This window comes from Mesorhizobium sp. WSM4976 (assembly GCF_029625685.1).
In the GTDB taxonomy this organism is placed as follows: domain Bacteria; phylum Pseudomonadota; class Alphaproteobacteria; order Rhizobiales; family Rhizobiaceae; genus Mesorhizobium.
The window spans coordinates 42,884-100,554 of the sequence record NZ_JARTVT010000028.1 but is presented as its reverse complement, the minus strand read 5'-3'; the positions used below and the strand labels follow the sequence as shown (position 1 = coordinate 100,554).

The 57,671-nt window shown below is 59.9% G+C and carries 45 protein-coding genes and 7 pseudogenes (1 of these 52 cut by a window edge); 27 read left to right on the top strand and 25 right to left on the bottom strand.

From position 1 onward, the window contains the following. The 6 genes from P9272_RS28690 to P9272_RS28665 form a co-directional block, all read right to left on the bottom strand. Nucleotides 1-326, bottom strand: the 5' portion of a protein-coding gene (locus tag P9272_RS28690) for a sulfotransferase domain-containing protein (RefSeq protein WP_278163134.1). It extends 364 nt beyond the left edge of the window; only the first 326 of its 690 coding nucleotides appear in the window; its start codon is at nt 324-326; its stop codon lies beyond the left edge, outside the window. A 286-nt stretch (nt 327-612) separates the two neighbouring features. Next, nucleotides 613-1,773 (bottom strand): hypothetical protein, encoded by a 1,161-nt coding sequence (locus P9272_RS28685; RefSeq protein ID WP_278163133.1) that lies wholly within the window; start codon nt 1,771-1,773, stop codon nt 613-615. 7 nt (nt 1,774-1,780) lie between these two features. Then, nucleotides 1,781-2,962 carry a hypothetical protein gene (locus tag P9272_RS28680; RefSeq protein ID WP_278163132.1) on the bottom strand — a complete coding sequence of 394 codons (1,182 nt, stop codon included), beginning with the start codon at nt 2,960-2,962 and terminating at the stop codon, nt 1,781-1,783. Then, nucleotides 2,959-4,155 carry a hypothetical protein gene (locus P9272_RS28675; protein ID WP_278163131.1) on the bottom strand — a complete coding sequence of 399 codons (1,197 nt, stop codon included), beginning with the start codon at nt 4,153-4,155 and terminating at the stop codon, nt 2,959-2,961. Before P9272_RS28675 ends, P9272_RS28680 begins: the two co-directional genes overlap by 4 nt. Nucleotides 4,156-4,294: 139 nt before the next feature. After that, on the bottom strand, nt 4,295-6,085 hold the full coding sequence (locus P9272_RS28670; protein WP_278163130.1) for an ABC transporter ATP-binding protein: 1,791 nt from the start codon (nt 6,083-6,085) through the stop codon (nt 4,295-4,297). Nucleotides 6,086-6,241: 156 nt separating this feature from the next. Further along, entirely contained in the window at nt 6,242-6,790 is a 549-nt protein-coding gene (locus tag P9272_RS28665) for a class I SAM-dependent methyltransferase (protein WP_278163129.1), read from the bottom strand. A gap of 505 nt (nt 6,791-7,295) precedes the next feature. On the opposite strand from P9272_RS28665, the gene P9272_RS28660 reads away from it, so the two are divergent. Continuing rightward, the gene (locus P9272_RS28660) at nt 7,296-9,134 is read left to right on the top strand and encodes a carbamoyltransferase (protein WP_278163128.1); all 1,839 of its coding nucleotides are present in this window, start codon (nt 7,296-7,298) and stop codon (nt 9,132-9,134) included. 33 nt (nt 9,135-9,167) lie between these two features. After that, nucleotides 9,168-10,226 carry an SGNH/GDSL hydrolase family protein gene (locus P9272_RS28655; RefSeq protein ID WP_278163127.1) on the top strand — a complete coding sequence of 353 codons (1,059 nt, stop codon included), beginning with the start codon at nt 9,168-9,170 and terminating at the stop codon, nt 10,224-10,226. Nucleotides 10,227-11,787: 1,561 nt separating this feature from the next. On the opposite strand, the pseudogene P9272_RS28650 reads toward P9272_RS28655, so the two are convergent. Both P9272_RS28650 and P9272_RS28645 read right to left on the bottom strand, forming a co-directional pair. Then, nucleotides 11,788-12,787, bottom strand: a pseudogene (locus P9272_RS28650) (IS110 family transposase). A gap of 193 nt (nt 12,788-12,980) precedes the next feature. Beyond that, nucleotides 12,981-13,931 (bottom strand): annotated as a pseudogene (locus P9272_RS28645) (nucleotidyltransferase and HEPN domain-containing protein). 584 nt (nt 13,932-14,515) lie between these two features. Between P9272_RS28645 and P9272_RS28640 the strand changes: the two are divergent. From P9272_RS28640 to P9272_RS28620, 5 genes are all read left to right on the top strand, one after another. Then, a complete protein-coding gene (locus P9272_RS28640) occupies nt 14,516-15,253 on the top strand; it encodes an amino acid ABC transporter ATP-binding protein (RefSeq protein ID WP_347404072.1) in 738 nt (245 codons plus the stop codon). A gap of 50 nt (nt 15,254-15,303) precedes the next feature. Further along, a complete protein-coding gene (locus P9272_RS28635) occupies nt 15,304-16,116 on the top strand; it encodes a transporter substrate-binding domain-containing protein (protein WP_278163125.1) in 813 nt (270 codons plus the stop codon). 123 nt (nt 16,117-16,239) lie between these two features. Continuing rightward, the gene (locus tag P9272_RS28630; RefSeq protein WP_278163124.1) at nt 16,240-16,935 is read left to right on the top strand and encodes an amino acid ABC transporter permease; all 696 of its coding nucleotides are present in this window, start codon (nt 16,240-16,242) and stop codon (nt 16,933-16,935) included. Between the two features lies 1 nt (nt 16,936). Next, a complete protein-coding gene (locus tag P9272_RS28625; protein ID WP_278163123.1) occupies nt 16,937-17,620 on the top strand; it encodes an amino acid ABC transporter permease in 684 nt (227 codons plus the stop codon). A gap of 23 nt (nt 17,621-17,643) precedes the next feature. Further along, nucleotides 17,644-18,930 (top strand): FAD-binding oxidoreductase, encoded by a 1,287-nt coding sequence (locus tag P9272_RS28620; RefSeq protein ID WP_278163122.1) that lies wholly within the window; start codon nt 17,644-17,646, stop codon nt 18,928-18,930. Nucleotides 18,931-18,937: 7 nt separating this feature from the next. Here P9272_RS28620 and P9272_RS28615 read toward each other — a convergent pair whose 3' ends face one another. Then, complete coding sequence (locus P9272_RS28615) at nt 18,938-20,260, bottom strand: FAD-binding oxidoreductase (protein ID WP_278163121.1); 1,323 nt, start codon at nt 20,258-20,260, stop codon at nt 18,938-18,940. 933 nt (nt 20,261-21,193) lie between these two features. On the opposite strand from P9272_RS28615, the gene P9272_RS28610 reads away from it, so the two are divergent. Beyond that, a complete protein-coding gene (locus P9272_RS28610; RefSeq protein WP_278163120.1) occupies nt 21,194-21,463 on the top strand; it encodes a hypothetical protein in 270 nt (89 codons plus the stop codon). 30 nt (nt 21,464-21,493) lie between these two features. Here P9272_RS28610 and P9272_RS28605 read toward each other — a convergent pair whose 3' ends face one another. The 3 genes and pseudogenes from P9272_RS28605 to P9272_RS28595 all read right to left on the bottom strand — a co-directional run. Further along, entirely contained in the window at nt 21,494-21,646 is a 153-nt protein-coding gene (locus tag P9272_RS28605; RefSeq protein WP_278163119.1) for a hypothetical protein, read from the bottom strand. A 344-nt stretch (nt 21,647-21,990) separates the two neighbouring features. After that, the gene (locus tag P9272_RS28600) at nt 21,991-22,221 is read right to left on the bottom strand and encodes a hypothetical protein (protein ID WP_278163118.1); all 231 of its coding nucleotides are present in this window, start codon (nt 22,219-22,221) and stop codon (nt 21,991-21,993) included. After that, a pseudogene (locus P9272_RS28595) lies at nt 22,218-23,212 on the bottom strand (IS91 family transposase); the annotation flags it as partial. The gene P9272_RS28600 and the pseudogene P9272_RS28595, both read right to left, overlap by 4 nt. A gap of 66 nt (nt 23,213-23,278) precedes the next feature. Between P9272_RS28595 and P9272_RS28590 the strand changes: the two are divergent. Further along, nucleotides 23,279-24,442 carry an IS110 family transposase gene (locus P9272_RS28590; RefSeq protein ID WP_278163117.1) on the top strand — a complete coding sequence of 388 codons (1,164 nt, stop codon included), beginning with the start codon at nt 23,279-23,281 and terminating at the stop codon, nt 24,440-24,442. A gap of 396 nt (nt 24,443-24,838) precedes the next feature. On the opposite strand, the pseudogene P9272_RS28585 reads toward P9272_RS28590, so the two are convergent. Further along, a pseudogene (locus tag P9272_RS28585) lies at nt 24,839-25,030 on the bottom strand (transposase zinc-binding domain-containing protein); the annotation flags it as partial. Nucleotides 25,031-25,033: 3 nt separating this feature from the next. Further along, nucleotides 25,034-25,252, bottom strand: a pseudogene (locus P9272_RS28580) (tyrosine-type recombinase/integrase); the annotation flags it as partial. A 205-nt stretch (nt 25,253-25,457) separates the two neighbouring features. On the opposite strand from P9272_RS28580, the gene P9272_RS28575 reads away from it, so the two are divergent. Next, entirely contained in the window at nt 25,458-26,630 is a 1,173-nt protein-coding gene (locus tag P9272_RS28575; RefSeq protein WP_278163116.1) for an acyltransferase, read from the top strand. A 68-nt stretch (nt 26,631-26,698) separates the two neighbouring features. Here the strand turns inward: P9272_RS28575 and P9272_RS28570 are convergent, their stop codons facing one another. Continuing rightward, nucleotides 26,699-27,766 (bottom strand): acyltransferase, encoded by a 1,068-nt coding sequence (locus P9272_RS28570; RefSeq protein ID WP_278163147.1) that lies wholly within the window; start codon nt 27,764-27,766, stop codon nt 26,699-26,701. A gap of 223 nt (nt 27,767-27,989) precedes the next feature. Then, a complete protein-coding gene (locus tag P9272_RS28565; RefSeq protein WP_278163115.1) occupies nt 27,990-28,310 on the bottom strand; it encodes a YMGG-like glycine zipper-containing protein in 321 nt (106 codons plus the stop codon). Between the two features lie 435 nt (nt 28,311-28,745). Between P9272_RS28565 and P9272_RS28560 the strand changes: the two genes are divergently transcribed. Then, nucleotides 28,746-28,907, top strand: a complete 162-nt coding sequence (locus tag P9272_RS28560; RefSeq protein ID WP_278163114.1) for a hypothetical protein — start codon at nt 28,746-28,748, stop codon at nt 28,905-28,907. 37 nt (nt 28,908-28,944) lie between these two features. Here the strand turns inward: P9272_RS28560 and xth are convergent, their stop codons facing one another. The 4 genes from xth to P9272_RS28540 all read right to left on the bottom strand — a co-directional run bounded on the left by xth (nt 28,945) and on the right by P9272_RS28540 (nt 31,834). Continuing rightward, on the bottom strand, nt 28,945-29,718 hold the full coding sequence (gene xth, locus P9272_RS28555) for an exodeoxyribonuclease III (protein WP_278163113.1): 774 nt from the start codon (nt 29,716-29,718) through the stop codon (nt 28,945-28,947). Nucleotides 29,719-29,777: 59 nt separating this feature from the next. Beyond that, nucleotides 29,778-30,383 carry a general stress protein gene (locus P9272_RS28550; protein ID WP_278163112.1) on the bottom strand — a complete coding sequence of 202 codons (606 nt, stop codon included), beginning with the start codon at nt 30,381-30,383 and terminating at the stop codon, nt 29,778-29,780. A gap of 25 nt (nt 30,384-30,408) precedes the next feature. Next, nucleotides 30,409-31,158 carry a DUF4142 domain-containing protein gene (locus P9272_RS28545; protein WP_278163111.1) on the bottom strand — a complete coding sequence of 250 codons (750 nt, stop codon included), beginning with the start codon at nt 31,156-31,158 and terminating at the stop codon, nt 30,409-30,411. Between the two features lie 232 nt (nt 31,159-31,390). Next, the gene (locus P9272_RS28540) at nt 31,391-31,834 is read right to left on the bottom strand and encodes an outer membrane beta-barrel protein (RefSeq protein ID WP_278163110.1); all 444 of its coding nucleotides are present in this window, start codon (nt 31,832-31,834) and stop codon (nt 31,391-31,393) included. A 95-nt stretch (nt 31,835-31,929) separates the two neighbouring features. Here P9272_RS28540 and P9272_RS28535 point away from each other — a divergent pair, with 95 nt between their 5' ends. Both P9272_RS28535 and P9272_RS28530 read left to right on the top strand, forming a co-directional pair. Beyond that, nucleotides 31,930-32,577: a hypothetical protein gene (locus P9272_RS28535; protein WP_278163109.1), complete on the top strand. Its 648-nt coding sequence runs from the start codon at nt 31,930-31,932 to the stop codon at nt 32,575-32,577. Between the two features lie 185 nt (nt 32,578-32,762). Further along, entirely contained in the window at nt 32,763-33,572 is an 810-nt protein-coding gene (locus P9272_RS28530) for a thermonuclease family protein (protein ID WP_278163108.1), read from the top strand. A gap of 1,605 nt (nt 33,573-35,177) precedes the next feature. Here P9272_RS28530 and P9272_RS28525 read toward each other — a convergent pair. Next, nucleotides 35,178-35,480 carry a hypothetical protein gene (locus tag P9272_RS28525; protein WP_278163107.1) on the bottom strand — a complete coding sequence of 101 codons (303 nt, stop codon included), beginning with the start codon at nt 35,478-35,480 and terminating at the stop codon, nt 35,178-35,180. Nucleotides 35,481-35,686: 206 nt separating this feature from the next. Between P9272_RS28525 and P9272_RS28520 the strand changes: the two genes are divergently transcribed. The 11 genes and pseudogenes from P9272_RS28520 (at nt 35,687) to P9272_RS28470 (ending at nt 46,998) form a co-directional block, all read left to right on the top strand. After that, a complete protein-coding gene (locus tag P9272_RS28520) occupies nt 35,687-36,841 on the top strand; it encodes a helix-turn-helix domain-containing protein (RefSeq protein ID WP_278163106.1) in 1,155 nt (384 codons plus the stop codon). A 614-nt stretch (nt 36,842-37,455) separates the two neighbouring features. Further along, nucleotides 37,456-38,106, top strand: coding sequence for an RNA ligase family protein (locus P9272_RS28515; RefSeq protein WP_278163105.1), 651 nt, complete (start codon nt 37,456-37,458; stop codon nt 38,104-38,106). 347 nt (nt 38,107-38,453) lie between these two features. Continuing rightward, nucleotides 38,454-40,145, top strand: coding sequence for a bifunctional diguanylate cyclase/phosphodiesterase (locus tag P9272_RS28510; protein ID WP_278163146.1), 1,692 nt, complete (start codon nt 38,454-38,456; stop codon nt 40,143-40,145). Nucleotides 40,146-40,257: 112 nt separating this feature from the next. Then, a complete protein-coding gene (locus tag P9272_RS28505) occupies nt 40,258-40,779 on the top strand; it encodes a ubiquinone biosynthesis methyltransferase UbiE (RefSeq protein WP_278163104.1) in 522 nt (173 codons plus the stop codon). 62 nt (nt 40,780-40,841) lie between these two features. After that, nucleotides 40,842-41,954, top strand: coding sequence for a class I SAM-dependent methyltransferase (locus P9272_RS28500; RefSeq protein ID WP_278163145.1), 1,113 nt, complete (start codon nt 40,842-40,844; stop codon nt 41,952-41,954). Continuing rightward, nucleotides 41,951-44,317 carry a SpoIIE family protein phosphatase gene (locus P9272_RS28495; protein WP_278163103.1) on the top strand — a complete coding sequence of 789 codons (2,367 nt, stop codon included), beginning with the start codon at nt 41,951-41,953 and terminating at the stop codon, nt 44,315-44,317. The genes P9272_RS28500 and P9272_RS28495 overlap by 4 nt, the downstream gene beginning before the upstream one ends. A gap of 1 nt (nt 44,318) precedes the next feature. Further along, the gene (locus tag P9272_RS28490; RefSeq protein ID WP_278163102.1) at nt 44,319-44,879 is read left to right on the top strand and encodes an ATP-binding protein; all 561 of its coding nucleotides are present in this window, start codon (nt 44,319-44,321) and stop codon (nt 44,877-44,879) included. An 18-nt stretch (nt 44,880-44,897) separates the two neighbouring features. Then, the gene (locus P9272_RS28485) at nt 44,898-45,236 is read left to right on the top strand and encodes a hypothetical protein (protein ID WP_278163101.1); all 339 of its coding nucleotides are present in this window, start codon (nt 44,898-44,900) and stop codon (nt 45,234-45,236) included. Nucleotides 45,237-45,868: 632 nt separating this feature from the next. Next, nucleotides 45,869-46,480, top strand: a pseudogene (locus tag P9272_RS28480) (LytS/YhcK type 5TM receptor domain-containing protein); the annotation flags it as partial. Between the two features lie 62 nt (nt 46,481-46,542). After that, a pseudogene (locus P9272_RS28475) lies at nt 46,543-46,611 on the top strand (hypothetical protein); the annotation flags it as partial. Then, nucleotides 46,594-46,998, top strand: a complete 405-nt coding sequence (locus tag P9272_RS28470; protein ID WP_278163149.1) for a hypothetical protein — start codon at nt 46,594-46,596, stop codon at nt 46,996-46,998. The pseudogene P9272_RS28475 and the gene P9272_RS28470, both read left to right, overlap by 18 nt. Nucleotides 46,999-47,029: 31 nt before the next feature. Here the strand turns inward: P9272_RS28470 and P9272_RS28465 are convergent, their stop codons facing one another. Next, nucleotides 47,030-47,326, bottom strand: a complete 297-nt coding sequence (locus P9272_RS28465) for a helix-turn-helix domain-containing protein (RefSeq protein WP_278163144.1) — start codon at nt 47,324-47,326, stop codon at nt 47,030-47,032. A gap of 1,063 nt (nt 47,327-48,389) precedes the next feature. Next, nucleotides 48,390-49,214 carry a hypothetical protein gene (locus tag P9272_RS28460; protein ID WP_278163100.1) on the bottom strand — a complete coding sequence of 275 codons (825 nt, stop codon included), beginning with the start codon at nt 49,212-49,214 and terminating at the stop codon, nt 48,390-48,392. A 179-nt stretch (nt 49,215-49,393) separates the two neighbouring features. Between P9272_RS28460 and P9272_RS28455 the strand changes: the two genes are divergently transcribed. Further along, the gene (locus P9272_RS28455) at nt 49,394-50,122 is read left to right on the top strand and encodes a glycosyltransferase family 25 protein (protein ID WP_278163099.1); all 729 of its coding nucleotides are present in this window, start codon (nt 49,394-49,396) and stop codon (nt 50,120-50,122) included. A gap of 27 nt (nt 50,123-50,149) precedes the next feature. Here P9272_RS28455 and P9272_RS28450 read toward each other — a convergent pair whose 3' ends face one another. Together P9272_RS28450 and P9272_RS28445 are read right to left on the bottom strand one after the other, a co-directional pair. Beyond that, a complete protein-coding gene (locus P9272_RS28450) occupies nt 50,150-51,289 on the bottom strand; it encodes a glycosyltransferase (RefSeq protein ID WP_278163098.1) in 1,140 nt (379 codons plus the stop codon). A 27-nt stretch (nt 51,290-51,316) separates the two neighbouring features. Beyond that, complete coding sequence (locus P9272_RS28445) at nt 51,317-55,051, bottom strand: glycosyltransferase (protein WP_278163097.1); 3,735 nt, start codon at nt 55,049-55,051, stop codon at nt 51,317-51,319. Between the two features lie 981 nt (nt 55,052-56,032). Here P9272_RS28445 and P9272_RS28440 point away from each other — a divergent pair. Together P9272_RS28440 and P9272_RS28435 are read left to right on the top strand one after the other, a co-directional pair. Next, nucleotides 56,033-56,347 (top strand): hypothetical protein, encoded by a 315-nt coding sequence (locus P9272_RS28440; protein WP_278163096.1) that lies wholly within the window; start codon nt 56,033-56,035, stop codon nt 56,345-56,347. 92 nt (nt 56,348-56,439) lie between these two features. After that, nucleotides 56,440-57,671 (top strand): DUF4347 domain-containing protein (locus tag P9272_RS28435; RefSeq protein ID WP_278163095.1); only part of this gene is annotated, 1,232 nt, incomplete at its 3' end.

The window sequence follows — 57,671 nt, the reverse complement described above, 5'->3', positions numbered from 1 at the left end:
CGGTGGACATCTTCATATTGGAGGTATTTTATGGAGCGCATTTTTGGCATGATAGTAAACCACCCCAAATTGAATTTCACTATTTTTTCAACACCATGAAATTCACTTCTAATGAATTCACTAAACGTTCCAGCTTGTAGTTTGTGTCGCTTTTGGACCTGAAAATATCCGGAAACTACAGTGTCACGAGGATCTCGGACTAGAAATATGACTTTTCTTTTCCTGTATCTCGATTTGGAGGTATTGATTGTCGATATATCTCTCAACTGCTTGTGATCCGTTCCGTCGTGAATGTATTGCATTTCAACGCCCAGATCATTCATCATGACGCGGATCCAGGTTCTCCCGGACTTGGGAAACGATACAAGAACGGGCCTGTCGTGTCGGCGGAATAAATTTGAAAGGAACATCAGCGAGTGCTCTCTAGTGCGTTTCCATAACTTGGCTGAGGCCCGGCCGGAACATGACCGTTGGTAATTCAGTTCTGAAGGAGTGGTTGGTGAATCATCAGGCCGAGCCACCCGCGCTTCCCCGCACGAAAGCTCTTCGAAGCCTGGCCCTTTTTTCCTGAGTTTTGTAGTTCGCTCCTCGTTGACATCGCGAGGCACACCTTTAGCGCCCATGTATGCCGGCCCAAGCCGTCAAGATATTATCGGCCTCTGCCATCACCTCGCTCCATGGCCGTTCCCGCTTCGACACCAGCACGGCAGAGGGATAATAAGGCGTGTGGTCGCCTTCGACCGGCCAGGAGCGTTTGAAGCCGTCGCCCAGTATGAAGACCGAAGGAATGCCGAGCGCCCCCGCAAGATGCGCGCCCGTATTGCTGATGGTCACCACGGCGTCCATGGCCGCGACCTGCGCTGCGAAGAGATCCATATCAACCAGTTGGTCGATGGTCCGGTCATAGAGAACACGCTCCGGTACGCCGTCCGTCAGCACCTTCAAGTCGTCCTCGATCTGGCCATATTGCAGCGAGACGAAGGTGAGGTCAGGTCGGCCGATCAAGCCGCGCCAGGCCGCAAGCGGGGGCAGATCTTTGCCGGGGTTTGAGCTGCCCCAGGCGACACCGACCAGCGGCCGGCCGTCCTTACGATAGCGGGCCCGCAGTTCGGCGACGGTTTGAGCGTTCGGCTTCAGCGGCACGAAATGCGCCCGGATCGCTCTTTCGTCGGCTTCAAACAAGGCGGTCAGATGCTGGACACCGGCGAAGGCCTGCGCCTCGGCATAGGCCTGCTTTCTCCCGGGACCCACCGGTCTGACATCGGCTGCGGGAAATGTACGTTGAAAAAGCGGAACGAGCCGGTGCTCGACAAGCACGATCACCCGGGCCGCGCTGGCGAGCGCGCGGCCGACCGAGCTGGCATGGTGGATCGCCGTGGCGAGTCCCTGCTTCTCGGTCTCCATGAGATCCACGAGCAGTACTTTTCTGGAAATGTCCTGTCCAAGCCACTCGCCATCCGAACGGCCCTGGACGACGTGGCGCCGGGCGATCTTCAGCTCGGCCGCCGGGCCGTAGGCGCCCATTCGCATCAGCCCCTGGCCAAGCTCGTCGAGCAGCCGGACCTCTCCCTTCTCCTTGGCCCTTGATCCAAGGGCAAGGGCCTTGGGTAGCGCGGCCTGCCAGTCGCGATCCTCGACGCTCTGCCGATAGTCCGCCATCTGGACGGCCAAGTCGCCGTCGCGCAGGCGAAGGAAGAGTTGGCGCCGGTGACGCCTGAACCACACTTTGTACCGGTACACCGCCAGCGAGGCCAACCGGCGAAGCTGACGCATAATCCGGCTATTGCCCATCGTGAGACCCACCCATGATGCTTTTCGCCAGATCGGCCGCTTCCTGCAAGGCAGGCACCCAGGCGCGACCGCCCTTTCGGATCAGTCGCACGCTCGGATAGGCGGCCACGGCGTCGCCAAAAGCAGGCCAGGACAGGCGGAAACCGTCGTCGAGCACAATGATGGTCGGCACACCCAGCGCTCCGGCCAGATTGGCGCCGGTGTTGCTGATTGTCACGACCATGTCGAGCGCCGCGATCTGCGCTGCAAAGCGATCCATATCCGAGAGCTGATCGATGGAGTTGTCGTGAATGATGCGACCCGGCACATGGCGCTCGAGTTCTGAAAGCGCCGGTCCGATATCTCCATATTGCAAGCTGACGAACTGGCCCGGCAATCGTCCGAGCAGGCTCCGCCAATCCTCCAGCGCCGGCAGGTCCTTGCTTTTGTTCAGGCTTCCCCAGGCGAAACCGATCAGGGGGCCTGGACCGCGATCCAGGTACTTGGCGCGTAGTTCGGCGACCCCTCTGGGGTCCGGTTGCAACGGGACGAAGGGGACGCGCGCCGCCGGATCGTCCGGCCAGAAATGCGCCGCGAGCGTCTCAAAGCCCGAGAAGACATCAGCCCTGACGGCGTCCAGGTCTTCTTCTCCCTCGACCCTGACATCTAGCTTCGGATAGGTCCGGCGATAGAGCGACGCCAGCCTGGGCTCGACGAAGAGGATGCATCGATCGGCGGCTGCAACAGCCGGACCAAGCAGCGATGCAAACTGAAAGAAGATCGCCAAGTCGCCGGCGCGACGGTCAATGAGCAGCGTTCGGCCGGCGAGATCGCTACCGTCCCATTCGGCTCTACCCGGGACGCGCTTGCTCGCTGCTATCAGCTGCCAGGTGCGGTTGCCGCCGTGAAGACGTCTCAATGCCCGCCCCGCCTTCTTGACCAGGCCGGCATCGCCGCTGCGTTCGCCGAGTTCGCCCATCGCCAACGCGTGGTCGCGGGCCGCCGGCCAATCCCTGCGCTCAATGCTTTCTTCCATCAACCGTGTGTGCCGCTGGATCTCCGCGTTGGAATGCAGCGAAGGTCGCTTGAAAAGAGCTTTCGCCCGGTCGACGATCGTCCACAGACGCTTGCCGGCGCTACTCTGCGGTCGAAGGTCCGCGGACCTGGCCTTTTCAAGGATCGACCGCGTCATTTTCGGCCGCCTCCGGCCGAGCCGGCATCGGAGCGCCCGGCCAGGAGCGGCGCCAGCCGGCGGCGGGCCTCGTCGAGCACCGACGGCCATTCGCGTCCGTCCTTGTGGAGGACAACGCCGCTTGGGTACCAAGGGGTCCGGTCACCGGCAACCGGCCAGGCCGTCTGAAATTTGTCGTCGATCAGGAAGATGGTCGGCACGTCGAGCGCGCCGGCCAGATGGGCTGCGGTGTTGCTGATCGTCACCACCGCATCGAGCGCCGAGATTTGCGCTGCAAAACGGTCCATATCGACCATCTGGTCGACGCTATCGTCATGGATGAGACGCGCATTGTTGCCTTTGCGCAGTCGCCGCAAGGCCGGCTTGATCGGGCCATATTGGAGGGAGACGAAGGTCGCCGGCGTTTCCGCCATGAACCTTGCCCATTCGGGAAAGTCCGGCACATCCTTGGTGTGCGACTTGCTTCCCCATGACAAGCCGACCAGCGGCATGTCCGTCATGCCGCGATACCGTTTGCGGAACGTCTCGACGACACCGGGGTCCGCCCGCAGCGGCGTATAACTGGCGGCAAGCTCTGCGGCGTCGCGGCCGAATACCCAGGCGAGATGCTCGAACGTCGCGAACTTCTGGCCGGATGCGGCCTGCCCGGTGGAAATGATCGTGGCCTTCGGAAAGGTGCGTTGCAGAAGCGGCACGATGCGCGGCTCGACCCTTATCGTTGCGTTTTCGGCGCGCGCGGCGGCCGCGCCGGCAAGCCTTGCGTGTCGGATGACACGGCCAAGGCTGCGCGGGTCGTCCTCGACCAGATCGATCAGCAGCGTATCGGCTCCGACGTCCTCGCCGGCCCAGTCTCTCACGCTTTCGCCTTTGCCCCAGTGTCGCGCCGCGAGGCGCAATTCGGCCGCGCGCGCGAAGTCGCCGAGCCGTTCATAGGCCTGGCCTGCCTTTTGCATCAGCCGGGGGTCGGCGGTATCCTTGGCGAGGGCGGCCATCTCATCGACGCAGACCGCCAGGTTGCTCCAATCCCGGCACGCGATCAGCGCGTCGATCCTGGTCTGCTGCGCCAGAGCCGGAGCGGCCACCGGAGCGTTGGCTCCGACCAGCCTTCTCAGGGCCCTGGTGGCCCGCCCCAGTCGCAGGCCCAGGCCGCCGATCGCGTAGCGGAGGTAGGATCCATGGTAAAAGCTGGTCATGGGGCCAGGCGAGAAATTTTACCCCGGCAGCATCGCGTTTTCGCGGATGCGCAAAGGGACGCCGTGGCGTGTTGAGCCGGTGCATACTCCCTTACCAATCGAGGGTCAGCGAGGTGGTAATAGATTCCGATCCCCGCGGTCATGCCCGAAGCTTCCTGCTGCTTTGGACCACCGCCGGCGTCGAGAGGTGGAAGATCGAACGGTAGATTTCGCAGCGCTTGGCGAGTTCCTCATGAGTTCCTGAATCGACGAGGAGGCCGGCATCGAAGACCAGGATGCGGTCGGCCTCCTTGATCGTCGAAAGCCGATGCGCGATGCATATCACCGTTCGCTGGGAGGCAGCGTCGAACGCCGCGTCCATCACGGCTCGCTCGTTCTCGCCGTCAAGCGCGGACGTCGCCTCGTCATAGATAATGATCGCCGCGTTCTTGAGCAGGGCGCGCGCGATCGCGACGCGTTGCTTCTGGCCGCCCGACAGATTGGTGCCGCCCGGTCCGACAAAGGTGTCGAGCCCGTTTTCGAGGCCGGATGCAAAGCTGCTGACATGGGCGAGGTCTGCCGCGGATTCTATTTGGGCGTCGCTGGCGCCCGGACGGCCGTCGCATATGTTGTCGCGTATCGTGCCTTCGAACAGGAACACGTCCTGCGACACCAGCGCGATATTGTCCCGGATATCGGCGAGGCTGATCGCGGCGCTGTCCTTGCCGTCAATGAAGATCTTGCCCTGACCGGGCTCGACCAGGCGAAGAAGGAGATTGACGATTGTCGTCTTGCCTGCGCCGGAGCGTCCCACTACCGCAAGCTTCTCGCGCGGCCGCACATCGAAGGACACATGATGCAGGGCCGGGCTGTTGCCGTCATAGGAAAAGGAGACGTCCTCGAAGCGTATCGCGCCCTGAATGCCGCTCAGCCGTTCGCTGCCGGTTCCTTGCGACTGCTGCACCGGCATGTCGATGAGCTGGTACATCTGCTCCACCGCGACCAGTTGCTTCTGGATATCAACATTGACGCGCGCCAGCCGTTTGGCCGGCTCATAGGCGAACAGGAAGGCGGTAATGAAGGCCATGAACTCGCCGGGCGTCTTGCCGTTGCCGAGGCTTTGCCAACTCGCATAGATAATGAAGAGACCGATGACCAGACCCCCGCCGGTCTCCATCAGCGGGCTCATGATTGCCGATGTCCGGTTAATCTGAATGCCGCGCTTCTCCATCTTGCGGACGGCCTTCGCGAAGCTGGCGACTGCTTTATCCTCAAGCTGGAACGACTTGATGGTGCGGATGCCTTCGATGGCTTCGGTGCCAATCGACTGAACCATCGCAGCGAGCTCCGTTTCTCCCTTCGCCAGCGCCTTGATCTTCCGCGTTATGGCCCCCACCGAGACAAACAGGACCGGCAGAATGGCCGCCGATATCAGCGACATCATCGGGTCCTGATTGATCATGACACTTGTCAGGCTGATCAGCGTCAGCACGTCGGAAACGGTATTGCTCGTCAGCGTGAGAATGACGGATGCGCCGGCGCGCGCATTGAACATGATCTTGGAGACGAACTTCGCCGGATGCTGATTGGCGAAACGGCTGATGTCGAAACGCACCACTTGGGAAAACTGACGGTTCTGCAGATCGGAGACGATGGCACGACGGATCTTTCCCGTCGTGATCGTCTGGCTGTAGGCGGCGATTCCCTTGATGAACGAAATGCCGATTATCACGGCGCTTATGCCCCAGACGGCGGTCGCATCGCGTTCCACATAGATGGTGTTAATCATGACTTTCATGATCCAGGCCGATGCGCCGGTCGCGCCGGCGGCCGCGATCGAGCACAGCAACCCCGTCAAATACAGCATCGCGTGCGGCGGCAGATTTTCAACGATCAGTCGCTTCACCAGCGGATACGCCAGCGCGGCTGAAATTCGTTTCTTCGCCTTCATCACACCGTCCGCCGCTATCTTAAACTGGTGCAGTTGGACTCGGGTCCTTCCTTATGAGACGGCCCTAATGCACCTCCCCGTCTGTGACTTCGTTCTCGGTCGCAGTCAATGCCGACAAAGTCGCTTGCGGAGCGAGGACGTGCCGACGGTTCCTGCTCAACTAACGCTTTTGCTATGCTCGTATCTCTCAAATGCAATGACATGACTGCCAAGCGGCGACACGTGAGCGTTCTTCACCGAAAAGCCATCGGCTGAAAGGACGTCGATCAATTCGCTATCCTTCCTGGGAGGAACGCGGGCGACAATCGTTTGCGCACGCCTCACGATGTCGGAAAGCACACTTCGCGCCTTACCTGGGCCAAGGCTGTCCTGCATATGATGGTAGACCGCCAGAAGCATGACGATGTCATATTGCGGCCTGAGGATCCGTCCCAGCCTCGGACTGCCGAGGTTGAGGCAATCAAATCGACTCTCTACCGGCGAGCCTAAAAAGATCATCCTCGCCGTCTCGACATGAGGTCTGAGAATGTCGATTCCGTGGATCAAGCTGGGTCTTAACTTGGATATCTCATAGGCAACAACACCCATATTGCAGCCGACATCAAGAACCGATTTGCCGGTATAGTCGACACCTACGGAGAATATCCCGTCAAGTCTGTCTTCCCAGGTGCCCTTGAATCTCTTTTCAGTTTTTGACCAAAGCAATCATTCTTCTCCAAAACGGCGCCCCCAAGCTTGCTGATCCTAGCGGCTACCGGTCTGCTGCACCCAGATGCCGGCCCGAATGCGACAGCCGCCAGGCGCAAATTATGAATCGTGCTGGATGAAAGCTCTTTTCGAACGAAGCTTCCACGACCGTTCTTGCAGCGGTCAACGGAACGTATACGAGTTGTCGGTGTTGCGAAAATGCTAATTTAGTGAGAGATGCATTCCACGCAGTCGATGGCTCAGCAGGTAACACACGCGGGTGAGACGAACTGGGCCCGACTTTTTGCGACGGGGGGACAAATGTCGGACAGAGTTCAATCAAGTGGCTGGTTTTTGGACCTGATATCAGGACTGATGTTCTATGGTCTGATCTTGCCGGTGGGCCTGGTCCGCCGGCTCATTAAGGCGTTTCGGCCGCGAGCGCCAAGGGACACATTCTGGATCGCCAGACAGCCGGGCAACCACGCAAGCCGGATGAGCCGTCAATATTGAAGGCCCGATCGTGACCAGTGTCCTGGGCATTTCCGCCTTCTACCACGACAGCGCGGCCAGCCTCGTCGTCGATGGCGCCATTGTCGCCGCAGCGCAGGAAGAACGCTTCACCCGTCGCAAGCACGATGAACGGTTCCCGTCGCACGCCGTCCGCTCTGTCCTGCAGATCGGCGGCGTGACCTTGAGAGACATCGATCACGTCGTTTTCTATGAAAAGCCGCTGCTCAAGTTTTCCCGCCTGCTCGATACCTATCTCGACGCCGCGCCGCAGGGCTTCTCGACCTTTCGCAAGGCTATGCCCGCCTGGCTGAACGGCAAGCTGTTCCAAAAGCGGATCATTCATGACGAACTGAAAAGAATCGACGCCTGTTTCGTCGACGCGTCACGGATTCTGTTTTGCGAGCATCATCTGAGCCACGCAGCCAGCGCCTTTTTTCCTTCGCCCTTCGACGAGGCCGTGGTTCTGACACTTGACGGCGTGGGTGAGAAGGCAACGACCACGGTCGCGATCGGGCGTGACTCTACTCTCGATGTGGTTAGGGAACTGCACTTTCCCCATTCGCTCGGGCTGCTCTACGCGGCCTTCTGCTATTATCTGGGCTTCAAGATAAACAGCGGCGAATACAAGGTGATGGGCCTTGCTCCTTACGGCGTACCGAGGTTCAAGTCGCTGATCCTGGAAAAACTGGTCGACCTGAAGGACGACGGGAGCTTTCGCCTTGACCAGCGCTATTTCGACTATGCGACCGGCGTGAGGATGACGAACGCGCGTTTCGCCAGCCTGTTCGGTCACCCGGTGCGGCGGCCTGACGCCGACTTGCTCACTGACTTCCACATGGACATGGCGGCCTCGATCCAGGCGGTGACGGACGAGATCATCCTGCGGCTTACCCGAAGCCTGGCGCGCGAATTCCAGATACCTAACCTGTGCCTGGCCGGCGGCGTCGCGCTCAATTGCGTGGCAAATGGCAAAGTGCTGAGGGACGGCGCCTTCAAGAGGCTGTGGATCCAGCCCGCCGCCGGTGACGCCGGCGGCTCGCTTGGCTCGGCCCTGGCCGCCTGGCACATGAAGCTGGGCGGACGGCGCGTGCCCGCCGCTCGGGATTCGATGAGAGGCAGCCTGCTGGGGCCGGAATTCAGCCAGGACGAGATCGAGAGGCAGCTCACCGAGCTCAAGGCTGTGTTCGAAACCATGCCGACCGATCAGCTCATCGACACGACGGCGGCTGCGCTGGCGTCCGGGAAGGCCGTGGGATGGTTCCAGGGCAGAATGGAGTTCGGACCCAGGGCGCTCGGCGGCAGGTCGATCCTGGCCGACCCACGTTCAGCTCAGATGCAGAAGATGCTGAACCTAAAGGTCAAGTTCCGGGAGAGCTTTCGCCCGTTCGCGCCGTCGGTGCTCTCGACGAAAGTATCTGAGTGGTTCGAGTTGGATGTCGATTCGCCCTACATGCTGCTCGTCGCTCCGGTCAAGGAGAGCCGGCGACGCGAGATGACCCATGAGGAGTCCGCTATGTTCGGGATCGACAAACTCAATGTCCGACGCTCCGAAATACCGGCGGTGACCCATGTCGACTACTCGGCCAGGGTTCAGACAGTCCATCCGGACACTAACCCGCTTTACTATGCGCTGATCTCGCGGTTCGAGGCCCTCACTGGCTGTCCCGTCCTGGTCAATACCAGCTTTAACGTTCGGAGCGAGCCGATCGTGTGCACGCCATCGGATGCGTTCCGATGCTTCCTGGGGACCAATTTGGATATTCTGGTGGTCGGCAATTGCGTCTTGCAAAAATCGGCCCAGGACATGTCGCTTGCCGTGGACTATCGCGATGATTTCGAGCCTGATTGAGCTTTTGGCCTCGGCGCGCCAGCGGAACTTGAGATGAGTGTCGCCAAGAAACGCACGAGGGCACAGCGTGCCGCGCTGAAGGGTCTGGTGATGATCTTCGGCGACCGGGCCCTACTGCAGGTCGGCTATCCCGGGCGGATTGCCAGATGGCTCGGCTGCCCCCCGCCGCTGGTGCGTCCGCACCCCTACACCCTTTACGAATTGAATCCCGCCTGGCGTTCGGGTGACGGCAAATCCAGTCATAACAGTCTCGGATTTCGCGGGACTGAAATTGCGGTTCCCAAGCCGGAAGGCCGTTTCAGGGTTGTCTGCATGGGCGAGTCCTCAACCTATTGCACTGGCATAGACGACGACCGCGACACCTACCCTTACCGCCTCGGTGAACATCTGAGGAGCTTGTTGGCTGGAGCCGACATTGAAGTCATCAATGCGGGCGTCGGCGGCTATACCTCCATCGAGAACATATTAAGGCTGCTCTTTCACGTGGTGCCTTTGCGTCCGGATCTCATCATCTACTATTACACTCATAACGATGTTCATCCCCGCCGCCTGGCGAACCTGTCCCGCGACTACAGGGAATATTCCTGCTCGTGGTACGAGCCGGCTATGGGCGGCGGATTCTACGGCTGGTTCAAGAGACGGCAGAACCTCGCGAGTGCCTATGTTGGCAATGTCGTGCGGCGGCATGGAGGCGGCCGCCGTAATTCGAAGCACATCGCGGGCAATCCACCGGTCGCCTTTCGCGCAAATCTCACCAGCCTGGTTCTTCTGGCAAAAGCCGCAGGAGCGCGTATTCTTCTCGTCAATCCGAACTATCGGCAGGAAAGCGCTCAGGATCCTGTGCCGGGCGCTGTTTGGGAGCATCGCCGTATCGTTGACGATATCGGCAAGGTGATGGAGGTTCCGGTCGTTGATCTGCGCGGCGCGCTGGCTTATCCGAAGGAAGGAGGCGCGATCTTGAACGAGAACTACAAGGATGAGGTCCATTTCAGCGAGAAGGGGGCAGATGCGGCGGCGAGGATCATCGCCGACGCCATAGTCAGCAACGATCTGCTCGGGCCTGATACAACCCAAATGAACGCGATATCGTAGACCGGCGGGATGGGCAACCTTGCTGTATACATAGGAATAGCCGTCTTGCTCATCGGCGCAGTGGGCGTGTTTGTTCGTCTGAACATCCGTACGCGGCGCAGCGCAAAAGATGCCGATCCTGAAGACAACTATCCTCTTTGGTAATCCACCTTTAAAAAGCTACCTAGTTCGACCTTTTGTAGGTCAATATTACAAGCGTGGCGTAATTAATGAGAAGTGGAAAGGTAACTATCGCTACGAATCTAACGATTGTACCGTGGATAAAGCAGCCACTTCTGCAAAAGTTCTGAATTTCGCGGCTTAGATCCTCTGAGAACCCAAAAATTATCAATCGAGCACAGACAACGTCGAAGAGAAGCGTTGCGATCAAAGCGAGAGAGGTTCTTTCAATCGCCGAGCGAAAGCCGGAACTTTTGGAGCCGGTGGACCAGTCGTAGTTTAACAATTGGACGGCGTGGAGGCCCCCGATGGCAATGGTTGAGATGCCTTCCAGAGCCGCTATCAGAATGGCGGCGCTTACCATGATGTCCGCCTCGAAAACCCAATCCATCACGATCTTGAAATAGATACAGGTTCCAACCAGCCAAGCTATAAGCAATCCCGCCGTCATCATCGATCCCCAGTCCTGCCACAATATGTGGCTGTCCTCAAATACGACAAGGCGGACCAAGGTCGGCGGATGAGCTGGAAGTGGTTCGGACCTGTTGCCGTGGGCATATGCGGTTTTTTGAAATGGGCTCGGAGCGGTTTACCTACGACCGGCGTTTGCCACGCTTTAATTCAGTATTCCGGCCGAGATTTCGAAGATGTCGCCCGGCTTAATTGACCAAAGCCCAAATCTCCAGCAGGTCGGCTTTATGCGCCGATTGGCAAAAAAGGGGCCTGTCCGCTCTCGTGAAGAGTTCCGGGCGCCGGCAGGCGTACGAAAGTCCCCGAGGAAGGAACCCGCGGGCTACAGGCGATGGCTATGGGGATTTCGGATTTCGGCCGGTGTCGGCGACGGCGCGACCGCAGCCGGGAGACGCCGGCATGAATGCGGATAGACCGCTTCGTTGCACTTCCGCGCGATGTTGTCGGCCCGGCGCTGGTCCGGACGCGTGCCTGCTGCCGCAGCCGGCTGATCGAAGCTTCGAGAACTGCATGGTTCATGGTCAGGCTCCTTGTTGAAGAAGCTCGTGATGCTCTTCCGCTGCCGAACCACCCTCAATGCGAGCGCGACGTCCGGCCTGTGTCCTCTACCTCAACCGCGGGCGCCCTCCCGCGCAGCGGGTCGTCTAATCGCTCGGCCGTCAAGGGGGTGAGTGCAAGGCAGTCGTCCTTTCTGTCCATGCTCGTTCGTATGCCGGGTACAGGGTCGTCTACGCGGTCGATGCAAAGATCGCCGCAGGGTGAGTTTCGCAGGTGAGATCTTCCTATGTTCGTTGCGCAATCTGCTGAACGAGGCAGTTGCTTCCCGCTTCGCGGCTCAGCCACGTCCCGGCAGGGACGGCTCGGTGCGTCCTGTAAGAACGCTGTTGGTGGAATGGCCTGAAGAAATCGTCGTAGTCGAGCGTCTGCAGGATCAGGCAGCGGCGGGCGTTCCTCCGTGCGGATCGAACAGCTCGCCCGTCCGGAGCATCGCATGCACGGCGGCTCGTTTGAAGCCGAGCCGTTCTTTGAGCTCCAACGCCCAGGTTCGCAGGGTGCTGGTATCCGTCGACCGGTTCAGGATGACCGCGGCCGCTTCGTATAGCAGTGCGCGCAACTGATTGTCGCCACGGCGCGAGATATGGCCGTCATTGTCGACCTCGCCAGATTGGTAGCGTCTCGGGGTCAGGCCCACCCATGCGCCCACGACGCGCGAGTTCCTGAAGTTCGCCGGATCCTCCACGGCCGCGGCAAAGGCGGTGGCTGTGACGGTGCCGACACCGGGCACCGACATGAGCAGACGGCAGTGCTGGTCTTCACGAGCCATCGCGGCCAGCTGCTTGCTCAGCTCTGCTATCTGGTATCGAATACCACTCCATGCCCGAAGCATCGGCACGACGATGCGCGCCAGCTTTTTTCGCCCTGCAGAAGATCGTGAACGTTGCGCTCGAACACACTGCCGGCGCCCTTGGGCACGACGAGGCCGAACGTCTTCATCAATCCGCGGATCTGGTTGGATATCTGCAAACGCATCTTGAGAAGCTGGCGCCGCGCGGTGATCAGCGTGCGGATCAGCATGCTGTCGAAACCTTTGACCCAAACCTCTCGGTAGAAGCCGACCTCGGCCAGATGTGCCAAGCCATCGGCATCGTTTGCATCGGTCTTGTTCGCGGCCATGTCGAGCGCGGCCTTGGCATGCCGCGCGTCGATGCAGATCACCGGCAGCCCCTCTGACGTCAGCGCATGGTAGAACCACACCGACAGCGGCCCCGTCTCGAACACAACCCGCCCGGCATAGGCGCGCGCTTGCGGATCACCGCCGCGAGCAGTTGCGGGTCGGACGCGCATTTGCCCCGCCAAATCCTCTTGCCGTCCTGCCGGATCGATATTGCCGTCTCTTTCATGGATACGTCGAGACCGATATACTGCTTCATGGCTGTCCTCCGTTCGATGCCCGGGCCCGGTGTCCATCGTGAGCCCGTTCTTCATCCTAGCGGGGACAGCCAGCCGGCTAGAGCTCCGAATATCGCCGCCACAGCTTTGGTGGCCACCGCTCCCGCGATTACGTCATGTTCGTTCTTTGGCCGCAAACGCGTCATCCCGTCGGCGATCGAACCAGGGCCATCTCTAGGCCGAAGACCGGCTGGCTGACGCATCGCCAGCCTCGTGTTTCAGCTTCTCAAGTTGTGATCGGCAGATCCTTTCGATCCGAACAATGAGATCCGAAACCCGCCCTGAGAGCCAATGGAGTGCCTCCTCAGTGATCTCGAAATGCTGTGAGTAGCGCGCTTTCGCATACGCTTCGTTGATGACATTGAACCACGCCACAAAACGTTGTTGGTCGCGGGGCCACACGTCGGCTATCACCTGAGCCTGATCTTCTGCAAGGCTGCGGAGAAATTTGATGTTGTGTGATGCTGGACTGTAGTTCGTCAGAACGAGCAGAAGAAATGCGCAGGCCTGCTTGATCGCCTGATGGAAGAGAAAGGCCGCTTATTCCGCTTTCCCTCTTAGGATAAAGAATTCAGAATCTCAGCGAAAGTCTTCGCGTGTGATAGTCGATCATTAAAGTAATTCTCAGGAGCTCGAAATACCTCGCTTGGTCCGGCAGAGCCCGCCTCAGCAAGCGGATCACCCATCAAATTCATCCAGCACGATCCCGTCGCGACGAATGTCGACGAAGAAATACTGGCCTTCCCTCAGGGCCGTATTTACCTCCCTACGAGAGTGGACGATGAAGCTGACGGGGGTGTTGACCTCGCGCATCAGCCGGTCCGCCGCCGTCTGCCAATACCCCGCAAAGTCGGTCAGTTTGCGGTTGTTCACCACCACGAGCAGATCGCAATCGGAACGATATTCTTTCCGGGTATGCGGCTCGTCGACCCAGCCACCGCGGGCATAAGATCCGAAGAGAATGATCTTGAGAATGCGTCCACGCTTCTTGAAGTCGGCCGTGCCTCCTTTGAGGGCGCCCTCGAACTCTTCGAGGAGCAGTTCAACCGCCTTTCTGAGCTGTCGCTGCTTTGGCGGCGAGAGACAGGCACATGCGCCGCCCGGCCGAACGGATCGACCAGTCAGCGGCAAAATCTAACCGGCAACCTTCATCGGCATGTCAATGACAAGCTTCCGCGCTCCAGCAAGGCAGCGATCCTACTGTTCAAGGGCGATGAAACGAGCGCCACGTTCCTGCCTCTCTCCATCTACAGTGGAACCCGAAGGTGGCTTGGACCGATATCCTTGGGCCGGACCTGGCCTACCTTCTGAGAACCCACTGGGAGGGCGCGTTAGACCGCAACCCATCGCCTGGGACTCTCTCTCGTGCCTACTTGATAAGATGTTTGAGCCAGAGCCCAAACGCCTTGGATTGATGGGCCGCCTCGCCATTTCGTCTGTTCTGCCGGCAGGACGCCACGGCTTCATTGCTCAGGGGTATGGAAAAAATCGCTTGTGTTGCGGGGTACGTTCGGCTTTCATCAACGCCAAATTGGAAGCACAACAAGGCGTTACATTGCCGCCCTTGCGAATTGCCCAATTCGAAGAAATAGACGCAGCCGGAATGCCAGGTGGGAAAACTCTTGGTCGATCACAAAGACGGTCCGACCGAGGCACGAGACGACGTATATAAGATTGAGAAGGCGCGGCCTGGATCGGATCGCAAGCCGATCGTCATCGCCGAGGACGTCCGCAAAACCTATAGTTCCAGCGATGGCAGGTCACACCTGGCGCTTGCCGGAGTTACGGCCGAAATCGACCGTGGCAACGTGCTTGTCATCTTCGGGCCTTCTGGCTCCGGCAAGAGCACATTTCTTCGTACGCTCAATGCTCTGGAGACGATCGATTCCGGACGGATCGTTGTCGACGGCGTTTCGCTGACCGACCCTAAAGCCGATCTCAACAAGCTTCGCGCCGAAGTCGGCATGGTTTTCCAACTGTTCAATCTGTTCCAGCATCGCACGGCGCTCGACAATGTGATGCTGCCGCAAATGGTGGTGCGCCGCCGACCAAGGGCGGAAGCGCTACGGCGGTCGCACGAGTTGCTCGAAAAGGTCGGCATCGGCGATCGGGCAAGCCACTATCCCAGCCAGTTGTCGGGCGGGCAGCAGCAGCGCGTGGCCATTGCCCGTGCACTCGCAATGGACCCGAAGGTTATGCTGTTCGACGAGCCGACCTCGGCACTCGATCCGGAGACCGTCAAAGGCATCCTCGATCTGATGAAGGTTCTCGCTTGCGAAGGCATGACGATGGCGGTCGTTACCCACGAAATGGGGTTTGCGCGCGAGATCGCTGATCGGATGCTGTTCATGGAAAACGGGTTGATCGTCGAGGAGGGCACCCCGCAGCAGATATTTGACGCCCCCCGGCAGGAGCGAACAAAGGCGTTCCTCGAACAGATACTATAATCGGTGACGTGGAATCATGATCAACCACCACCGCAACCAGGGAGAGACATATGATAAACCGATTTACATCCAAATTGGCATGGGTGGCCGCCAGCTTGGCCGTGATGATGGCGGCCTGGTTCACGGTCGTCAGCGTCGCGCAAGCCGACGAAATGGACGATATCCTGAAGCGGGGCGAACTGATCGTGGCTGTACAGACGCAAGGGCCGCCGGTCAGCTTCGTCGACAAGAACGGTGTACGCACCGGCCTTGCCGTCGAGATCGCCAAGCAGATGGCAGCAGATCTCGGCGTCAAGATCACATTCCAGGATTACGATTGGAAAGGCCTGATCCCGGCGCTTCTGGCCGGCAAGGCCGACATGATCGCTGGTGACATGACGCCGACGCCGCAACGCGCTTCGCAGCTTCTGTTCTCGCGGCCGATGTTCTTCAACGACACGATTGCGTTCGCCGCCAAGGATTCGCAGTTCAAGACCTGGCAGGATCTCAACAAGGAAGGCGTGACGGTCGCCGCTCTGCAGGGCAGCACCTATGCCGATGCCGTGACCAAGTATCTGCCGAAAGCAACACTGAAGGTCTTTGCCGGGGGCGGCCCCGCGGTGGCCCAGACGCTCACCATGGGGCGGGTTGATGCCATGGTCGGCGGACAGGACTACAACTCTTACGTCCGCCAGTTCGGCAATCTGAAGCCGCTCGGCGGCACCATGACGCGCGAGCCGCTGGCCTTTGCCACCCGGCCGAATGCCTTTCACCTCAAGATGTGGCTGGACAACTACGTCGAGCTGAAAACGGCCGACAACTCGCTGCAGGGCCTGCTTGACTACTGGTGGACGTCGGACGCCTGGGAGAAGGACCACAAATAACGGCACTCTTCTGGATCGGTACGGCCAACACTCGCCGCGCCGATCCATTGCCTCCTGGCCCGAGGCTAACGACCGATTGGCCAAACGATCCAAAGCGCCTGAGGCTCTCAAAGCAGAAACCGGATGAACTGGGTCCTAGACTTCTACAATTTCCGTATCGTGGAGCAGTATCTCGGGCAGTTCGCCGAAGGTCTTGCAAACACGCTTGTGGCGGCGGCCGCCAGCCTTGTCCTTGCCGTGATACTCGGCACGATGCTGGCGCTTTGCCGCATGTCCAGGCGCGCTATCCTGTGGCGTCCTGCGGCCGGTTACGTTGCCTTCATTCTGGCAACCCCGCTGCTGGTACAGATCTATCTTATCTATTACGGCCTGCCGATCCTGGTTCCGGCGACGAGGCGCTGGAGCGAACTGGTGCTTGGCATCATGGCGCTTTCGCTGCACAACGCGGCCTATATGAGCGAGATCGTGCGCGGCGGCATCGGGTCGGTTCCACGCGGGCAGATCGAGGGTGGCAAGGCGGTCGGCATGTCCTATCTCCAGCGCCTTCGCTACATCGTGCTGCCCCAGGCGTTCGCCAACACACTGCCACCCCTGCTGGGCCAGACCGCCGTGCTGATCAAGGACACTTCGCTCCTTTCGATCATCGCGGTATTCGATTTCCTCAGCGCAGGCCTCCTCCTCAACAGCGAAAGGGTGCGGCCGAACGAGAGCTTCCTCACCATCGCCGCCGGATATCTGGCCATCTACGCCGTGATGCTGGGGCTGTCATGGGCGGTTAAGCGCTGGCTCGCCGGCCCCGCCTGGAATGCGGGGCGATAGAATGCAGCACTATCTCGATGTTGTGATCGCGATCCTGCCGTTTCTGTGGATCGGCTTTGTACAAACATTCTGGATTTCCCTTGTCGCCATCGTCGCCGGCTCGCTGTTGGGCTCCGTGATCGGCGTGTTGAGGAGCCAGCGCATCGTGGGATTCTATCAGTTTTTCGGCCTATACATCCATGTTCTTCGCGGCACGCCATTCCTGGTTCAGCTCTACGTCTTCTACTTCGTGCTCCCAAACACTGGCGTCGAAGCGCTGCGGTGGAGTTCCGAGATGGCTGCGTTCGTCACGCTGTCGATCTATACGTCGAGCTACGTCGCCGAGATCGTGATGGCGTCGATCGATGCGGTCCCAAAGGGTCAGTGGGAGGCGGCCACCGCGCTGGGTTTCAAACGCATCCCCATCCTCGTTCTCGTCGTGTTGCCTCAGGCTCTCAAATTAACTGTGCCGCCGATGAGCGGTGTCTATGTCAACATCATCAAGAACACGGCCATCCTGTCGGTCATCGGGATTTCGGAACTAACGCGTCAAGGCGAGATCTCGATCATGCGGTTTCCCAGCGACGTGCTGTTTGTCTACGGAGTGATCGCGCTGATATATTTCATCTATTGTTATCCGGTGCTGCGCTTCACACGCTGGACGGAGCGCAGGGTGGGCGCCACCCGTTTCATCAACCTCGATTGAGCCTGCGTGGCCGGCGGAGCCGCATGACTGCCTATGTCGATACCTATTACAAGCGCACACTATCCTCGGACGCGGCCTACCCGGCTCTGTCCGGCCGGCATGACGTTGATGTGTGCATCGTCGGTGGCGGCCTTGCCGGGCTGACGACCGCCCTCGAGCTGGCGCGCCGCGGCCACGCGGTCACGGTAGCGGAGGCGCGCCGGGTCGCCTGGGGCGCGTCGGGAAGGAATGGAGGCTTCGTTTCCCCGGGCTGGGCAGCACGCGCCGACCAGATCAGGAGGCTCGTCGGGATCGATCACGCCAAGGCGTTGTTTCGGCTGTCGATGGAAGGGGTCTCCATGGTGGTCGAAGCGATCCGGGACTTGGGCATTGCCGACGCCAATGTCAGGGCCGGCATTCTGCGCGTGTCGCGTTACGAGAACGAGGCCGCTCTCAAGATCCAGCGCGATGAGCAGGAGGCGGAGTTCGGCCGCAAGTTGCGCCTGCTTTCACGCGACGAAGTGCGAAGCCTTCTGGTGTCGAAGAAGTACCATGAAGGGCTTCTCGACGAGGGCTCGTTCCATTTTCATCCGCTGAACTACGCCCGCGCTTTGGCGCGAGAAATTGTCCGCCTCGGTGGATCAGTCCACGAGGATACGCCGATCGTGTCGGCGGACCTAGCTAGTGCGGAGAAACGGCTCCGGACGCCGGCGGGCGAGGTGCGGGCAAGAACCGTTGTTCTTGCCGGCGGCGGCTATACAGACAGCATTGCGCCGTCATTGCGCCGTTCCTTCCTGCCGATCGCCACCTACGTCGTGCTGAGCGAACTGGCGCCCGAACTGATCGCCGGCGCAATTCGGACACAGGCCGGCGTAAGCGATGGGCGCCGGGCAGGGGATTACTATCGGGTTGTCGACGGCATGCTGCTGTGGGGCGGCCGCATCACAACACGCACCACCGATCCGCGCGACATCGCAGCCGTGATCCGCCACGAGATGGTCACCACCTATCCGCAACTGGAAGGCCTGAAAGTCGAGGCGGCATGGTCAGGGCTGATGGCCTATGCGCGGCATCTGATGCCCCTGATCGGGCCGGTGATGCCGAATGTATGGTCTTGCACCGCGTTTGGCGGCCATGGCCTCAACACGACGGCGATCGGCGCTCGGGTGGTCGCCGAGGCGATTTCAGGCGATAGCGACCGTTATCGCCTGTTCGAGCCCTTCGGCTTCCTGTGGAATGGCGGGCCGTTCGGTACCGCGGCGGTGCAACTGACTTATTGGGCCTATCAGGGCATGGATTTCCTGCGCGAATGGCGTTCGGCGCGAGCCTGAGCCATTTTCAGAATCGATCCGGCGCGTAAGGTGCCGGATCAATGAAAGCTGGGCTACCCGTCACCAGCTCTGCGACGAGCCGCCCTGTCGAACCGCCCCCGATCATGCCTGTATGCCCGTGGCCGGCGGCAACGAATAGAGAGCCATGTCCCGGCACCCGGCCGATCGCTGGCACGCTGTCCGGCAGCGAAGGACGATAGCCCATCCACATCGTCGGCTCGCCGCCCTTCAGTTCGGGGAACAGGGCTCGTGCATGGGTGAGCAGGATCTCGGACCGCCGCTCGTCGGGCGGTGCTTCCAGGCCGGCAATCTCTACCGTTCCGGCCAGCCGTAGCCCGTGCTCCATCGGGGTGAGCGCGAAACCCCGGTCCTTCATCTGTACCGGCATAGGCAGTTCGATCGACGGCGATGGCAGCATCAGATGATAGCCGCGCTCGGTCTCCAGCGGCAGGCTGAAGCCAAGGGGTTCGAGCAGCCGGTTCGACCAGGCGCCAGCAGCAACTACCACCGAGTCCGCCTTGCGGTTGGCTGTGTTAGTCATCAGCATGTAGCCGCCGGCCTCGCGCGGGATGATTTTCAGCACGCGCTCCGCCGCAAAAACGCCGCCACCCCGCCGTACCCCATCGGCGATGGCGGTGACCAATCGGAGCGGATTGATCGTATGCGCGTTATCCGGGTATAGCAGGCCGCGCCTGGCGATAGCCGAGATGCCGGGCAGCAGCCGCTCCAGATCCTGGCGCGACAACGGCTCCGTCACAACGCCCTGCCGCGCATTAATGCCGGCGGTGATGCGGTCGGACAGGCCGCGCGTCTCGCTCTCCCAGACCTGGATGCCGCCCACCTTGCGGATCAGATCATCGAACATCGGACCGCCGATCAGATCACGATAGCAGTCAAGGTTGTCGCGATGCAGTATAGCGAGGGCGTCGGCCGCCTTGTTGACGCGGTCCATCCTGCCGGCGCGTATCCACCTGAGCAGCCATGGCACGGCCGTCAAGGCATAGCCTGGCCTCAAGACCAACGGTCCTAGCGGGTCGGCGAGCCAGCCCGGCACTTGCCGCAACATTCCAGGGATGGCGACTGGCACGTTGCAATCGTGCCTGACCATGCCGGCATTGCCAAAAGACGTCGCGCTGCCCGCGGGCAGAGGGTCGACGACGATTACCTCGAGCCCTGCGCGGCGCAGATAAAGAGCCGCGCTGACGCCGACGATGCCAGCGCCGATAACAGCTACCGCCCTGACCGGATTCAGCATTTTTTCACCCCTCACGCAGTTGACCGGCCGTGAATGCAGGAATGTCAGGCCGGCGTCGATTGGCTTTGCAGCCACCCATTTTACCTGGCATCGCTAACGTCGAAGCAAGTGTCCCTTTCCGAATGCACGCTAGGCGGCAAGATTCAAGGCGGCTGAGGCCCGCCCAGCTTCAGCCTGCCAATGCCGTGCGGAGTCAAACGGCCCTGGCTCGTCCTAGGGGATTAAATCCCTACAACAGAGCGGAGGCAGCCGGTACTGGCTCCTCCTACAGGACTGGGGCAGTCAATGGGCCGAGCGCAGGCATCACATCGTCTCGGCACCACCAACTTCGACACGCCGCGTCTTGCCGAGATCCTGGCGGCAGGCCGTCCCCACCAGCAAAGGTCATGGGACCAGGTCATACCGCCGCCTGTCATTTCGCGGGCGAAGTAAGCCTCGCTGTCACCCAACACTAACGGTGCCGAGCCCTGTCAATCCCCCGTTGCTGACATATGCTGAGACATATGTCGGCGGTTAACTCAGCTAGTTCGGCAGAGCGGGTATCGGATTCCTCGGTCATTGGTGGTCCTGAGGTGCTCCCCGTCTTTGGATCGCCCCGGGCCGGAACTTCCGGGGTGTCTGGCTCAGGTGGCGGAAGCCGCCGATGAGCCTTTCATGAGCGATATCGGCGGCTTGTTGCCGATCGCGCTAATGGCAGCTTACCGCTGAGCGTTCCCCAGAACCGGACTGTCGGGAATGGCCCCAAAGCTGTCGCGGGTGGTTCTACAATTCGGCGTGAAGGATTCGCACGGGCTCGATGAGTCAATGGATGGTACATAGTATCGATGAGGTGGCGGCTGTGGCGAGTTCTGAAGCGCAATATCGACGATAGGCTTTCCATCCGCTGCTGGTCTTCGGTCGCGGGCTCGCTAATTCATTCCTTAGAACGATATTCCGTACCGGACGCGGAACCAATTCCACGCGCAAAAGTTAGGAAGCGCTTACGGGGACTCTGCTATGCTCCTTGCCTTGGACGACGCCATCTCGTCGGCTGTTTTGGCCGGCAGAGGGAGAGATGCGGAAATCTTTGGTGTAATCGATCTCACCACCAAAACCGAAGCCAGGTACGTCACCCTCAGCTTGGGACACGCAATTCAATTTGTCGCTAACGCGTCGGTGCTGGGCTACGATGTGCGCGGTGCGATGGTCCTCTATGGATTGCCAGGAAAGCCTAGCCTGAGGAAATGGGACTGCGACCGGCTATGGGCACAATACGGCGGCGCCTTGCTCCAACCATAGATTTCCAACCAGAGTCCGTTTCGCTTTTGACTAAAGGCCGAGTTGCTCCCGGCTCCGTGCCGATGGCCGCCGATCGCAGTCCACCGGGCCGCTGAACAACATCCGAGCCTCACCGCGTCCCACGTCCCTGCCGAGCTTGAAGGCGGCGTAGACCGCGCCGATGGTGATCAGAAATCTAAACATGCGCTCGTTCTCCGGTTTGGAAGGAGAGGAACCGCCAACGGCTGCGTTTGGTTCCGGCGTGTCATACAAAGCGGAAACCCGCGCCCCTCGGCAAGGACGCGGGCCGGTGTTTCCACCTTTTCTGCGACCGTTTGAGGGGGACGATCGCAGACCTCCGCTTAACAGCCGGAAGCAGTTCTGGGTACTTGAAGCCAGGATAGGATGACGGCGTGGTGTGCCGGATGGAGCGTCGGTTCCCGGCTCGCCAGTCCAAAAAGCTGCCGGTCCGATCACGTGAAGAGTTTCGGGCGCCGGCAGGCGTACGAAAGTCCCCGAGGAAGGAACCCGCGGGCCACAGGCGACGGCTATGGAGATTTCGATTTGCGGCTGATGTCGGCAATGGCTGAGACCTCGCCCAAGAGGGCGGAGATGGATACCGACAGGCCGCTTCGATGCGCCTCGAGGCGATGTTGTCGGCCCGGGACGCGGCTGGCCACGGCTCTGTCGGCGTTGATGATCACCATGGACAGGCGTGGATCCGGTGCCGGAGGCTGGGCGCCTACGACATGAGACAGGATCATGCCATGCCGGGTCATGGGGCGGTCTCCCGGTTCGTCGTCCGTGCACCCGGCGGCCCGCGCGGCTGCCTCCATCGTTTGAAGGTCTCGATGATGATCATGCGGCCGCCACAGCAGGGGCATGGCGGGCGAAAGTCGTCCGGTTCGTCCGTGGTGTCGTCATCGGACGGTGCGGCGACGTTCAGGAGGTCACGAGCAAGCGCGAGGCTGGCCTTGCGAGCGGAGCCGGCAAGCAGGCCGTAATGCCGTATGCGGTGGAATCCCTTTGGCAAGACATGGAGCAGGAAGCGGCGGATGAACTCGTCGGCTGCAAGCGTCATCACCTGCTGCCGATCTGTTCCGTCGCGGCGGTAGTCCTTGTAGCGGAAGGTGACGCCGGTCTCGTCGAAGGCGATCAGCCGACGGTTCGAGATTGCCACGCGGTGGGTGTAGCGTGACAGATAGGCGAGCATCGCCTCCGGTCCGGCGAAGGGCGCCTTGGAATAGACGACCCAGCGCTTCTTCCGGACAGGAGCAAGGTGACGCAGGAATGCTCGTCGGTCGGATAGACGCTCCAGCGATCCGAAGAAGGCGAGCCGCCCGGCCTCGTGCAGTGCGACCAGGCGGGTTAGACCCGTCGGAACAGCATGCCGAGCACGCGCACCGGAAGCAGGAAGCCCGGTCGCGACGAGATCCAGCGGCTCGCGTCAGGCGCGATGCCGCCGCCTGGCATGATCATGTGCACGTGCGGATGGTGCGTTATCGCCGAACCCCCGGTGTGGAGCACGGCTGTGATGCCGATGCGCGCGCCGAGGTGCTTGGGATCGGCGGCAATCGTCAGCATCGTCTCCGACGCCGCCTTGAACAGCAGGTCGCAGACGTTCTGGAGCGCGATGTCGGCGACCTCGGCGGGCAGCGTGAACACGACGTGGAAGTAGCCGACCGGCAGGAGGTCCGCCTCGCGCTCGGCCAGCCACGCTCGCGCCGCCGCGCCCTGGCACTTGGGGCAGTGCCGGTTGCGGCAGAAGCTATGGGGAGAGCGGCGTGGGCGTGAAATGGTGCCTCCGTTGTTCAATGAAACGGATGGATATGCCCCATGAACCAAGTAAGTGACCTGAGCCGTTCCCTTGCTCCCTTTGATCAAAATGCCACTCTGACGGTAGTCGTTGAACTGAGCGAGGCCAGCTGGCTCGTAGCTGGGTTGATTCCCGGAATTGAGCGCCAACCCGTAAAGAAGCAGGAGCCGGATCCGGTCGCGCTGCTGCGGCTGCTGGAGCGCTGGCGGTTGGAGGCAATGAACGCAGGCAAGACGATTGGACAGATTGCCCTCGCCTTTGAGGCGGGACGGGACGGCTTTTGGCTGGCGCGGTGGCTGCAGGCTCGCGACATCGCAGTGCATGTCGTCCATTCGACGAGCGTCGCCGTGTCACGCGAGCATCGTCGAGCGAAGACCGATCGACTGGACACGGCGATGCTTATGCGTGTGTTCGTGGGATGGCTGCGTGGCGAGCGCGGACACTGCCGGATGGTCGCTATCCCAACGCTCGAGCAAGAGGACGCCAAGCGTCCGAGCCGTGAACGGGAAGGCCTGGTCGGCGAGCGCACACGGATCATCAACCGAATGAAGGCCACTTTGGCCCGGCTCGGCATCCGCGGGTTCAAACCGGCGTTGCGCAAGGCGCCGCAACGGCTCGCCGCTTTACGTACACCTGAGGGTGTGCCGATTCCACCGAACACGCTTGACGAGATCCGACGTGACATGGATCGGCTCGCTGTAGTGCGCGAACAGATCAATGCGATCGAAATGGCCCGCCTCGCGCGCCTGGAAAAAGCGCCGGCGGCAGGGCCACACGCTATGGTGCGCCTGTTGGCCCGCATCGTCGGCGTGGGAATGGAAACTGCAGACATGTTGGTTCAGGAGGTGTTGTCCCGAAACCTTCGAGACCGGCGAGCCGTGGCCCGTTACGTTGGCCTCACGGGTTCGCCCGACGAGAGTGGCAAGAGACGACGGGAGAGAGGATTGGCCAAGGCGGGCAATGCCCGCGCGCGTCGCGGGCTGATCCAACTTGCCTGGCGGTTCTTGAGATTCCAGAGCGACAGCGCGCTTGCGCAATGGTACCGATCGCGGACTGGTGGCCCGAAGGGTGCGCGCAAGACAACAATGATCGTCGCACTCGCCCGCAAGCTGCTCATCGCGCTTTGGCGCATGGTCACCATCGGCGAAATCCCGGCGGGCGTCGCGCTGCGGCAGACGATCTGAATACGCGACATGGTCGTCACGCGACGGATCGACTGTCGCGACGAGTCTACGCGTAGCGATTCGAGGTGGCGGTGACCCGAACAACTCCATGGCTCCAATGCCGTCGGCAGAATGGGCCCGCCGCCTCGGAGCCTTGCTGCCGAAGCCATTGACTGCTTCATGGTCGGGATCCCCTGCGGATCCAACCGAATACAAGGTCGCGGCGCGATGCTTTGCGCCCCAAGGCAGGCTCCCCTCGAATTGCTCGCCCTGTTCCCGATCCGGGTTCACGCCCGCCTCACTCTCGTGGTCGACCGCCCCGCTTTTTGGCCCAGGCGCCGGCTGTCGAGAAACTCAAGGAAAAGATTGCTGAGAGCCGCACTAATCTAAGGACTTGACAGAAAAATCCCCATACAAGGAGTTGTAGGCGATGCGCCACTGGCCGCAGTCCTCGCAGGCCTCGACGTGTCCGCCAAGCGCCGCGGTGCGGCAGTGCTCGATCGCCGACATGGCCTTGAGCTGGGCGAGGCTCAGATGCCTGGCATGGGCGGCCCGGTAGGCGGGCCCGGCAGCGCGGAGGATGTCGGCGACCTCGATCGAGGCGCACACGGCTCAGCTGTCGGGCGAGATCTCTTCCGGTTTGAACAGGCCAAGCTTATCGAGCGGGCTCGTCACCGTGCGCACCGTGCGGGTGGCAACCTTGGTGTAGAAGGCGGTGCTATTGAGCTTGGCGTGCCCGAGCAGGACCTGGATGATCCGGATGTCCGTGCCGTCCTCCAGCAGGTGGGTGGCGAAGCTGTGACGCAGCGTGTGCGGTCCGACCCGCTTGGCGGCCACCGCTCCCGCGATTACGTCATGTTCGTTCTCCTGTCGTTATTGGAATGTATTGCCTGCTCTTGTTATCGTGCACGGCCCAACTCGTGCCACGGCTTACACGCGCCTGCGGGATGATTTCCGGAAGTGACCGCTTCGAACTTCAACTGATCACCCATCGTGGGTTGACATTCGGGGCTCGCTCGCCATGCTGCAATGCAGCATGAATAGTAGCCCTACTGAGTCATCGCGCATCGAATGTCTGGATGGCCTTCGCGCCGCCGCCGCATTGTGGGTTCTGATCGGACACTGCCTGCTTTTGACCGGCTGGCATCTTCCGGTGCTTGGCGACCCTGCGCTGGGCGTCGATCTCTTCATCATGCTGTCCGGCTTCCTGATGGTGTTCCACTATCAGTTGCGCCGCGACAACGAGGCCTGGGAAAGGCCCGGAACGTGGCTGAAGTTCTGGACACGGCGCTATTTCCGCATTGCCCCGCTGTTCTACGTCATGCTGTTCCTCGCGCTGGCGCTGGGGCCTTATCTCTATGAGTCGCGAATGGTCATCGACGCCTTCCTGGGCCGTTCGCCACAGGCGCCCGAGCGCTTCCTCGACGGCAGCCTGAAGAACATTGTCGCCCACCTGACATTCCTGTTCGGCCTTTCCCCGAACTTCGCCTACCGGACGCCGCTGCCCGATTGGAGTCTGGGGCTGGAAATGCAGTTTTACGCGGCGTTCCCGGCGCTCATGCTTTTGGCGCGGCGTTTCGGCTGGGTCAGGAGCGCCCTAGTCGTGGCGGCGCTTGGCGCCCTGGCGGTGATGATCCTCAAGTCGATGTCGGTCCATTTCCCGATGCCGTCCTTCCTGCCGCTGAAGATCCAGGTCTTTCTGTGCGGCATGCTTCTGGCGGGCGTCCTGGGGCAGAGCCAACCGCGGCCGCTGCTGCATCTGGCCATGGCCATGGCGCTCGCGGCCATCCCCTTCGGCGATGGATACGGCGTTTCGAAGTTCCTGATACGCGAGGCGATGGTGCTCGGGTTCTTTGCCCTCGTGCTCTATCGGATGCTGCCCGGCGCGCTGGGCGCCGTAGCGCGAAAAGTCGCCGTCGCTTTGGGCGGAGGCGTCTTTCATGTGCTCGGCGAACTGTCCTACAGCATTTATCTGATCCACCTTCTCATTCTGCAGCCCGTCGCGGCCTTCGTCATCACCCGTTATGGCGACGGTTTCGGCGCGCCGCTGCGCTTCGCCGTCGTGCTGGCGATCGTGCTGCCGGTTGTCTGGCTTTTGTCATTCGTGACCTACAGGCTCATCGAGATGCCCGGGCAGCAACTCGGCCGCGTGGTCTTGCGCCGGTTCGCACGAAAGAAGCCGGTGCTTGAGCCAAGTCCCGCCGGGTAGCATCAGCAACGTTGCACATCGATGGTCCGGCGAACTGTCCGATCCCCGCCGATACGGCAAGACCTCGGCTAGAACTGCGTCACCCCCTCGCGTGCGCGGCGCAGTGAAAGCAGTTGCCGCAGCAGCGTCCGGACATTCTTGTCGTAGACGTAGTGCGCGAACGCAGCGACCGCGATGACGAGAATGGATGTTCCCGCGATGAATGGCAGGCCGTGCTGGTTCCACAAGGTTCCGGTGAGGGATTCGTCCAGGATGTTCACGATCCTGATCAGCGGCGTGTGAAGCGCATAGATGGCGTAGGAGATATTGCCGGAGAACAGGGCGAATGCGCGCCAAAAGCCAGATAGCCGCAAGCGGGAAGCCGTAAGAACAAGCCATGGCCAGACCAGCACTATGATAGCCAGATCGTACAACTGCTCGTGTCCGGTCGGGCGGAAGATCATCAGTCCCGCGCAAAGCGCAAGCAGCACCGGCATGTAAAGATTGCCATCCCCGCTGTCGCCGGTCGCATATCGCCGCAGATAAACGCCGAGGAAGAAGGAAAAGGTGATCCGGGCGGGAGCAGCGATCGTGCCGTCCCAATGGGCGCCACCGCCCAGGCCGACGCCGTGCCAAGCCAGGAGCGCCAGCGCCAGGAAACCAAGGCTGAAGATAGCAGCCAGCGAGCGGCGAGCAAGCTTTAGGGCCAGCGCGGCGAAGACTGCGTTGGCGACCAGTTCATAGAAGAGCGACCATGCCGGACCATTCAGCGGGAAAAGTATATCTGGGCCAACGGAGAGCGACGGTGGCGTGGGCAGGAAAAGGAGGGAAAACCCAAAGCTCGCCAGCAAATCCAGCCGCGAATAGGCGCCTAGACCCTGCGTTGCGACGACCGCGCCCACGCCGACCATGAAGACACCAATGGCCGCCAAATATAGCGGATAAAGCCTGAGGATGCGGGCCTCCGCGAATTCCCAGAAAGACATCCCTTTCCGGAACTTCTCGTCGTAGGCGTGGGCAATCACAAAGCCGCTCAGCAGGAAAAACAGGTCGACGGCGAGAAAGCCCGACGGCGCCAGGTCAAGATGCCGCGCTGTAAGCTCGCTGAAATGACCAAGCATCACCAGAACGGCAGCGATGCCTCTTAAGCCGTGCAAGGCGTCGAAGTGGGTTGTCTCAGGTCTCAAACCGATCTCCGGTTATCCGAACCCGCCAACGTCGCCCAATTCATCTACGCATTGATTGCTGCGTCGCACAAGAACCTTTTTTGCGGCGCACGCTACTGGTATGCATCCACCACGGTTCCTGGTCCGCGGGAACGGGAGGTCACCTTCTCCCCGTAACGAGATCCGCTAGCGGGGAGAAGGAAGACCGACACGATCAGTAATCGCCGCGATAATACCGGTCGTCGCAGGGCGCGGTATAGATTTGGCCGTAGCGGTCCTGGTAGCGGCAGAGCTGGCGGCCGCGCGGTTCCTGCGGGGTGGTGGCGCTCCCGACGACGGCGCCGAGGAGCGCGCCGCTCGCTGCGCCGATCACGGTGCTCTTTGTGTTGCCGCCGATCGCCTGGCCGACAAGCGCGCCGCCGGCACCGCCGATCAGCGCGCCTGTGGTTGCCCGCTGCTGGCCTTCGGTCTGCGTTTCGCAGCCGGCAAGTGCCGCGGCCATCATCACCGCCAGAATAGCCTTCTTGATAATCATCACTAGAACTCCTCTGAAGCCCCAGGGACTGACGACGGGGGCGAACGGAGCTGAACTGCGGTCGTATTGCGGCGGAACGGCGGCGGAGCTCGCTCACGAACTGAATCAGGGTTTCTCGGCGGTTGAACACGATGGTTGCCAAAAGGGAAAGTTGGCTTGGCGAGGGTAAATGGCCGCGGTCAGTCGATCTTTAAGCGAACCAAGATGGCAGCGTGGCGGCCGACGCCTGGGAAGTTGGGAAAGGAAACACCAAAATCGCTGGCCTCATCCTTGTGGATCCGACAGGTCGTACCTGACCGGCAGGTCGAAATCGCGAACGTGATGATTGCCCTGGAGAGTGAAGCTTGACACGGCTCGGGTCTTCGTAATCCTCACGTCGCCATCGCAGCTTGCCGATCCTTCACGCCCGCAGCAGCAATTTCCAGAGATCGAGGCGTGCAATTGACCACCATGGAGAGCGAGTTGGCCGATCTAAGCCGCAAGTTCCGGCAGGCGGAGGAACAGGGCGGCATTTGGAATCTCGAGCTGATAGCCGCTAAGGGCTATATTCTCCAACTCTTGGAGAGCGCCAAAGTGGTGAGGTATCTTGCCCATTGATGTTGGGATTGCCCAGCACAGTTCAAGAAGGCGCGGCTTATCCGACTACATCGATCCAGGCGGGTGCGTGATCGCTGGGCTTTTGCCAGGCACGGGTTTCGACATCGACGCCTGCGGCCAGAATGCTCTTCGCGAGCGACGGACTTACGACCAGATGATCCATCCGCAGGCCGGAGCTTCGGTCGTAGCCGCCGCGATAGGAGAAGTTCCAGTAGGTGTATATGCCTTTGCCTGGGTGGATCCGGCGCATCGCATCCACCCAGCCCAGGTCTAGCATGCTGGCATACGCTTTCCTGCTCTCGGGGAAGAAGACCGCATCTCCCAACCAGCGCCGAGGGACCACGGCATCGATTTCGGTGGGGACGACGTTGTAGTCGCCACAAAGGACTGCGCGTTCGCTCAGCAGAGATTTGCTGTAGGTGACGAGACGGTCGAACCAACGAAGCTTGTAATCGAACTTGGGCCCCGGCGCCGGATTGCCGTTCGGCAGGTAGATGCATCCGACGACGAGGCCGTCGATATCCGCCTCGAGATAGCGGCTGTGCGTATCATCGGGATCACCCGGCAAACCGCGGCGGCGCTCGACCGGATCCTTTCCACGCGTGAGTATTGCCACGCCATTGTAGGATTTCTGGCCGTGCCAGATTGCGCCGAAGCCGGCATCTCGAATTGCCTCGATCGGAAATTTGTCATCCGACGTTTTCAGTTCCTGGAGGCAGACCACGTCATAATCAGTCTCGCCAAGCCACTTCAGCAGCACCGGCAAGCGGCCGTTGATGCCATTGACGTTGAAGGTCGCGATCCGCGTCAAGGCTTCCCTCCCCTGCCGGGCAGAAAAGGCCCCGTCGAGAGGTCGACGGGCCGCATATGTTAGAGCGGTGTGGTTCGGCGAACGCGCTCGCGTTCAGCCTCGATGTCGTCATAGGGCTCTGCGGCGGCGTCGAACCCTGTCCATCCGCCGGACTCGTAAGCAATACGCCGCTCGTCAAGATTGACGGAACGCTCGCCACGCAGGATCCGTTCGGCTTCGCCGGCAAGCCGATCATCCACTCTGGCAGTCACGAGACTGCCGCCGCGGCGCACGCCCTCGGCATAAACGTGTGCATCACGTTCCGAAACGCCGGATTCGGTGAGCGCGCCGACGATGCCACCTGCTGCTCCGCCGACCACGGCGCCGCCGACCGCGCCGACGGCCGTAGCCGCGAGCCAGCCGGCCGCCACGACTGGCCCGACACCAGGGATCGCCATGATTCCGAGCCCGGTTAGGAGCCCGCCCGCGCCGCCGACAAGCGCGCCCAGGCCCGCGCCGGCGGCGGCATCTTCGCCGGCTTCCGAGGTCTCATCCTGCCGATACCAATTGTCGGAATTGTTGGCCACGATGCTGATATCGTCTCGCGGCACGCCGATCGCTTCGAGTTTGCTTACTGCGTCGGAGGCGTCCTGATAGTCATCGAAGAGTCCGGTGACAGTCGTCATGTTTCACTCCATCGTCTGAGTTCGGTTATTGAGCGCCGGCAACCACGTTGCCTTTGAAATCGAGCGCGACAGCTACCTGCTTTCCGTCTTTGTCGGCGGTGCCGCGCCAGATTCCCTGGTCGTCTTTCGTCAGCGCGCTGACGTTCGAGAAGCCGGCATTCTGAATGCGCGACTTCGCCTGCGCTTCGGTAAAGCTGTTCGCTCCCGGAACCGGGGCGGATGCATTCTGGTCTGTGGCTGTCGCAGCAGGCGCGGTGCTGGTGGTGGCGGTATTGTCGGTTTTGCCGGAGGCGATCTTGTCGATCATCTCCTGGTGCATCTTGAGCGTCGGCAGCGTCTGCTGCGCAAATGTCTTGAGATCGGCGTTGTCGCCACTGGCTGCATAGTCCTGGAACAGCTTGACCGCGTCGGCATGCGCGTCTTGCTGCATCTTCACGTAGGACTGGTCGGCCGATCCGTTCGCCGATTTCAGCGCCTCGAGATCGTTTTTGTGCTTCGCGTCCGTTTCGGCCGGGACCTGCAGTTTCTGTTCGCCGGCGATCGACTGCAGCTTGGCGTTGGCCGCGCCGTGATCTGTTATCATTTTCTGCGCGAAGTCATTGACGGCTTGGTCTTTCGCCTTGCCCTGGACGATCTTGCTGGACTCGACCTCGAAGATCCCGCCTGCGGCGGCCTTGTTGACGAAATCCTGCGCCTTTTCGGCGCTGAACGCCGGATGGGCAAAACTCAAGGCGGCGGCCGTGCAGAGCGCGGCCGATAGCAAATGAGATTTCATAGATAATGTCCTCTAACGCACTGAATTGTGCTTGGAGGCAAACAGAGGGGCGCAGCGTTTGTTCCAACGATTCGATATGGCTCAGAACTTCACACCGAGGCCGACGCGGAAATCATGCGTCTGTGCGGTGTGCTGGAGCACGCAACCGCCGCCGCAGTATTCGAACGTCTTCTTTCCAAAGAACGAGAAATCTTACTCGCCACGAAGGAACACGTCGTGGGTAAGGGGGACGTCAACGGCGGCGCCGACAATCCCGCCCACTGCCGTTCCGTTCCGCATAGCCGATCGCATTGGCCTTCAACTGTGACGCGGTGACACCCGCCGTCAGGTAGGGGAGGATCCCGCCCATCTCCATGCCGACTCGCCCTTTGACCGAGCCGAACAGGCAGAGAGATTCATCAACATTACCTGGGCCGGGCACGTCGTGGAAGTGGCCTTTCTTGAACCGATAGGCGAGTTCGCCTTCGACGCCATAGACGATGTTGCCCGATTGGAAATTGTAGCCGGCGAAACCGCCGATCGTTGGCGAACCCACGTTGTGGGTCATATCTGCGCCGATATTGGGCTCACGGATCTTGGAGTGCTCAAGGGTGCCAGCACCGAACGCCCCAGCATAGAACCCTTGCCAGGTCCATTCGGTTGTCGCACCCGGTTCCAGGATGTCGGCTGCGATCACCGGGCCGCAGAAGGCAAGGGCAAAGCAGAAGCAAATTTCATGTCTTCCCCGCAGACAATCTTACGTTGAGTCGCATTCTGCCATAGGGCGCGGGATTGCTGTTGCGAAAAGATCACAAACGGCGCCGTTCTGCGCGCTGGTCACTGGATCGATATGGATGGACTCTTGCGCTGACTGTGACCCGCAATGTCAGGTCTTCGGCGGCCCGCAGCGCCCTTTCAGCACCGCGATTTCAGTCTCGTGGTCGCGGCGGACATCGACGCCACCGGCACGCCGATGAGGAAGACGCCAAGTGCGTCGCCGTTCGCTGCCTTGTTCTGCTGGTTTGTCAGAGTCGCCGTGCGCTCTTTGTCGGCTTGCGTGCAGGGCCAGCATTCGGCACGCCTGCTATTTTGTCCGGTGGCGTCGCGCAGCCAGCAATGCAAACGAAAGCAGCGATGGTCAAAGAAAACCGCTTCATAGTGCCCCCCAAAAAAACAAACCCGCTGCCAAAGTTGCTTAGCCTGGCGCCAATGGCAAGCCGCCAAACTCGGATTCGACAACAAAATGCAAATGAAGCATTATGCCAGCCGGTGTCGGGGGATACCTCTGTGGATTTACGATCGTATTTTGCCGCAGCGAGTGCGGTGCTGTTGTCGGGCTGTGCTGCCGACTATTTGAACAATTACGATACGATGACGCTTGCGTCCGGCGATGCAAACAACACCAATTCGCTTTCGCAAACGGTCGCTTCGGGGCCATGAAGTTTGGCGTCCGCAAACCAGGCATCAAGCGCAGCCTAGCAGCTCGGACCTCCGTCAAGCGGATGGTGAGGCAGCAGCTTGGCCTGAAGGCGCCGCGAGGCCTGGGCTGGATTTCCAATCCCAAACGAGCGGCTTACAACAACGGTCAGCTTCTGGGAGTTCCTCAAAAAACTGTTGAACCTCAAATGAGACGCGCTGGCGCAAGGCGTTTTCAGGACGGGCCGAGGGCGAGATTCCCGCTGCGTCTCGTGCTCGTGACGGTCGCCGCGGTTTCCGCCCTGGTCACGCAATTCCTCATGCACAACAGCGGTCCGCTGCCGGAAGTCAGCCTGCAAAACATCATCAAGCCGAGGCCGGCGGCGACGATCGCCGGCGTCGCCTCTGTGATCGACGGCGACACGATCGAGATCCACGGGCGGCGTGTGCGCTTCAACGGCATCGACGCGCCGGAGAGCCGGCAATATTGCGACGACGCGAAAGGCTTCGAATATCCCTGCGGCCGCCGCTCCGCCGAAGCTCTGGACAAATTCCTGGCGGCCTCCAGGCCGGTGCAATGCGCATTCGTGGCATGGGACCGCTATGGGCGCTTTGTCGGCAACTGCACGCGCGCCGACGGGGCTGACGTGGCCGCCTGGATGGTCGGGCAGGGGCAAGCGCTGGACTGGCCGAAATACAGCAACGGCGCCTATGCAGCGCCACAGGCCAGGGCGCAGGCGGCAAAGCTCGGCCTATGGGTGGGCAACTTCCAGGCGCCCTGGGATTGGCGGGCACAGCACAACCACGTGCAGGCACCGTCGGCACCAACCTTCGCGCTCGGCAGCGGCAACGCCGGCTGCAACATCAAGGGCAACATTTCGGCGGAAGGCGAGCGGATTTATCACGTGCCGGGCCAAAAATATTACGGCGTCACCGTCATCAACCTAGCCAAGGGCGAGAGGTGGTTCTGCTCGGAAGCCGAAGCCGTAGCGGCAGGTTGGCGGAAATTCAAGCTCTAAGAAGGTCCCTCACGGCCGCCAGCAAGATCACCCTCCAGTGTCGACGTGCTCCACATCGAGGAAGTGCTCGACCGCGACTTGGCTGCGTCTGGCGAGGAAAGGACGCTTCGAGGCAGCGTACAGATGCCTGATCCCGTTGAACCTTGGAGGCCCGGGCAAGTTGAACGTCCCGCGCAAAGCACAAGCTTCCGGCACGCCGCAATTTGTGGTCCGCGGCCGGCAGCATGGTCGGCTTCTAGGTCACGCAAACAGGTTGCAACCTCCGGCATCTCGGTACGCAGGCTCCTTGAAACCCGTCGCTCCGGAAACCGCCAACTGCTGCCATCACAGCGATCACTAGAGGCATAATGATGCCGTGAGCGCCCTGACTCCGGTAACCGATCTGCGAACCGCGGTGTTGAAACACTGCGGCGATACCACGCTCAACAAGGCGCATGCCGATTTCTGCGCCATGGCCAAGAAGATAGATGGCTAACTTGTTCTGACGAGGAAGGCGGACCATCGTCTGCCTTTGATGCATACCCACAGGCTCGCTGAAACTCGTCGGGCAAGCCCCCAACAACTGGCTCAAGCCCGACGAGCTGCCGGCCCGGGAAGGTACCGGCAACATCTTCAGGCAAGGTGGTGCCAGCTTTTTCGGTTCGAAACGAGACAACATGAGTTCCCGTCGGCATCGAGTGGTGGCACAATCCGATGCAGGGCCGAAGCATTCTTTGATTCGATGGCCTCCCGCGCTCGGTAACCGACAGCTCGCGCCCGCCCCCAACCCCGGCCGTCGGTTACCAGCATTCTTGGTCCCTGCACACTTTCCGGTCGCCTGGCTGTGATTATGGCATTTGAGGCGCGTCCCCATTTGATTTTCAAACGCGCGTGCTCGAAGAAAGCGTGCCAGACCACCTGCCGCGCGTCCCGCTCACCCACCATCTGGCAGCACCGGGGGGCGGTAGAAATACTCACTTTCGTGCGCGCAGATCTTGCCGTTGGGATGAGGTTCGAATGGACCGAGCTCCAAAAGCTTCGTCACGTCGCCTTGTCCATCAGGGGCGTCTGCCGCTTTGCGGCGCCTGGCTCATCACCAGCCTGAGCGTCTCGGCGTTTACCGTCACTGAGATCCCCAGGTTGACTGTGACCTTGCCGGCTTCCTCCGTCCACCTAAGTCACATCTCCAATCTGCTCGATTTCCTGGCCGTGCTTCACCTTAGACGTGCGGTCCACGATAGAACACTCCGGCGCTTCGCAGAGCTCTATCATGTCGAGGATGACATCTGCGGCCAGCCGGCAGACGCGCGCTATTGGCCGGGTCCCGTGATCTTTTGCCGCTGAGGTCTGATCGCTTCCAACAGTTCGCGCTCGTTGGTGCGAGCATTGCGAAAGACGGTCACAACCATCTCTGCCAAAATTTCAGCTTTCGGGGATCGAGGGGTTCATCCGCGCAGACTTGATTAAACAGTCGTTCGCAAACAGCCAGATCAAGAGGGCTAAGACAGGTGCCGTTGAAACGCTGACGCAGCATGTGATCGAACCTTTCAGGGGAGTGCCGCCCGTGCTTTGCGGCGGGCTGGTATCACTGAGGCTTGAGCGATGCCGTTTACAGCTTTCTAGAAGTTACTCCCTACTCGGCGATTGCGTTGTCAATAATCCCAAAATCTGCGCGCACTCGCGAGACCTATATTGCCCAACTGTCATCAGCTGGTAATAGTCTTGCCGTTTACTTTCCGGTATACCAAAGCCGCGCCGAAATTCAGCCGCCTCCTTTGGAGTTCGAGTGCAGCCAAGCTTGCTGGCGCTGACTTTCAAGCTCGCCAGTGAGCACCCAAGTTTTTCCGCAATTTCTTTCAATGGTTCGTTATTGACGTATCCATCAAGAATTATCTTGCGGCGAGCTTCTCCTTTGATCTTCTCGTTCATTTCGTGGTCTCCTCAACGTCGCTTTCACGATGTCGGAATCTATAGGCACCACTCTGAATTCTGTCGTTAGCCCCGCATCCAGAAACTTGTCTCGGGATGCATTTCTTATTGTAACTCAGCGTGATCGACGATCCGGCCGACAGGCTTGCCAGATACCTGGAATACACCACATGATTGCGGGGGGCATGGGCATACCGGAATCGGATATGGCACCACGCGCGATGGACGCTAACAAGCAGGACGAGGCGCATATTAGGCAGTCGCCGGAGCGCGAGCGACGTCGTTGGCCCCGCGACGTTCAATCTGACAGCGCGGCTCCGCCAACGGCGCCGGCGCTGGTGCCACTGTCCTTTTCAACGCTTGACCTGGCGCCGAAGGACCAATTTCCCGCTTGGCAGGCGCATGTGGCACCGCTTGTCGAGCTCAGGTTGCCGGATAACAAATCGCTGGACGATGGCTTCCCGGCCGTCCACACGGCCTGGAATCTTGGTGGAATGCTGATCGTTGAACAGCGGACGCCGGCGCACAGTTATGTCCGTTCCGCCGCAAAACTTCGCTCCAGCTCGATCGATCACTGGTATGTCGTCTTGCCACATAATGGCCGGTCATGGACGGAGGTCGATCGCCGCGTTGCGGAGGGACAACCGGGTAAACTTGAGATCAGGTCGCTGGGCTACCCGTTTCGCGGCAGGACAACGGATTCGGAAAGTCTCATTCTCTATTTGCCGCGGGATTTGTTTGCCGATGCGGCGGCAACCCTCGATCGGAACAACAATTCAATTCTTTCCGGCAACTTTGCTAACCTTTTGATCGACTACATTGACAGCATCGTAACAAGACTGCGCAGTCTCACCGCGGACGACCTGCCCCGCATCGTAAACGCCACACGCAGCATGATCATTGCGTGCCTCGCGCCTCTGGCAGAAAACGCGGCTGCGGCCGAACAACTGGCGAGTGTCGCGCTAATGGAACGGGCGCGTCGATACGTCCAAAACAACCTGGACGCGGCTCGTTTGACGCCGGATTCAATGTGTCGGGCGCTCGGGGTTTCCCGATCTCGTCTCTATCAGTTGTTCGAGCCGAGCGGTGGAGTGCTCCATTACATTCAAAGTCGCCGACTTATGGCTGCCCATGTTGCGCTCAGCGATCCGGCGGACAGCCGGCGCATCGTTCAAATTGCGGAAGCCTTCGGCTTCAGTTCAGCAGCAAATTTCAGCCGAGCGTTCAGCAAGGAGTTCGGTTATAGCCCTCGCGAAGGGCGCAGGACGACAGTGTTGCCGCGCCCCGCCCACTTTGTTTCGCTTGGCGAGCATGAGAAGGCCTCCTCTTTTGAAGGATGGCTCAAGGCGCTTGGAAGCTGAGCACAAGCGCGGCGCTGCTTGAGATCGGCGACATTCCATCAGAATGCCTCGTGGGGTTCTGCTGGATGCCGAGCGGCAATCCCCCTCACGGCAAGAGACTGCGTGGGCTGTCGGCAACCAAATGGCAATAGCCCTGGGCGAGAGATGCCGCCCCGATATCGAGATATGTACGCCCGGATAAGAATTTGGATGCGCAGCTAACGACAACGCGACGTTATTCGTAGATGTTCGCGATGACTTTAGCGGGGGGCTCGGCACAGGCGGCAGGTTTCCAAGTTGGGGGGAATATCGCACCGCCTGTGCCGACCGCGCCGCCGCTATCCGTCAAAGGTGGTGGCGTAATCGAATTAGCGTGCCGAGGCGGGGGGGCGGCTGGCTGGTGTTCATTGCGCCGAAAGATGGCTTCGTGGGGGCTCGATGGCTCGGCATAGGCGGCAGGTGTCCAGGTTGGGGACATCGGATTCCCGTGCCGCTCGCGCCGCCGCTATCCGTCAAACGTGGTGGCGTAGTTGAGTAAGCGTGCCAATGGCCGGGGGGCGGCCGGCTGGTGTTCAATCCGTCGCAGAATGGCTTAGTGGGGGCTCGGCACAGGTGGCAGGTGTCCAAATTGGGGGATGCCGGATCGCCTGTGCCGCTCGCGCCACCGCTATCCGTCAAAGATGGTGGCGTTGTTGGGTAAGCGTGACAAGGTGGACGGCGAACGGCTGGAGTTCATTCCGCCTCAAATGCCAACTTTTGTCGAGCAGCCGCCAGAAGATGACGGGTGGGTCCACGAGGCCAAGCTCGATGGCTACCGGACCCAGATCATCATCGATAAGTGCGGCGTGCGGCTCTACAGCAAGAATGGCCGTGACTGGACGACAAAATACTGGCCCATCGCGCTGGCGGTCGACCTGCCATGCCGGGCTGCCATTCTCGACGGTGAGGTGATTGTGTCAGGTGAGCGCGGCACGCCCGATCCCGCAGCGTTGGAAGTCGCGGTCTGGAATGAGCCGAGCGGACTTGTGTTCGTCGCGTTCGATATCCTTCATCTCGATGGTCGCAATCTTACCCCCTTACCTTTGTTGCAGCGCAAGCACGCTCTGCGGCAACTGGTCGAACCTGGCTTCGGCAAGATCCAATACAGCGAGCATTTTGAGCGCGGTGCGCTGACGAACTTTGGCGTCATCGAGAAGATGGGGCCTGGCGGTCTTATCTCGAAGCATTCCGACAGCCCCTACAGGAGCGGACTGTCGAAAACATGGCTGAAGACCGAATATTCTTGAAAGCCGTCCTTGAATTGCCAGGACAGCCCCGCACAGCGAACGCTGCTCCCCGTGGGCCCAATAGTTCGAATCCGGTGCGGCGCTATTTAATCATTCACTAATTTACGTTTTGTTAATGAGTTTAGGCCTTCGGCATGTGGATAACGTGCCGCCAATAGCAGTGGACCATGAATTTTGCGATGTGGCGCACGCGGCGTTTGTTAAACCGCCGAGTTGAAAGTTGCCAAGCTTGTTACTTATGCTATTTCTAATCTGGGGACGGGGACGCTAATTTACACCGCCTATGGAGGTGGCTTTTGCGCCCAGAGGCATCAGGCGTCGGCACAGAGAATGAGAAGCCTTCCTCGATCGATGTTTCACGTGCTGGCGAAGCGCTTCTCGCTGACCTGTTGGCGAATACGACTGAACTTTTGTCGCTCTATGATCGCGACTTTCGGCTAACCCACTACGCCGCCAGGCTCAAAGGCCTGTACGGAGGCGCGGTGGTGCCAGGCGCCGCCATTTGGGAGATCTACCCAAGCTTCCTGGATACCAGGTGCCGCGACGAATTTCTGCGGGTATTTCAGGGCGGCTCTGCGGCAAGCATCGAATTGCCGCGATTATCGGGCGAAGCGCCAAGGTCCGCTTTCGTCTTCGGCACCGCAGATGGTGTCGGAATCATCGAATCACAGGGGCGGGGAGGGCGCAGCACAGCGGAAGAGCAGGAGCATGTAATTCTGCTCCATCAGGCGACCCACGACGTGCTGACGGGACTGCAGAACCGACGGCGATTCGGAGAGCGACTACAGGAAGCGCTGGCGGCAATCGGCGGCCCCACGCCGAAAGCCGCCTTGCTCCAAATCGACCTTGACGATTTCAAGTCGGTCAACGACACGCTCGGCCATGGGGCGGGCGACACGCTTCTGCAGCTCGCGGCCAGTCGAATCCGCGACGCGCTGCAGGATGGCGAATCTGCATACCGTTATGCCGGCGACGAGTTCGCTGTCATCCAATTGGGCAAGGAGCAGCCCATGGAAGCCGAGCGCCTCGCCGGATCCCTGGTCAACGCCTTCAAGGACCCGTTCGTCATCAACGGCATTCCCGTGTTCGTCGGTTCAAGCATCGGAATTGCTTTCGGGCCAGAGCACGGGACCGACGGCGAGCAGTTGATGAAAGCCGCCGACATCGCTCTTTATGCAGCGAAGACCGACGGACGCGGCTGCGCCCGAACGTTCAATCGCCCGATGCTGCTCTTGCTCGAGCAACGCGAGAATCTCAGGCGCAGCCTTCGAACCGCGCTGGAGCGGGGCGAGCTCTATATTGAGTATCAGCCGCTCATCCGGCCTCCCTCATCGGTGATCGGATTTGAAGCACTGCTGCGTTGGCGACACCCCGAGATCGGCATCATCCCGCCCGGTGTGTTCATTCCGATCGCCGAAGCCGACGGTCTGATGGACGAGATTGGACGATGGGTGCTCGAGCAAGCCTGTCGTCAGGCATTGACGTGGCCTTCCTCGCTGACAGTCGCAGTCAACCTGTCTCCGGCTCAGTTTCTGAGCGGTTCGTTGACAGATACTGTCGCTCAGATCATTGACGCAGTTGGAATTAGAGCCGAAAGACTTGAACTTGAGATAACCGAAACGGTTCTTCTTGAAAAAACAATTGATAATATCGACACATTAAATACTTTGAACGTCTTGGGAATAAGAATATCTCTTGACGATTTTGGGACGTACTACTCATCTTTGAGCTACCTTAAGAATTTTCCATTCGACACCGTGAAGATAGATCAATACTTCATCATGGACTTGGAAACCGACCTCAAGAGCCAAACGATCGTGCAATCGATCATCAATCTGGCACACGGCCTGGGTATAAGCGTCACCGCCGAAGGGGTCGAGACGTCGGCACAGGCACGGTGGCTGGTCGAGGAGAATTGCGATTGTCTGCAAGGTAATTTCCTGGGACGGCCGCTCGGAGCCGACGCAACCGGCGATTTCATCAGGCGGTCGCCGTCGAAGGGGAGGAGAGCGATGGAGGAATCAAATCGGGCGCTCTAGCCCTGCACTGTTTGTGGAGGGTGGAAAAAAAACGATCGAGCTGGACACCGCGCAATGCGGAAACTCATCACGAGGCGGTCAAATTTCCGTCTCGGAGGTCAGGAGGATGCTGATGGGATCTGTTCGTAACGAACCGGCTGGCGAGCCGACTTTTGAACCCATGATCCAGATCGACGTGGAGATCAAGACTTTTGTCTCCGCTTGGAAACACTGCGACTATGTCTCCACATACATGGCGTGGATGATCAGTCAAAACAGATCAGACTCGGTCCGGCATTCGAATCTGTTTTCCTCTGCCTTCAACGAATTGCTGGAGGTCGCTTTCCGTACGCGCCACGCCGACGGCGAACTGGCATGCAGGGTGTCCCGCCACGGCGCGACGGATAGAATCGAGCTGACAATCCCTTGCGTGCCGGAGGAACGCCAGTTCTATCAGGAGGCCGTGTCGCAAGTCGCCGGCGTTGAGGCGAAGGAGCGATATCTCAATTCCGTATCTGGAGATCTGGCGCCAAGCCGGGAGGTCGTACTCCTGGAACTGGCTGTCGACTACAACGCGACACTCAGGGTCGAAGAAGCCGAAAGTGATGCGATCAAGCTTGTCGTCGATCTTCCACTTGAGGGCCTGCAGCATTGACCCCTTACAACCTTCTCCCGCGCTTCAAGGCGCAATACGACGCGAACAACCAGGAGTTCTCCATGTCTGGGGTGGTCCGGCCGCAGGCGATCGATGAGCTTGGGCCCAGCCTGGCATTGCTACGCGATGCGATCGGTCGTGTACGCGGCGTTCTCTATATTAATGTCAGACGCCTGACGCAGATGAACAACGCTGCTTTCCATGCCTTTTCAAGGATCATCATTGACGCCTGTCGCGCTCTACCCGATCTCAAATTTGTCGTCGTCACGTCAAGCGTCGTCGGATGGACCTCACGAAAATTCGGTCGCTTAAGCGGGATCGAACCGAACATCACGGTCGAGGAGTATGACAGCGAGTTCTATCCAGGGCAGGGTTTCCTCGAGGAAGGTGGGTTCGTTCCAATCCTGCGCACACAGACAAAGATGACCTGGCGCCACGAGCGAACAATCTTGCCGCGACACGGCATGAGGCCGGGGATCGCCATGGCCGATATCTGTTGCGGGATCGGCGATTTCGCCGTGCTCGTGCAGAAAGAGTTCCAGCCATCGCGGATCGTCGCCCTCGACCATTCCATATCAAGCCTGGACTACGCCCGGCGAGTGATGCGGGAGTTCGATATCCGGGGCATCGAATATACTTATGGCGATGCGTCGGAAATGCTTCTCGACGAAGCGCAGTTCGACTTGGTCACCTGCCGACATTCGCTTCAAATCTTCAATCGACCGGAACTCATCCTCAAGGAACTCTACCGCATATGCAAACCAGGCGGGCGGGTCTACATCACCAACGAGAAGAATTCCCATTGCCTCGGCGAGCCGCGCGCAGAAAGCATTCGTTGGACATACAACGAAGTGGCGAAGCTGTTCGCGCATTTCGAGATGGACGTCGAGCTTGGGCCCAAGAGTCGGCGGTACCTGATTGAAGCCGGATTCGAAGACATACGTGTCGAGACCTTCATGGTCACAAACATGGACGGAGATCCGCAGGACTTCGCCGATGTCATTGTGGCCTGGGCGGATGTCTACGCGGGCGATATGGCCACCAGACGCGGCGATGGGCCGGAGTTCGTTGCACGGTTCCGGCAGGGGTTTCAGGATCACATTTTCGCTGCGCTGCACCCCAAGGGCTACGCGGGTTGGCCGATCTGGGTCGCATCGGGGCGACGGCCACAATGAAAGCCGACGATCAGCCTACACCACGCTTCGGCCTGCGCTCGTTTCGAGCGAAATTCGTGTTGGTCGTCGGCGGCGCGGTACTGTTCGACCTCTTGCTGAGCGGTGGTCTGGCGCTTTGGAATGTCCAAAAGCTGTCGCGCGACGCCACATCGGAAGTCGGTGAGGGTCTGACCACCGCAAACCAGGAATACATCCGCTCGTATGCCGACTCGACAGCGTTAAGTGTCGACCTCCTGCTCGATCGAGTTCATGGCGACGTGAAGGCGCTGGCCGGCGTTTTGCAGGCACAGATCAACGATCCGAGCAGGCAGCAACAGGTCGGAGCAACCCTTTCGCACCAAGCACCAGGCTCGGTGAAGGTCGTCTATGACGCAAAGGGCGATTGGGCGCAGAACCTGCCGGGCGCACCTTCGGTGATAAGCGTCTGGGGCTACCTGCTGGGCGCCGACCACACTCCGCTCCCCGGCGTTCAGCGGGAAATAGAAGACAGTACCGTGATCGATCTCGTCGCGCCGACCCTCATGGCCAGCGGATCGCCAAAATTGCAGATGTACTATATTGGCCCAAAGGAACGGCCGATCTTCAGGACGGTACCCTACACGGACCAGGCGCAGACCTTCGACCGACTCTATCCGGGCCACAACAAGGCGGAGTTCTGGGAGTTCTTCTTTCCGGGGATCTATGGGTCATGGCAGCAATGGGCCAGAGATCCGACCTTACGTCCGGTCGCCGACGACATCACTCAAACAGCGCCTTACACCGATGCGATCACGGGAAAGCTGATCGTCAGCTTTTTCCACCCGCTGTGGACGCGCGATCGCACCGGCATCGCCGGCGTAGCGGGTGCGGACATCACTCTCGATCAGCTCGCGGAAGTCGTCGAGCGCGTGAAGATCGCGGAAACCGGGTTCGGCTTCCTCACCATGTCGACCGGCAATGTGGTGGCAATCAATCCATCGGGCCAGGCGATCATCGGCCTGACTTCATCCAATGATGCGGGCACGCAGGGCGTCACCGGCCTCGAGAGGTCGCTGCGGGGAAGTACGCAGCCGGCTATCGCGTCGCTGCCACTCGACCAGAACAATGACGGTGTCATTCAGCATATCATGCTCGACAACAAGGGCGAACGCGTACCCTACATAGTCGTGCTCAAGCGATTGAAGCCGACCAACCTGTGGAGCTCGGGACCGATCAAGTCCGAAGCGATGTCGGTCGGTATCGTCGTTCCCGAACGCGAGATCTATGCGTCTCTGTTCGCCGCGCAGAAGAGTATCTCCCGCGCAACCAATCGCATCCTGCTCTTTCAGATCGGAGCCATCGTCGTTTCGCTTCTGATTGTTTTTGCGGCAGTGCTCGGGATCTCGAAGCGGATCACAGCCGGCCTAAGGGCGCTTGCAGGCGCCGCCCAGAGGCTCCAGTCCAAAGACTATTCCGTCCGCGTGAGTATTCCAACGCGTGACGAGGTTGGAGCGGTAGGCGTCGCCTTCAATCGAATGGCCGAGCAGATCAGCTTTCACACAGAAAACCTCGAGCAACTCGTCGATGAACGAACCAGGGAGCTCGGTGACGCAAATCAGGAGATTTCTGCGCTCAACGAAAAGCTGCGGGACGAGAACATCCGGCTCGGCGCCGAACTCGCGGTTGCCAGGCACATCCAGATGATGGTTCTGCCGAAACCGTTCGAACTCGAAGCGATTCCGGGGCTTGAGATCGCCGCCTATATGCGGCCGGCTGACGAGGTGGGTGGCGACTACTACGACGTTCTGCAGAACGGATCACGGATCAAGATCGGCATCGGCGACGTAACAGGTCACGGTCTCGAGAGCGGCGTGCTGATGCTGATGGTCCAATCGGTTGCACGCGCGCTGCAGGAGACCAACGAAGGGAATCCGCACCAGTTTCTCGATCGGCTGAACAGAGCAATCTACAAGAACATCGAGCGCACGAACACCGGCAAGCATCTCTCGCTGGCCTTTCTTGACTTTGAGGATGAACGGGTAACGTTATCCGGCCAGCATGAGGATGTTCTGGTTATGCGCGCTGGCGGGGAAGTCGAACGCATAGATACGCTTGATCTGGGTCTTCCGGTTGGTCTGGAGAATGACATCTCGCAGTTCATTGACACGCGTGAAATCGCGTTCGGGAGCGGTGACGTGATCGTGCTGCACACCGACGGCGTGACCGAGGCGGAAGATGAAGACAAGAGACTATTCGGGTTCGAGCGCCTCTGCCAGAGCGTGCAAAGACATCACGGCAGCAGCGCCGAGGACATCAAGACCGGGATCATCGATGATCTGATGGCCCATATCGGTATCCAGAAGATCCACGACGACATCACCCTCGTGATCATAAGGCATACATAGGATGACAGCGCTGTTCGGTACCCCTGACATTGCAATCGGGATGAAGGAGAGTGTCAGTCGCCTGCGGCTGTTCGACGGACCTCTCGACTTGAGTTGGCGCCATTGTGCCACGACCTCGGACTTCATTGCCGATCTGTTCGCGTTGCGCTTTCAGTCGTCCCGCAATGACTACATGGAAGTGCGACATAGCATCGGATATGTAGTCAACGAGCTCATCGAAAATGCGGTCAAGTTTCGCGCACCGGGTGAGATCGTGATCGAGGCGTCGATGGATTCGGAGTGCTTCAAGCTCAAGGTTTCGAATGACGTCGATAATGAGAACGCGTCTGAGTTCCAAAGTCTCCTGGCGGACATCACGGTTGGCGACCCCAAAGACCTGCTGATACAGCGAATTGAAGCGAATGCAGCGAATCCTGACGTGGCGCGCTCCGGACTGGGATTGCTGACGTTGATGAGCGACTATGGCGCACGCCTGGCCTGGATATTCAGCCCCGCCGATGAAAGCGATCGGATTTACCTGGAGACGTATGCCTCCATTCCGATAGCGCAAACGCACAACTAGATGAAACGAAGCCAAGCAATGGAAATCAAGACGGACGACTACCGGGTGTGGATTGAAGGAAGCGATATTTTTTTCGACGGTGCAATGCGGCTTGCCAGTTCAGAGGCGGGCGCGCCTGTCATGGCTTTGGCGAACAGTGTCCTTGCCTCAAACCCTTCAGTTATTACGCTCAATTTGAAGGACCTTCATTTTCTTAACTCTTCCGGCATCAATCTGCTGGCGAAATTTACCATCGAGGTGCGCAAGCATCCCGAGGTTCGTCTCGTCGTACGCGGAACGCCCGACATACCCTGGCAATCGAAATCATTGCCAAATCTCAAGAAGCTGCATCCCGCTCTGGTGCTTTTGATGAACTAACCGGCTCGTCGGAGCGTCATCTTTTCAATCCTCACCTAAAGCGCGTGACCATTAATCGGCCTCATAATCGGGTAACCTTGAAGAAGTTCCTGCATTCAGCTGGCTCGAACAGATGGCAGATGTCATCGAGAGCTTGGGAGAATGCGTCGAACGTTCTGGCTGCCTTCCTTCGCAGCAGCGGCTCGACCCGTTGTTCGCGATTGGCCCTGGGACACCACGAGCACAAACCCCATAGCCCGCCATCTGTGGCCAGCCGGTTCCTGTGTGAGAGACTTTCGAACGGCTGCCAGCATCCTTAAGTCGATTGGTCACCGCTCACGTTATCGGCCAGAGAAGAGCAGTCTTCGCCTTGATGATCGAGGCGCCCGCGGCAACCAGATGCCCTGCCGACCGGCTGCATGGACCGCCCGCTCGGGTGCCAAGGACCCGAGCCTGCAGGCTGCTTTTTAGACCTCGGATAGGTTTTGCCGATATTTTCGGAGCAAAGGAGCAGGAACGTCATCACCGAAATCTGGCACTCACTCCTCGCCAATCTGGCTCTCGTCTCCATCCTGGTCGTCGCCTGGGACCTTGTGGCGGATTATACCGGACGTCTCCCGCGGCTGGTACAGTCGCTGCTTCTCGGCGTGGTCATGTGCGCCGGCTCGATCATCTCCATGGCGACGGCTTTGTCCGTCTCGGGCTTCGTCGTCGACCTGCGGGCCGCATTCATTGGCGCTGCTGCCTTCTTCGGCGGATGGGCGGCAATGTTCGTCGCGACCGCCGCTTCCATCGCCTACCGCGCCTTTCTTGGCGGGCAGGGCGCGAGTGTAGGCATCATGAGCATCCTGATCACGGCCGTCGTCGGGCTGGCTTGGCACCATGTCGTCGCGGTCCGCTCGCGTACCATGCTCGACATACTCGGCCTTGGTGTGACGGTGGCGCTTGCTGGGCTGATCACGCTTGTGGTCATCCCTCAGCAGGTCCTTGCGGGCTTCGTTCTGCAGAGCACGCTTCCGTCCCTGGTGTTCCGGTTCATCGGCACCTTCATCATCGGCGTGCTGCTCGACCGCCAGCAGCGGCGTCGCGATCTCGCAACGTCCAACATGATATACCGCGCCATGGTCCGCGAGCTGCCGGATTGCCTCAACGTGAAGGACGCCGCCGGCCGCTTTGTCGTTGCAAACCCGGCCACCGCCGAAATGATGCGCGCCGCCTCGGCCGAGGACCTGATCGGCAAGACGGATTTCGATTTCTACCCGAAGGATGTGGCCGAGCGTTTCAGGCAAGATGAAAAAGGCGCGTTGAGACGGGGCAGACATCGCGCATTGATCAGCCCGCGCGATTCCCGGACGGCAGCCAGGGCTGGCTCTACACCTTGAAGGCTCCCTTCCGTGACGAGACCGGCAAGATCGTCGGCGTCATCACCTACAATCGCGACATCACCGAGCAGAAGAAAAACGCGCAGCTCAAAGGCACCAACCTCCAGCTCCATCAGCCGCTCGGCGGCAAAGCCGATCATCTCGCGCAGGAGATCGGCATCGGGGTCTTCTCCACGAGCGCGCGCAGGTTCATCATGTCGTCGGTCATCGGTGGTTCCTTCGAATCAGGTTGGTGTCAGCAAACCGACCCTAGCGGAAGAACATCGATGACCACCGCTATGCCGCTCGCTCGCTACGGCGCTGCTGAGGGCGCGCTCGCGAGCGGCTTCGCTACCGCCGAGCTACATCACGTCTGGGGACGCGACCCCGAAACCTCAAGAAGCAAAAGGCCGAATTGCTGAAGCCCGGCCTGGGCGGCCCGGGTCAAATACCTCAAGGGCGAGGAGACGTTGCGTCATGCGTCACTGAAAGATTTTTGGGAGCAATGAGGGTTTGAGCAGCGCGAAGCCTCACGCCTTGCCCAACTCGAGTTGTCTGTCCTAAAAACTCCACACCACCTGCTTCCAGGGCTTGCCGAAGCGCAGAAACTGTGGCGGGACGCGGATCGGCCGTGGCACCGCGCTCTATGTTCTTAACAGCCATCTCTGAAAGCTCGGCTGCCCGTGCCAGTTGCTTTTGAGTCCACCCAAGCATAGTGCGTGCGGTGCGGATTTGTTGAGGTGTAATCACAAGGTCGCCCTTCCAACTGAACAATTTGATGCCCCATCTTGGGGGTGGGAGCGCTGCCACCGGGGGTGTCGAGCGCCTGCTCTCGTCGCCGCTGGTACATCCGCAGTCAGCGACGAGTGCCGGAAGGGCCAGCTCGAGAATGCCGATCCCTAAGGCAAACTAGTGTGAAGTGCGGTCGACATTCATCCTTCAAAGGGAGGAAGTTTGGTGAAGCGAGTCGCCCCGGATCAGGGCTGCCTGCTCCGGCATGTGCACACGACGACATGCGCCACACCTACAAGTGTTAAGGGCTACGTTCCTCGCGTGGCAGCTCGTCCGCGCGTGGCAGCTCGTCCGGGCTTGGATTGTTTATGCGCCGGATTGCCGGTCAAGTTCGTATAGACGCTGATCAGCCAGCCGGCGGCCCCCGCTACGGCCCGGCATGTGCAGTACCTTTGGAAAGAGAAGCCATTTCGTCTGAAATCGTGGGCGCGGAGTGCCCGGCCAGCAGCGGGGTAGGGCTACGAGCCGGGCCCAACCGGCGCGGGCCTGTTAAAGCAGGACACCGGCTAAACAAACTTTATCAGCGATCACGGATGCTTGCGCCATGTGAAAACGGATGATGCGTATCACTCTGAAACGGCAAGCTCGGCATGGATTTTGCTCCGCTGCCAGCGGCGGAGGCGCAAGATGACACTTTCACGCGAACTTTTCGAGGCTGATCTGACTTTCCATTGTCCCAAGTGTGAAACTGCGGCGGTCCGAAAAGGATCGTGGATCAAGAGCGCTAAGGTCTTCATCTGCGAGGCCTGCAACACGCAAACCCGCCTCACATATGGGCTTAAGCTCGCTATCTTTGATGCGCATCTGCATCCTCATTCGCCGGATAGCTTGCCGGCGTCTACAGGGCAGAGCCGGCGGTGAGAGCTGTACCGGGTGTTTCGTGCTGCCACAGTGCTGGACGGTGCCGGCTAGTTCACGCTCGGGATAAAATCAGGCGGTTCGGTTCGCCGGGCGGCAGTCTTCCATGGCCAAGGCAGCCAAATCCGATGCCGAAGATTGGTTAACAGTCCCGGCATGGTCATCACTTGGCACCGGGCGGTATTCCCAAAAGCTCGCCTAAGCGGAGCGGCAGGTGAGGTGACGCATGCAACTCGGCACAGCTGTCTTTCCATCGTTGGAGATATTGGGCGACTGGAATGCCGCTCCGGCCAGGCCAGCGATTGAGTGCGCCAATTGCCTCGACGGATCCTGGAGCCTGCTCGTATTCTGTTAGAATGGTCAAGGACATCGCTTGTGCGAATGGATTGAGCCCTGGAATTTCGATCTGGCTGCGGTGCTCGGCAAACCAAACTGCAGGATCGCGGCTGAGGCCCTGCGTGTCGGCAAGCGCCTCATAGCCTTTGACTATGTTCCGGCGGTATTCGGCAATGGCATCGCCGAAGGCGTTATCGCCGGCGAACGGCGGGTCTTGTTTCCAACCCTTCGCCAGGTGCTCTAGGCCACGCAGCGAGAAGGCCTCCACGATCGCTTCCTCCAACCATTGGCATGGGGGCGCCGGCTTGGCGTCGGCCTGCCAACTGTTTGCAAACACATGACCGACCTCATGCCCGAACTGATAGGCGAGCTTTGACCAGTCGCGTTCGCCGATGTCGACAATGATCCATGCCATGTCGCTGCCGTCCGGATGAAGCCAGATGGCAGGCTGGCCTGAAGTGTGCTCGTCGACGCGAAGCCTCCCCGGCTGACGGTCGGAAAGAAGACGGATGCCGTCAAGGCAGGCATGACGCATGTGATCGAGGACCTGGTCGACAGCGTGGGCGAGCATGTGTCCCCAGTCGCCGGCCAGTTCGATCGGGGCGGTGAGGAGAGAAGCAGACCGATTGTCATGAAGCCCGTTTGCGGCCATGGCGTAGGAGGCCTCCCAAAAAGCGTCTTCAGAGGTGGAGGCTCCTATAGCCAAACTGCCGGCCACCAAGCCAAGCAACCGAACAAAATCTCGCCTTAACACTGTAATTCTCGATATCGGACAAACCGAAACTGGAATAGCATCTAGGATATTCAAGAGGCAGGGGCGAGCTGGCGATCATGGATAGTGTGCACGTGATCAATCTCGATCGCAGCCTGGATCGACTGGCAAAATTTCGCTCAATGAACGCTCATCTGAACAATGTGGAGAGATTTGCCGGTGCGGATGGGCGCGGATTGGATCGCTGTCGGCTTGTCGAGGAAAAAATCGTTTCCGAGGATTTGGAATACACGGCTGGCAGCCTGGGCTGCGCTGTGTCTCACGTCCGGTTGTGGAAAGAGGCAGTGCAACGGGATCAGGCTATCACCATCGCAGAAGACGACGCGATTTTTTCGCGCCATTTTGAAGATGAAATGCGCTCGCTTGTCGGCTCCGTGAAAGCCGATTGGGACTTTATCCTGTGGAGCGCAAGTTTGCGATGCTATGCTTGGCTGGACGCACTTCCAGGAGGAACCGGAGCAAGGCTCGAATTTTTCTCCGGTGATGTGATGAGTAACATCCAAATCTTCCAGGAAGCACATACTGAACCCCGCCTTCTTCGCGCGCGCCATCTTCTGGGCCTCGTTTGTTACTCTGTTTCCCCTCGCGGGGCGCAGTCATTGCTCGACTGGTGCCTGCCGATACGCCCCATGATCGTGGATTTTGCCGGATTTGGCCTTCGATTAAGCAACACGGGAATTGACTGTCTAATGAATGGAGTCATGCCTTCTCTGAAGGCCTATGTCTGCCTTCCACCCCTTGTGATCAGTAACGAACAGCCCGAACAATCGGTGCGCATCAATACGTAAGGTGACCAGGCGACAATCTTCCACAAATTAGCTCATTCTGGTTCGCGATGCGTTTGTCCCGTTCTCTTGACCGAGTGACGGATTGAGGTGGCCTTCTCGATCTTCTAAGCGTCGCCCGATGAAGAAATCGAGGTTATTCTTAAGTCGATGGTTGCCGGGGTCTAGTTGCAGCGCCTTCTGCCCCCACTCTACTGCCCGGTCCATCGCATTCAGGTGCCATGATGCGATAGCCCCGAGATCGTAGAGCCGAAAACCCCAGCAACTCGCGTCATCGAGGTAGCTTCCGGTGCGTCGCGTCTTCTCGAGGCCGTTGCTGCAGGCCCAGAACAGATTGAGCCACTCGGCCTTGCCGTGAAACTCCTCGGCGAGATCAAGCCAGATCTCACGTCGATGCGGCGCTTCCATCCTGGCCTTATCGAGCCAGGCTAATCTTTGCTCCGGTTGCATGCGGGCGATATAACGCATGGCTTCGGCTCGTTCTTCGTGCCATCTGCTTGTCGGCAGGGCAAGGTAGCGTTCGAGCAATTCGATGGCCCGCTCTTGTTGGCCAGCCCACATCAAATCCCGTCCGAGCCAGAAACAGATCTGCGCGTCGTGAGGATCCTCATCGTGCGCAACTTGCATCAGCGGCAGGTAGTTGCTGCGCGTCGGCTTGGATAGATCCTGTACCTCGTACATCACGATGTCGCTGCTGTTCGCCGTGACCTCCTTCTCTCCGGTGAAGACGAGCGCCTCGTGGACCGGTCGTTTGAAGCGATATCCCCATCGGTGGTGAAAATTCTTCGTCGACCACCCTCGAAGCGGCGTCGGGTCCTCGACGCTCGATCTGTATATGGTCTGGCAATAGAGGGCGGAGGTCTCGGGGGTCCAGGCAGCCTCGAGCTTCTGTCGCCACCCGGCTTCAAGGAACCGATCCATGTCCATTGTGCAGCACACGTCGACGTCATCGGGCAGGAGCGCCATGGCGGCATTGCGGGCGTCGTCAAAGCGCCAGGGGCGGATTGCTATCTTATGCACCGTGACGCCAGCAGCGGTCAGCCGTTCCACGGTGTCGTCAGTGCTGCCGGTGTCGGCGACTATCCGATAGTCGGCGTCAATGGCGGAACTGGCCCACCGTTCCGCGTTGGCGGCTTCGTTCAACGCGATGGTATAGACTGCGACTTTCACGACGCTTTCCCACCTGTGCGAAGTTCCCTATGTCACCCGTAGAGTTGCGCGCTTGCGGATGGCCACAAGCCCGCCGAGCAATTGCGCCCGGTCGAGCTCATAGTGGCTATCGAAGAACAGAATTTCGGCGAACTGTCCGGCAAGCGTGCTGACGCCGAGCGGATCGGCCGATCGCGCCATCCCGCACTCCTTGATTTCCCGCAACAAGGTCTTTGTCGGCGTGATCCTGGTGGGGTCTTCTCCAGGCGGCTGCCAATCGAGGTCTTCGATGAAATACCAGCCATCCTCGGCAAGCAGCGGAAAGAACTCGCGAAGTGTCAGTTGTTCGTCGAAGGACGCGTGGCTGCCGTCGTCAATGATCGCGTCGAACGAGGCGCGTTCGAGCTTCGCGGCAACCCGACGAAGACTCTCCACGTTGGACTGGTCGCAGATGAAGGATTTGAATCTCTCGTTGTTCAGCCGCGAAAAATCCGTCAAGTCGATGCCGATCACCTGACAGAAAGGAAAATAGCTCTGCCACAGCGAAACTGAGGGGGTCTCGCTCTGGCCGTCCGCCAGCACGCGACACAGCCCAATCTCCATTAGCCTCCGCAAGGAAAGCCGACGGCTCGACAGCAGGCGATCGTAGATCCTGGCGTAGTAGTGGCGGTTACCGGTATGCCGGTTCTTGTCGGTGTTGAACTTGTCGGCAAGCGTCGTGAAGGCAGGAAAGCCCTCCAGCGGCCTGATTAGCTGCGCGATGAAAGCAGCGCTCTTTTCGTTAGGCCTGGCTTCGTTGCGCGCCGTCCAAAGGTGGACTCCGAAAACGCGATCGTCGTTCAAATAATCTGCCAGTTCCGTGATCGGCCTCTCAAACCTGTCCGTCTCGGTCCAGTCGATCGAGTTGAAGAACATCGGGCTGAATAGCTGGCCGTGCAACTCGGAGCCCGCATCCGAGGCGATATAGTCGGACAGCAGCTTTGGTCCGATGTCACCGAATTCCTTGCCCGCTACCGCGTGGAAGCGCTCGATAGACATTTCATAAAGCGCCCTGAGGTGTCGGCTGTAGGGCTTGGCGTAGATAACGTTGCCACACACAAAATGACCCTTGTGCGATCCACGCCATTGCAGATTGAAGAAATGATCCCCGCTGAACGGAAACGGCCGCAGCATGACGATGTCGGAATCCATCCATAGCCCGCCATGCTCGTAAAGCACGGCATAGCGAAAGATGTCGCTGAAGTATCTGATCTCGGAACTGGCGACGATTCGCTCGAACATGGTACGTGGCATGACATCGTCGGCAGCGCTCACCGCAATGCCGTGCGGCAGCAGGAATTCCAATCTCTTCGGAGAATAACTCCACACGCGCACCGGGTGCCCGGCCGCCATCATCGAGGTGGTGGCGGCGATCAGAGTGCTGTGGTCGACCTTGTCGGAAAGCACCTCGTAGAAGCAGTGGATCTGCGGCAGGGCGGCGCCATCGTTGAGGAACGGTAGGATGCGCCGATCGAAATTCCGCGATTGTCGGCACCGTTCCGCCGGCGAGTCGACCGCTTCCAGGAATGGGGCGAACTTGCGGAAGAACTCCTCCGCTGTCCGGCCCGAACGGGAGGCGAAAGACCTCGGCTCGGCAGGTGCGTCGCCGCCATAGCCTCGGCTGCTGCTACCAAATCTGATCCAGTCGGCATCTTCTGCGCCATGCGGGGTGAGAGGAAGCGTCGGCTTGTCGCCGGCGTCGGCAACGGTCAGCCCCGAAGGCAGGCCTGCAGCATCGTCGAGGAACTCGGCGACCTCGTCAGCCTGCACGGTCGCAATCCACGAGTCGGCATCGCCCACGCCATAAGAGATCATCAGCCGCTTGGCGTCGGGATGCCAGGCTAGCCCGGCAGCGAGCTCCAATCCCTTGTCATGGAAATAGAAGGGCCGGGAGAGTTTAGTCAGCCGGTGGGCATCGTCGAACCAGACGAAGCGGTGCTGGTGGTGACGCCGGTTCTCGTTTGGCCTGACACCCGCCTCGTGTATCAGCGCCAGCCAGCCGCCGTCGAACCAAATTCCCTGCGAAGCGCCGCTGAACTGTGCCGCCGCGATCATCGGTTCATGCTCCGAAACCGTCCGGCCGTTCTCGTCCAGTATCTTAGTGGGGTCGTATCGATAGACAAAACGTAGTCGATCGCCGCCGTCGGAAGTGCGCTCGATGAGCGGCATCCAGTTCTTCTCGTGCCGCCGTTGTCCGGCGGGGCGGATGACGCGCCAATCAGTGAGGATACTCGATCCGAGGTCACCGGCCTCGATTCTTGCCAGCACCTGCTCGCACCATCCTTCCGGCGTAAGCTGGCGCACGCAGGCAAGTCCCCAAAGCTTGTCCCGCCAGGCGAGCAGCCGCATGTCCTCAAAGCCGAGCGCCAGATGGTAGGCGGGCTCGGGCAGATCGGTCGGCGGCAACACTTCGCTCGCGCCCGTCATCGCGAGATCGCTGTCTAGGCGTAGCAGGAAGTTGCGCGTGGTGATCGGCGCGCCGCCGGGTGTAGCATATTGGCCGGCATTGGTCAGCGTGGGGTTGACGGTTGGCTGCAGCACCAGGATTCCGTCCTCCAGGCGCGCCACCGACGGGCTGGTCGCCACGTAACCCTTTGGCGCCGCAAATTCTATCCGCTGTGCCTTGAAGGACGGCATAATGGCGTTGGCTGGGCGCATGTAAAAATACAGATTGGATCGCGCCAGATCCCTGGGGGCGTCGCCGATTTCCCGATTGAGAGCAAGCCAATTGCAAGCTGCGAAACCACGGTCCTTACGTGCCGGATCGCGGGCATAGTTCGCGGCAATCGAATATTCCTCTCGCAGTCCTGCGGTGTAGACAAAGTCCTCAATGAACAGGATGTCCTGCTCGGGTCGCTTGGTTGGCAGGCCGGCTTCCGAAAACAGCACGCTCGCATCGTTCATGCCCTTCTCGCGATAATGGTGGGCAAGATCGTAGAGCGGCTCGGCGCGCTGCGGGCGAGCGTTGAACGCAGCCAAGGCCTGGTGGATGAAACCGGCATCGTCGCCCATTTTTTTTAGGCACCGAGCCTCCTGAAGACGGGCGTTCCATGCCTCTTCGTCCCAGCCCCCCATCGCGGCGCGTTTAGCATACGCCACCGCGGCCTCCGCTGTCCGCCCGGCGTCACGGTAGGATTGCGCCAGGTAGAACCAGTAGCGATGGTTTTCCGGATCCTCGTCCAGAGCTGCCAATAGGAGCTTTATGTCACGCTCGAACTTGTCGACACGGTTCGAACCTGTGGCATGGTCCTTGTACCAGACACGCCCGAGTTCCTCGACGCCGCCGGGCACGTCGACATACTCGTGGGTCACGCCGTGGTAGCGCGCTCCAGATGTGCGGCTCACCAGACGCGTGTTCCAGTAGGCAAGGCCGGACTCCGACCTTTGCAGGACCCGATAGCCCGGCGCATCGAGCCGTTCTCGAAACCGGTGATCCTCAACGACGAGCTCCATGTCGGCGTCGTCGAAAAGCAAGTAGTCGTAGTCGAAGCTTGAGGCGTAGGCATGCTCGAGGGCCGCGTTACGCGCCTGCTCGAAATTGTGAAACGGGAACTCATGCAACTCGCCGGGTATATTGCGGGCGTCAAAGAACGTTCGGATGAAATTCTGCGTCCCATCGGTCGAGCCGGTGTCGCCAATCACCCAGCAGTCAATGTGATCGGCGACCGCGCCGAGACAGCGCCCAAGATTGGCCATCTCGTTCTTGACGATCATATTCAGGCAGAGGCGCTTTGCGGTATTCATTCGCCGGCTGCGATCTCCACAGAACGTTGTGCGATGGTTTGGTAACTGTCTCGAGGTGCCATATGAGACAGCGCTTCATATCGGTGCGCAACCATCCCCATGTTTGCGAAAGGGCAAGAGCTGCTGCTTCGGTCGTTCGAATGATTTCCCGACAACACTGCAGCGATTTTTCCCGAACACCTCGCTGCTTGGCACCTTGAGACAGGGTGCGACGGCATCGCTTCTTGGAAAAGGCCATTTCCGGGCGAGCCACTCGATACGGCCGACCAGCTGTCGCGGGTCATGTTTGGACCCTGCGCATTTTTTTCTCCACGAAGGGGCTCAGTCAAAGGTCGGATTTCCCGCGACATTTGGGCCTGGCGCTTCATGGCTGGGCTGACCGGGCGGCTGTTGCTGCTCTCGCGCAATTCATAATTTATTAACCAAGGTATTTACAAGTTTATAATTTTCGAATCTACTAATGTTCAAGTGAGAGGGTAATCGCGGCCGAGCGGCTATGCCGTCGGTCCCGAACATCTGCGAAGCTTGGAAACCGGGAGTTAAAGCTGCTTTGCTGCGTGAGGGTGCAGCATCGTGGTTGATCAAGGCGTTGTCATTCCTTGGCGTCTCCCAATTAAGTATCCCCTCGCAAGCGGATCGGTTCCCTCACTATTCGTAGTCGAAAGATTGCGACGCGCGTGATGGAGTCCGCAGTGGTTCGAGTGATACCCTCCGCCAAATGGGGCTGGTCCGATGCGGTTGCTCGCGTCGACGTTCTCACGATTAATTCAACCGTCGGTGCTCTCACCTGCCTACGACTAGCGGCCGAGCGCTCGTCCGCCGGCGCGTTGCGGGCAGCGAAACCATTTCCCGGACTTGAACGATTTTTGAGATCCGCGAGCTCGAGCCATCAGGCTCGATCGGGGGCGTTCGCCATCGACTGAAACAGCAAAGCACGAAACAGGAAGCGGCGGCTTAGCCGCGGCCGATGAGGAGGATGTCATGAGCTACACAGCAGGTTTTGCGGCAACGGAAGTGAGCATTCGCGGCGTGCTGCCCATCGGCGACACCACCGAAAATGTGACCTATTTCATTCTGGACACGGCCAAGAACACGATCGTCGGCCAGGTGATCCTTCCCAAGGCCGTCAAGCAAAGCCTCGCTGTATCCCTCACAGTCAAGGTCCCCAGCACCGCTCGCTCATTTGCGATCGGCACGTTTGATGAGGGTGGGAATTTCCAAGTCGCCAGCTCCCTGCGCGTCGAACATCCGGCCGCTTATCGGCCGGACAGCGCCGTCGGACCGTCTGGACGCTGATCGCGGGCCGAACTCTTTGGCCTAAACGCTCGCCTGCCGGATCGGTGGACAGCTCCCCCCTGAATTGAATTCGAAGCCAACAGGAGCCAGTTATGGCCCGCGCATCTGAAATTCTGTTTGTGGATCCTTCAGTTTCTGATGTCGAGACCGTCCTTAGCAATTTGAGGCCCGAGGTGAGGGCGATCATGCTTGACGGCTTTCGGCCGGCTGCCCACCAAATCGCCGCCGCTCTCGCCGGGCACCGAAACCTCAACGCAGTACATATCATCGCGCATGGCGCGCCTGGGCGAGTGAATTTCACCTCAGGGGAATGGTCGGTCGTAACTTTGAATGACGCGACTGACAATTTCGCCGACATCGGCAGGGCGCTTGCCGCGGATGGCGCTTTGCGCCTTTGGAGCTGCAACACAGCCTCGGGGGGTGCGGGCGAAGCTTTCATCGCAGCCTTGGAAGCAGCCGTCGGCTCTGACGTTTGCGCCTCGGTATCGCTGGTAGGCGCAGCCTCCCTTGGAGGATCTTGGGAGCTTTCAGTTCACGGGGAATCCTTTGGGCCGTTGCCGCCGATAACGGCGACCGGGATTGCCGATTATATGGCAGTGCTCGCCTCTGGCGATCTCACGCTAACCGGCACCATCGACGCCGGCAGCAGCAAAAGTATCAACACTTTCTATCTAATCGACACAACGACAAGCCCAGCCACAGTCGTTGGAAGTTTCGTCCTTCCTTCTTCGGCAAACGGTGTAGCTACGAACTTTGCCATAACGATAACGGTGCCTGATACTACTCATACTTATGCCATCTATAGCAGTGGGTTCAATCTATATGGTACGCTTTCACCTGCTGGTGCGGATACTTACTCTTTTACGACCGATGCAGGAAACAACGGCGACAATGGTGATACGTTCAACGGCGGGCTTCTGACCATCACAGGCCAGGGCCAAGTCGGCCCCACTGGTCCAGCCGGCGCGACCGGCGCGACCGGCGCAACCGGAGCCACAGGCGCAACCGGCGCGACAGGTGCCACCGGATCGAGCGGCGCGACGGGTGATACGGGTTCCACTGGAGCGACGGGCTCGACCGGCGCGACAGGCGCTACGGGCTCGACAGGCGCCACTGGAGCCACGGGCGCGACGGGTGATACCGGCGCAACTGGAGCAACCGGCTCCACCGGCGCAACGGGTTCGACCGGAGCAACCGGCGCCACGGGTGCAACGGGTGATACCGGCGCCACTGGTGCGACCGGCGCAACTGGAGCAACCGGCGCAACCGGAGCCACGGGCGCGACGGGTGATACCGGTGCAACTGGAGCAACAGGCTCGACTGG

Excerpts from the sequence above, each read along its gene's own strand:
- P9272_RS28445 (WP_278163097.1), bottom strand. The coding sequence starts at position 55,051 with ATGAATACCGCAAAGCGCCTCTGCCTGAATATGATCGTCAAGAACGAG.
- P9272_RS28625 (WP_278163123.1), top strand. The coding sequence starts at position 16,937 with ATGCAGCACTATCTCGATGTTGTGATCGCGATCCTGCCGTTTCTGTGG.
- P9272_RS28525 (WP_278163107.1), bottom strand. The coding sequence starts at position 35,480 with ATGAACGAGAAGATCAAAGGAGAAGCTCGCCGCAAGATAATTCTTGAT.
- P9272_RS28670 (WP_278163130.1), bottom strand. The coding sequence starts at position 6,085 with ATGAAGGCGAAGAAACGAATTTCAGCCGCGCTGGCGTATCCGCTGGTG.
- P9272_RS28600 (WP_278163118.1), bottom strand. The coding sequence starts at position 22,221 with ATGACCCGGCATGGCATGATCCTGTCTCATGTCGTAGGCGCCCAGCCT.
- P9272_RS28520 (WP_278163106.1), top strand. The coding sequence starts at position 35,687 with ATGGCACCACGCGCGATGGACGCTAACAAGCAGGACGAGGCGCATATT.
- P9272_RS28500 (WP_278163145.1), top strand. The coding sequence starts at position 40,842 with ATGTCTGGGGTGGTCCGGCCGCAGGCGATCGATGAGCTTGGGCCCAGC.
- P9272_RS28565 (WP_278163115.1), bottom strand. The coding sequence starts at position 28,310 with ATGATTATCAAGAAGGCTATTCTGGCGGTGATGATGGCCGCGGCACTT.
- P9272_RS28455 (WP_278163099.1), top strand. The coding sequence starts at position 49,394 with ATGGATAGTGTGCACGTGATCAATCTCGATCGCAGCCTGGATCGACTG.
- P9272_RS28530 (WP_278163108.1), top strand. The coding sequence starts at position 32,763 with ATGAGACGCGCTGGCGCAAGGCGTTTTCAGGACGGGCCGAGGGCGAGA.
- P9272_RS28605 (WP_278163119.1), bottom strand. The coding sequence starts at position 21,646 with ATGTTTAGATTTCTGATCACCATCGGCGCGGTCTACGCCGCCTTCAAG.
- P9272_RS28680 (WP_278163132.1), bottom strand. The coding sequence starts at position 2,962 with ATGACGCGGTCGATCCTTGAAAAGGCCAGGTCCGCGGACCTTCGACCG.
- P9272_RS28460 (WP_278163100.1), bottom strand. The coding sequence starts at position 49,214 with ATGGCCGCAAACGGGCTTCATGACAATCGGTCTGCTTCTCTCCTCACC.
- P9272_RS28590 (WP_278163117.1), top strand. The coding sequence starts at position 23,279 with ATGAACCAAGTAAGTGACCTGAGCCGTTCCCTTGCTCCCTTTGATCAA.
- P9272_RS28515 (WP_278163105.1), top strand. The coding sequence starts at position 37,456 with ATGCCGGATCGCCTGTGCCGCTCGCGCCACCGCTATCCGTCAAAGATG.
- P9272_RS28630 (WP_278163124.1), top strand. The coding sequence starts at position 16,240 with ATGAACTGGGTCCTAGACTTCTACAATTTCCGTATCGTGGAGCAGTAT.
- P9272_RS28545 (WP_278163111.1), bottom strand. The coding sequence starts at position 31,158 with ATGAAATCTCATTTGCTATCGGCCGCGCTCTGCACGGCCGCCGCCTTG.
- P9272_RS28655 (WP_278163127.1), top strand. The coding sequence starts at position 9,168 with ATGAGTGTCGCCAAGAAACGCACGAGGGCACAGCGTGCCGCGCTGAAG.
- P9272_RS28620 (WP_278163122.1), top strand. The coding sequence starts at position 17,644 with ATGACTGCCTATGTCGATACCTATTACAAGCGCACACTATCCTCGGAC.
- P9272_RS28550 (WP_278163112.1), bottom strand. The coding sequence starts at position 30,383 with ATGACGACTGTCACCGGACTCTTCGATGACTATCAGGACGCCTCCGAC.
- P9272_RS28495 (WP_278163103.1), top strand. The coding sequence starts at position 41,951 with ATGAAAGCCGACGATCAGCCTACACCACGCTTCGGCCTGCGCTCGTTT.
- P9272_RS28675 (WP_278163131.1), bottom strand. The coding sequence starts at position 4,155 with ATGACCAGCTTTTACCATGGATCCTACCTCCGCTACGCGATCGGCGGC.
- P9272_RS28575 (WP_278163116.1), top strand. The coding sequence starts at position 25,458 with ATGAATAGTAGCCCTACTGAGTCATCGCGCATCGAATGTCTGGATGGC.
- P9272_RS28485 (WP_278163101.1), top strand. The coding sequence starts at position 44,898 with ATGGAAATCAAGACGGACGACTACCGGGTGTGGATTGAAGGAAGCGAT.
- P9272_RS28505 (WP_278163104.1), top strand. The coding sequence starts at position 40,258 with ATGGGATCTGTTCGTAACGAACCGGCTGGCGAGCCGACTTTTGAACCC.
- P9272_RS28490 (WP_278163102.1), top strand. The coding sequence starts at position 44,319 with ATGACAGCGCTGTTCGGTACCCCTGACATTGCAATCGGGATGAAGGAG.
- P9272_RS28685 (WP_278163133.1), bottom strand. The coding sequence starts at position 1,773 with ATGCGTCAGCTTCGCCGGTTGGCCTCGCTGGCGGTGTACCGGTACAAA.
- P9272_RS28440 (WP_278163096.1), top strand. The coding sequence starts at position 56,033 with ATGAGCTACACAGCAGGTTTTGCGGCAACGGAAGTGAGCATTCGCGGC.
- P9272_RS28635 (WP_278163125.1), top strand. The coding sequence starts at position 15,304 with ATGATAAACCGATTTACATCCAAATTGGCATGGGTGGCCGCCAGCTTG.